The sequence below is a fragment of the Photobacterium sp. ABD4_091 genome (assembly GCF_056160145.1).
In genome coordinates this window covers 1305001-1358633 of sequence record NZ_JBSWWQ010000001.1, presented here as the reverse complement: position 1 = coordinate 1358633, position 53633 = coordinate 1305001, and the positions used below count along the sequence as shown (strand labels likewise).

The 53633-nt window shown below is 51.5% G+C and carries 69 protein-coding genes and 1 pseudogene (2 of these 70 only partly in view); 47 read left to right on the top strand and 23 right to left on the bottom strand.

The features are described 5' to 3' along the window. On the top strand, positions 1-48 hold the 3' end of the coding sequence (locus ACXAGQ_RS06315; protein ID WP_475252614.1) for an OsmC family protein. The gene continues 360 nt to the left of window position 1, outside the view; 48 of the gene's 408 nt are visible here — the last part of the coding sequence; its start codon lies off the left edge, out of view; its stop codon occupies positions 46-48. Between the two features lie 167 nt (positions 49-215). Here the strand turns inward: ACXAGQ_RS06315 and ACXAGQ_RS06310 are convergent, their stop codons facing one another. The 5 genes from ACXAGQ_RS06310 to ACXAGQ_RS06290 form a co-directional block, all read right to left on the bottom strand. Further along, a complete protein-coding gene (locus tag ACXAGQ_RS06310; RefSeq protein ID WP_475252612.1) occupies positions 216-1085 on the bottom strand; it encodes a phosphoribulokinase in 870 nt (289 codons plus the stop codon). Between the two features lie 106 nt (positions 1086-1191). Then, positions 1192-1413 carry a YheU family protein gene (locus tag ACXAGQ_RS06305; RefSeq protein WP_475252610.1) on the bottom strand — a complete coding sequence of 74 codons (222 nt, stop codon included), beginning with the start codon at positions 1411-1413 and terminating at the stop codon, positions 1192-1194. A gap of 163 nt (positions 1414-1576) precedes the next feature. Further along, complete coding sequence (locus tag ACXAGQ_RS06300) at positions 1577-2557, bottom strand: hydrolase (RefSeq protein ID WP_475252608.1); 981 nt, start codon at positions 2555-2557, stop codon at positions 1577-1579. 20 nt (positions 2558-2577) lie between these two features. Further along, entirely contained in the window at positions 2578-3060 is a 483-nt protein-coding gene (locus ACXAGQ_RS06295; protein ID WP_475252606.1) for a TIGR02444 family protein, read from the bottom strand. Then, positions 3047-4969, bottom strand: a complete 1923-nt coding sequence (locus ACXAGQ_RS06290) for an ABC transporter ATP-binding protein (RefSeq protein WP_475252604.1) — start codon at positions 4967-4969, stop codon at positions 3047-3049. Before ACXAGQ_RS06290 ends, ACXAGQ_RS06295 begins: the two co-directional genes overlap by 14 nt. 241 nt (positions 4970-5210) lie before the next feature. Between ACXAGQ_RS06290 and kefG the strand changes: the two genes are divergently transcribed. The 4 genes from kefG (at position 5211) to slyD (ending at position 8519) form a co-directional block, all read left to right on the top strand. Further along, positions 5211-5780: a glutathione-regulated potassium-efflux system ancillary protein KefG gene (kefG, locus tag ACXAGQ_RS06285; RefSeq protein WP_475252602.1), complete on the top strand. Its 570-nt coding sequence runs from the start codon at positions 5211-5213 to the stop codon at positions 5778-5780. Further along, complete coding sequence (gene kefB, locus ACXAGQ_RS06280) at positions 5770-7581, top strand: glutathione-regulated potassium-efflux system protein KefB (protein ID WP_475252600.1); 1812 nt, start codon at positions 5770-5772, stop codon at positions 7579-7581. Before kefG ends, kefB begins: the two co-directional genes overlap by 11 nt. Positions 7582-7634: 53 nt before the next feature. Beyond that, positions 7635-7847, top strand: a complete 213-nt coding sequence (locus ACXAGQ_RS06275) for a YheV family putative zinc ribbon protein (RefSeq protein WP_317524778.1) — start codon at positions 7635-7637, stop codon at positions 7845-7847. 102 nt (positions 7848-7949) lie between these two features. Continuing rightward, on the top strand, positions 7950-8519 hold the full coding sequence (slyD, locus tag ACXAGQ_RS06270; RefSeq protein ID WP_475252598.1) for a peptidylprolyl isomerase: 570 nt from the start codon (positions 7950-7952) through the stop codon (positions 8517-8519). A 49-nt stretch (positions 8520-8568) separates the two neighbouring features. On the opposite strand, the gene ACXAGQ_RS06265 is transcribed toward slyD, so the two are convergent. The 3 genes from ACXAGQ_RS06265 to ACXAGQ_RS06255 form a co-directional block, all read right to left on the bottom strand. Next, the gene (locus ACXAGQ_RS06265) at positions 8569-9948 is read right to left on the bottom strand and encodes an IS4 family transposase (protein WP_475251517.1); all 1380 of its coding nucleotides are present in this window, start codon (positions 9946-9948) and stop codon (positions 8569-8571) included. A 127-nt stretch (positions 9949-10075) separates the two neighbouring features. Continuing rightward, the gene (locus tag ACXAGQ_RS06260; RefSeq protein WP_039468948.1) at positions 10076-10297 is read right to left on the bottom strand and encodes a SlyX family protein; all 222 of its coding nucleotides are present in this window, start codon (positions 10295-10297) and stop codon (positions 10076-10078) included. Between the two features lie 4 nt (positions 10298-10301). Further along, positions 10302-11279: a WD40 repeat domain-containing protein gene (locus ACXAGQ_RS06255; RefSeq protein WP_475252596.1), complete on the bottom strand. Its 978-nt coding sequence runs from the start codon at positions 11277-11279 to the stop codon at positions 10302-10304. A gap of 177 nt (positions 11280-11456) precedes the next feature. Here ACXAGQ_RS06255 and fkpA point away from each other — a divergent pair, with 177 nt between their 5' ends. The 41 genes from fkpA to ACXAGQ_RS06050 all read left to right on the top strand — a co-directional run bounded on the left by fkpA (position 11457) and on the right by ACXAGQ_RS06050 (position 36577). Continuing rightward, positions 11457-12260 (top strand): FKBP-type peptidyl-prolyl cis-trans isomerase, encoded by an 804-nt coding sequence (gene fkpA / locus ACXAGQ_RS06250; RefSeq protein ID WP_475252594.1) that lies wholly within the window; start codon positions 11457-11459, stop codon positions 12258-12260. 262 nt (positions 12261-12522) lie between these two features. Beyond that, the gene (locus ACXAGQ_RS06245; RefSeq protein WP_317524775.1) at positions 12523-13245 is read left to right on the top strand and encodes a helix-turn-helix transcriptional regulator; all 723 of its coding nucleotides are present in this window, start codon (positions 12523-12525) and stop codon (positions 13243-13245) included. Beyond that, positions 13242-13634, top strand: coding sequence for a sulfurtransferase complex subunit TusD (tusD, locus tag ACXAGQ_RS06240; protein WP_475252592.1), 393 nt, complete (start codon positions 13242-13244; stop codon positions 13632-13634). The genes ACXAGQ_RS06245 and tusD overlap by 4 nt, the downstream gene beginning before the upstream one ends. Positions 13635-13644: 10 nt before the next feature. Further along, positions 13645-14001 carry a sulfurtransferase complex subunit TusC gene (gene tusC / locus ACXAGQ_RS06235; RefSeq protein WP_475252590.1) on the top strand — a complete coding sequence of 119 codons (357 nt, stop codon included), beginning with the start codon at positions 13645-13647 and terminating at the stop codon, positions 13999-14001. 23 nt (positions 14002-14024) lie between these two features. Next, a complete protein-coding gene (gene tusB / locus ACXAGQ_RS06230) occupies positions 14025-14318 on the top strand; it encodes a sulfurtransferase complex subunit TusB (RefSeq protein ID WP_475252588.1) in 294 nt (97 codons plus the stop codon). Between the two features lie 178 nt (positions 14319-14496). Next, a complete protein-coding gene (rpsL, locus tag ACXAGQ_RS06225; protein ID WP_004399892.1) occupies positions 14497-14871 on the top strand; it encodes a 30S ribosomal protein S12 in 375 nt (124 codons plus the stop codon). Between the two features lie 96 nt (positions 14872-14967). Then, positions 14968-15438 carry a 30S ribosomal protein S7 gene (gene rpsG, locus ACXAGQ_RS06220; RefSeq protein ID WP_036818327.1) on the top strand — a complete coding sequence of 157 codons (471 nt, stop codon included), beginning with the start codon at positions 14968-14970 and terminating at the stop codon, positions 15436-15438. A gap of 90 nt (positions 15439-15528) precedes the next feature. Further along, complete coding sequence (fusA, locus tag ACXAGQ_RS06215) at positions 15529-17625, top strand: elongation factor G (RefSeq protein WP_475252586.1); 2097 nt, start codon at positions 15529-15531, stop codon at positions 17623-17625. 109 nt (positions 17626-17734) lie between these two features. Continuing rightward, positions 17735-18919, top strand: a complete 1185-nt coding sequence (tuf, locus tag ACXAGQ_RS06210) for an elongation factor Tu (protein ID WP_475252584.1) — start codon at positions 17735-17737, stop codon at positions 18917-18919. Positions 18920-19065: 146 nt separating this feature from the next. Continuing rightward, a complete protein-coding gene (locus ACXAGQ_RS06205) occupies positions 19066-20445 on the top strand; it encodes an IS4 family transposase (RefSeq protein WP_475251517.1) in 1380 nt (459 codons plus the stop codon). 208 nt (positions 20446-20653) lie between these two features. After that, positions 20654-20842 carry a bacterioferritin-associated ferredoxin gene (bfd, locus tag ACXAGQ_RS06200; RefSeq protein ID WP_107299051.1) on the top strand — a complete coding sequence of 63 codons (189 nt, stop codon included), beginning with the start codon at positions 20654-20656 and terminating at the stop codon, positions 20840-20842. An 81-nt stretch (positions 20843-20923) separates the two neighbouring features. Then, entirely contained in the window at positions 20924-21403 is a 480-nt protein-coding gene (gene bfr, locus ACXAGQ_RS06195) for a bacterioferritin (protein ID WP_281026241.1), read from the top strand. A gap of 471 nt (positions 21404-21874) precedes the next feature. Then, a complete protein-coding gene (gene rpsJ, locus ACXAGQ_RS06190) occupies positions 21875-22186 on the top strand; it encodes a 30S ribosomal protein S10 (protein ID WP_107299054.1) in 312 nt (103 codons plus the stop codon). A 14-nt stretch (positions 22187-22200) separates the two neighbouring features. Continuing rightward, complete coding sequence (gene rplC, locus ACXAGQ_RS06185) at positions 22201-22830, top strand: 50S ribosomal protein L3 (RefSeq protein WP_039465436.1); 630 nt, start codon at positions 22201-22203, stop codon at positions 22828-22830. A 16-nt stretch (positions 22831-22846) separates the two neighbouring features. After that, entirely contained in the window at positions 22847-23449 is a 603-nt protein-coding gene (gene rplD / locus ACXAGQ_RS06180) for a 50S ribosomal protein L4 (RefSeq protein WP_475252581.1), read from the top strand. Next, positions 23446-23748, top strand: coding sequence for a 50S ribosomal protein L23 (gene rplW, locus ACXAGQ_RS06175; RefSeq protein ID WP_039465430.1), 303 nt, complete (start codon positions 23446-23448; stop codon positions 23746-23748). Before rplD ends, rplW begins: the two co-directional genes overlap by 4 nt. An 18-nt stretch (positions 23749-23766) precedes the next feature. Next, on the top strand, positions 23767-24591 hold the full coding sequence (gene rplB / locus ACXAGQ_RS06170; protein WP_317524766.1) for a 50S ribosomal protein L2: 825 nt from the start codon (positions 23767-23769) through the stop codon (positions 24589-24591). 18 nt (positions 24592-24609) lie between these two features. Next, on the top strand, positions 24610-24888 hold the full coding sequence (rpsS, locus tag ACXAGQ_RS06165) for a 30S ribosomal protein S19 (RefSeq protein WP_005302795.1): 279 nt from the start codon (positions 24610-24612) through the stop codon (positions 24886-24888). Between the two features lie 10 nt (positions 24889-24898). Continuing rightward, positions 24899-25231, top strand: coding sequence for a 50S ribosomal protein L22 (rplV, locus tag ACXAGQ_RS06160; RefSeq protein WP_007469139.1), 333 nt, complete (start codon positions 24899-24901; stop codon positions 25229-25231). A gap of 19 nt (positions 25232-25250) precedes the next feature. Beyond that, positions 25251-25940 (top strand): 30S ribosomal protein S3, encoded by a 690-nt coding sequence (gene rpsC / locus ACXAGQ_RS06155; RefSeq protein ID WP_107299058.1) that lies wholly within the window; start codon positions 25251-25253, stop codon positions 25938-25940. 11 nt (positions 25941-25951) lie between these two features. Continuing rightward, complete coding sequence (gene rplP, locus ACXAGQ_RS06150) at positions 25952-26362, top strand: 50S ribosomal protein L16 (protein ID WP_475252579.1); 411 nt, start codon at positions 25952-25954, stop codon at positions 26360-26362. Next, on the top strand, positions 26362-26553 hold the full coding sequence (gene rpmC / locus ACXAGQ_RS06145; protein ID WP_107349860.1) for a 50S ribosomal protein L29: 192 nt from the start codon (positions 26362-26364) through the stop codon (positions 26551-26553). Before rplP ends, rpmC begins: the two co-directional genes overlap by 1 nt. Then, positions 26553-26807, top strand: coding sequence for a 30S ribosomal protein S17 (gene rpsQ, locus ACXAGQ_RS06140; protein WP_475252577.1), 255 nt, complete (start codon positions 26553-26555; stop codon positions 26805-26807). The genes rpmC and rpsQ overlap by 1 nt, the downstream gene beginning before the upstream one ends. A 164-nt stretch (positions 26808-26971) precedes the next feature. Continuing rightward, positions 26972-27343, top strand: a complete 372-nt coding sequence (gene rplN / locus ACXAGQ_RS06135) for a 50S ribosomal protein L14 (protein WP_004410450.1) — start codon at positions 26972-26974, stop codon at positions 27341-27343. A 12-nt stretch (positions 27344-27355) separates the two neighbouring features. Beyond that, the gene (gene rplX / locus ACXAGQ_RS06130; protein WP_047876497.1) at positions 27356-27667 is read left to right on the top strand and encodes a 50S ribosomal protein L24; all 312 of its coding nucleotides are present in this window, start codon (positions 27356-27358) and stop codon (positions 27665-27667) included. A gap of 16 nt (positions 27668-27683) precedes the next feature. Continuing rightward, the gene (gene rplE, locus ACXAGQ_RS06125; protein WP_107299060.1) at positions 27684-28223 is read left to right on the top strand and encodes a 50S ribosomal protein L5; all 540 of its coding nucleotides are present in this window, start codon (positions 27684-27686) and stop codon (positions 28221-28223) included. A 15-nt stretch (positions 28224-28238) separates the two neighbouring features. Then, on the top strand, positions 28239-28544 hold the full coding sequence (gene rpsN / locus ACXAGQ_RS06120; RefSeq protein ID WP_475252575.1) for a 30S ribosomal protein S14: 306 nt from the start codon (positions 28239-28241) through the stop codon (positions 28542-28544). Positions 28545-28582: 38 nt separating this feature from the next. Then, entirely contained in the window at positions 28583-28975 is a 393-nt protein-coding gene (gene rpsH, locus ACXAGQ_RS06115; RefSeq protein WP_107299062.1) for a 30S ribosomal protein S8, read from the top strand. A gap of 12 nt (positions 28976-28987) precedes the next feature. After that, the gene (gene rplF / locus ACXAGQ_RS06110) at positions 28988-29521 is read left to right on the top strand and encodes a 50S ribosomal protein L6 (protein ID WP_107299063.1); all 534 of its coding nucleotides are present in this window, start codon (positions 28988-28990) and stop codon (positions 29519-29521) included. Between the two features lie 9 nt (positions 29522-29530). Beyond that, a complete protein-coding gene (rplR, locus tag ACXAGQ_RS06105; RefSeq protein ID WP_475252573.1) occupies positions 29531-29884 on the top strand; it encodes a 50S ribosomal protein L18 in 354 nt (117 codons plus the stop codon). A gap of 12 nt (positions 29885-29896) precedes the next feature. Next, positions 29897-30394 carry a 30S ribosomal protein S5 gene (gene rpsE, locus ACXAGQ_RS06100; protein ID WP_036817708.1) on the top strand — a complete coding sequence of 166 codons (498 nt, stop codon included), beginning with the start codon at positions 29897-29899 and terminating at the stop codon, positions 30392-30394. A 5-nt stretch (positions 30395-30399) separates the two neighbouring features. Further along, positions 30400-30579, top strand: coding sequence for a 50S ribosomal protein L30 (rpmD, locus tag ACXAGQ_RS06095; protein ID WP_107299064.1), 180 nt, complete (start codon positions 30400-30402; stop codon positions 30577-30579). A 5-nt stretch (positions 30580-30584) separates the two neighbouring features. Then, on the top strand, positions 30585-31019 hold the full coding sequence (gene rplO, locus ACXAGQ_RS06090) for a 50S ribosomal protein L15 (protein ID WP_107299065.1): 435 nt from the start codon (positions 30585-30587) through the stop codon (positions 31017-31019). A 22-nt stretch (positions 31020-31041) separates the two neighbouring features. Then, positions 31042-32367 (top strand): preprotein translocase subunit SecY, encoded by a 1326-nt coding sequence (gene secY / locus ACXAGQ_RS06085; RefSeq protein ID WP_475238062.1) that lies wholly within the window; start codon positions 31042-31044, stop codon positions 32365-32367. Between the two features lie 23 nt (positions 32368-32390). Beyond that, a complete protein-coding gene (gene rpmJ, locus ACXAGQ_RS06080; RefSeq protein ID WP_000868186.1) occupies positions 32391-32504 on the top strand; it encodes a 50S ribosomal protein L36 in 114 nt (37 codons plus the stop codon). Between the two features lie 145 nt (positions 32505-32649). Then, entirely contained in the window at positions 32650-33006 is a 357-nt protein-coding gene (rpsM, locus tag ACXAGQ_RS06075; RefSeq protein ID WP_036817714.1) for a 30S ribosomal protein S13, read from the top strand. Between the two features lie 17 nt (positions 33007-33023). Continuing rightward, positions 33024-33413 (top strand): 30S ribosomal protein S11, encoded by a 390-nt coding sequence (gene rpsK, locus ACXAGQ_RS06070; protein ID WP_036817716.1) that lies wholly within the window; start codon positions 33024-33026, stop codon positions 33411-33413. A gap of 32 nt (positions 33414-33445) precedes the next feature. Then, positions 33446-34066 carry a 30S ribosomal protein S4 gene (rpsD, locus tag ACXAGQ_RS06065; protein ID WP_039465382.1) on the top strand — a complete coding sequence of 207 codons (621 nt, stop codon included), beginning with the start codon at positions 33446-33448 and terminating at the stop codon, positions 34064-34066. Positions 34067-34089: 23 nt separating this feature from the next. Beyond that, positions 34090-35079: a DNA-directed RNA polymerase subunit alpha gene (locus ACXAGQ_RS06060; protein WP_039465380.1), complete on the top strand. Its 990-nt coding sequence runs from the start codon at positions 34090-34092 to the stop codon at positions 35077-35079. Positions 35080-35112: 33 nt separating this feature from the next. After that, entirely contained in the window at positions 35113-35499 is a 387-nt protein-coding gene (gene rplQ / locus ACXAGQ_RS06055; RefSeq protein WP_007468807.1) for a 50S ribosomal protein L17, read from the top strand. 97 nt (positions 35500-35596) lie between these two features. Beyond that, positions 35597-36577, top strand: a complete 981-nt coding sequence (locus ACXAGQ_RS06050) for a glycosyltransferase family 4 protein (protein WP_475252571.1) — start codon at positions 35597-35599, stop codon at positions 36575-36577. Positions 36578-36600: 23 nt separating this feature from the next. Here ACXAGQ_RS06050 and ACXAGQ_RS06045 read toward each other — a convergent pair whose 3' ends face one another. From ACXAGQ_RS06045 to ACXAGQ_RS05975, 15 genes and pseudogenes are all read right to left on the bottom strand, one after another. Then, positions 36601-38067, bottom strand: a complete 1467-nt coding sequence (locus tag ACXAGQ_RS06045) for a SpoIIE family protein phosphatase (RefSeq protein WP_475252569.1) — start codon at positions 38065-38067, stop codon at positions 36601-36603. A gap of 27 nt (positions 38068-38094) precedes the next feature. After that, the gene (locus tag ACXAGQ_RS06040) at positions 38095-38787 is read right to left on the bottom strand and encodes a P-loop NTPase family protein (RefSeq protein WP_475252567.1); all 693 of its coding nucleotides are present in this window, start codon (positions 38785-38787) and stop codon (positions 38095-38097) included. Next, positions 38784-41462 carry an SLBB domain-containing protein gene (locus ACXAGQ_RS06035; protein WP_475252565.1) on the bottom strand — a complete coding sequence of 893 codons (2679 nt, stop codon included), beginning with the start codon at positions 41460-41462 and terminating at the stop codon, positions 38784-38786. The genes ACXAGQ_RS06040 and ACXAGQ_RS06035 overlap by 4 nt, the downstream gene beginning before the upstream one ends. Beyond that, positions 41459-42253 (bottom strand): OmpA family protein, encoded by a 795-nt coding sequence (locus tag ACXAGQ_RS06030; protein ID WP_475252563.1) that lies wholly within the window; start codon positions 42251-42253, stop codon positions 41459-41461. The genes ACXAGQ_RS06035 and ACXAGQ_RS06030 overlap by 4 nt, the downstream gene beginning before the upstream one ends. A gap of 1 nt (position 42254) precedes the next feature. Beyond that, positions 42255-42569 (bottom strand): STAS domain-containing protein, encoded by a 315-nt coding sequence (locus ACXAGQ_RS06025; RefSeq protein ID WP_475252561.1) that lies wholly within the window; start codon positions 42567-42569, stop codon positions 42255-42257. Positions 42570-42626: 57 nt separating this feature from the next. After that, positions 42627-43301, bottom strand: coding sequence for a sugar transferase (locus ACXAGQ_RS06020; protein ID WP_475254677.1), 675 nt, complete (start codon positions 43299-43301; stop codon positions 42627-42629). 138 nt (positions 43302-43439) lie between these two features. Beyond that, positions 43440-44378, bottom strand: a pseudogene (locus ACXAGQ_RS06015) (glycosyltransferase family 2 protein); the annotation flags it as partial. 86 nt (positions 44379-44464) lie between these two features. Continuing rightward, positions 44465-45541 (bottom strand): glycosyltransferase, encoded by a 1077-nt coding sequence (locus tag ACXAGQ_RS06010; RefSeq protein ID WP_475252559.1) that lies wholly within the window; start codon positions 45539-45541, stop codon positions 44465-44467. After that, positions 45538-46980: a GumC family protein gene (locus tag ACXAGQ_RS06005; protein WP_475252557.1), complete on the bottom strand. Its 1443-nt coding sequence runs from the start codon at positions 46978-46980 to the stop codon at positions 45538-45540. The genes ACXAGQ_RS06010 and ACXAGQ_RS06005 overlap by 4 nt, the downstream gene beginning before the upstream one ends. After that, positions 46977-47318: a hypothetical protein gene (locus tag ACXAGQ_RS06000; protein WP_475252555.1), complete on the bottom strand. Its 342-nt coding sequence runs from the start codon at positions 47316-47318 to the stop codon at positions 46977-46979. Before ACXAGQ_RS06000 ends, ACXAGQ_RS06005 begins: the two co-directional genes overlap by 4 nt. Positions 47319-47431: 113 nt before the next feature. Further along, positions 47432-48601 (bottom strand): glycosyltransferase family protein, encoded by a 1170-nt coding sequence (locus tag ACXAGQ_RS05995; RefSeq protein WP_475252553.1) that lies wholly within the window; start codon positions 48599-48601, stop codon positions 47432-47434. A 1-nt stretch (position 48602) separates the two neighbouring features. After that, complete coding sequence (locus ACXAGQ_RS05990; protein ID WP_475252551.1) at positions 48603-49298, bottom strand: acyltransferase; 696 nt, start codon at positions 49296-49298, stop codon at positions 48603-48605. Continuing rightward, positions 49264-50613 carry an O-antigen ligase family protein gene (locus ACXAGQ_RS05985; protein WP_475252549.1) on the bottom strand — a complete coding sequence of 450 codons (1350 nt, stop codon included), beginning with the start codon at positions 50611-50613 and terminating at the stop codon, positions 49264-49266. Before ACXAGQ_RS05985 ends, ACXAGQ_RS05990 begins: the two co-directional genes overlap by 35 nt. Further along, positions 50613-52130 carry a lipopolysaccharide biosynthesis protein gene (locus ACXAGQ_RS05980; RefSeq protein ID WP_475252547.1) on the bottom strand — a complete coding sequence of 506 codons (1518 nt, stop codon included), beginning with the start codon at positions 52128-52130 and terminating at the stop codon, positions 50613-50615. The genes ACXAGQ_RS05985 and ACXAGQ_RS05980 overlap by 1 nt, the downstream gene beginning before the upstream one ends. Then, positions 52127-53278, bottom strand: a complete 1152-nt coding sequence (locus ACXAGQ_RS05975) for a glycosyltransferase (RefSeq protein WP_475252545.1) — start codon at positions 53276-53278, stop codon at positions 52127-52129. Before ACXAGQ_RS05975 ends, ACXAGQ_RS05980 begins: the two co-directional genes overlap by 4 nt. Before the next feature lie 127 nt (positions 53279-53405). Between ACXAGQ_RS05975 and ACXAGQ_RS05970 the strand changes: the two genes are divergently transcribed. Then, a protein-coding gene (locus ACXAGQ_RS05970; protein ID WP_475252543.1) for a glycosyltransferase family 2 protein crosses the window boundary here: on the top strand, positions 53406-53633 show its beginning. 687 nt of this gene lie beyond the right edge of the window; 228 of the gene's 915 nt are visible here — the first part of the coding sequence; its start codon is at positions 53406-53408; its stop codon lies beyond the right edge, outside the window.

Genomic DNA, 53633 nt, shown 5'->3' with positions numbered 1-53633 from the left:
GAAGGGGTTGAGATGACCCATTCGTATGAGGTAGTGGAAGAGTCATAGCGGCACTAAGGCCCTATGGTACTGCGGTTCTGTGGGAAGAGATATCCTGCAGAACCATAGAACCATAGAACCATAGAACCATAGAACCATAGAACCATAGAACCATTAGGCTTTATGGGACCAAAGGCAACTTCACTCAGTGAAGGATGCTCTAGCCATCAATATTCTTATCCAATCTTCCCCGTATCAATCAGCTGCTGGATCAGCGGCCGCATAATTAGTTCCATCGCAAAGCTCATCTTGCCGCCGGGTACCACTAGGGTATTGTGGCGCGACATAAACGACCCCTGGATCATTGATAGCAGGTAGGGGAAGTCCACTTTTTTGATCCCGCGGAAGCGGATCACTACAAAGCTCTCGTCCAGGCTCGGTATCCCCTTCGCGCTGAGCGGGTTGGAGGTATCGACGGTTGGTACCCGCTGGAAGTTGATATGGGTGCGGGAGAACTGCGGGGTGATGTAATTGAGATAGTCATCCATCGAGCGCACGATGGACTCCATCACCGCTTCGCGGGAATGGCCCCGGTCACGGGTATCCCGGACAATCTTCTGGATCCACTCGAGGTTGACGATCGGCACCATGCCAATCAGCAGGTCAACATGCTGGGCAGCATTGACTTCGCCATCGACCACGCCACCGTGCAGCCCCTCATAGAACAGCAGATCGGTATTTTCTGGCAGCGTCTGCCAAGGGGTGAACGTCCCAGGCATTTGGTTGTACGGCACAGCTTCGTCAAACGTGTGCAGGTAGCGGCGGAACTGGCCGCTACCGTCTTCGCCATATTGACGGAAGAAGGTTTCCAGCAACGGGAAGTCGTTGGCCTGCGGGCCGAAATAGCTGATATGGCGGCCTTGCTCTTTGGCCTTGCGGATCTCGACGTCCATCTCCGGACGGGTGAAGCGGTGGAAACTGTCGCCTTCAAGCCAGGCAGCATTGATGCTCATCATATTGAACATCTTACGGAATGCTTCGGAGGTAGTAGACGTTCCCGCCCCCGAGGACCCTGTTACTGCAATAATGGGGTGTTTTGCAGACATGACAAACCCTGTCGTTAACATTAACGGAAAGAGTTATTAACAGGGCTGGGCGGTCAGGTCAAGCCGGGATGTCAAAAATGCAGGGTGGACGAAAGTTGGGGGAGGGCTAACTATGCCCCAATTGGCGCTTTGACTTGATGTCGATGGTCTCGTGCAGCTCGGAGTACACAATCACGGCCTCTCCGCTTTCCAATTGCTTGCGCACCCGGTCGACCTTGGCGGCCAGTGACAGCTCGCGCTCGCCGTAGTCGGTTCCTTCGCGCAGAACGAAATGCTCGATAAGGTTAGTCAGGGTCTCAGGATCAAGGTCTTGCCAAGGAATGTTCATAACGGCGCTTTTTCTGTTGCAGGAGATACTGGGATTATATTGGCAAATGTGTCAGTTGTAGAGAGCCTAGTGTCTGGTTCCTAGATCCTAGGCAGAGCAAGATCATGATATTTAAGCCCCAGAGCAGTCGCGCACCTTTCCAGGATCTAGGTTTTTCCAGGGGCTAGGTTCTAGGTTCTAAAACCTTACTAAACCACTCCGGTACCGTTTTCTCCAGCCAGAAGTCCGGCTGGCGCCATGAGCCAGTGACGAACCCGACATGGCCGCCGTACTGGCACAGATCATATTGGATATGCGGCGGCAGTGGCTCTGTCGGGATCACCGCCTCGGTCATGAACGGGTCGTCTTTGGCATGGATCACCCTAAGCGGAACCGTGACTTCAGCAAGGCGGGGCAGCCCGCTGCAGCGCTGGTAGTAATCGGCGGCATTTTTGAAGCCGTGCAGGGGGGCAGTGACGTGTTCGTCAAATTGCCACAGGGTTTGCAGTTGCTCTGCGACTTCACTCGATACCGGCATATCGTCAGGCAGGGCTGCGATTTTACGGCCCAGGTTACGCTTCATCGAGCCGAGCAAGTATTGCTGGTAGATTTTGGAAAAGCCCTGCTGGATCCGCTCCGAGCAGGCCGCTAAGTCCAGCGGTGGAGAGATCACCTGGGCGGCAGAAAGCTCGGAGTGTTCCCCGCTTTCTGCCAGGTAGTTCACCAGCATATTGCCGCCAAGCGACACACCCACGGCGACAAAGGGCTGGCTTGGCAGTTGCTGGCGCAGCCACTGGATAAAGAAACGAGCGTCGTTGGTTTCACCGGAATGGTAGCTGCGCGGCCTGCGGTTCATCTCACCGCTGCAACCGCGAAAGTGCATCATCACCGCGAGCCAGCCTTGTTGCTTGGCGGCATGGAGCAGGCCGTTGGCGTAGGGGCTGTTAAAGCTGCCTTCCAAGCCATGGAACAGGATCATCACCGGCTGGCCGGGCTGGCACTCGACAACGGGGGCGGTCCAGGCCAAGTCGAGGAAATCGCCATCAGGCGTCTCGATACGCTGGGTAAGGGGAGTGAACAATGGCTTGCGGCGCAAAAAGCGCGGCAGTAGGGTTTGCAGGTGGGGGTTTGCGAGCCCTTTGGCTGGTTGGAAAGCCATTGTCATAATTGCTCCTCGAGGTGGTGCTACTTCGCCATCAGTTTGTCTATCAATGCCACAGCCCCCAGGCGATGGCAATAGCGCGCCAGGTTTGCAGCAGGCTCATGGTCTGCTACGCGGCGGATCGGCATTTGGTTTAACGCTGCAATCAAATCGTGCTGCTGCTGGCGCTCCATCTGTAGCTCGAAGTCTTTGAGTTGCTCGTAACCCTTGCTATCAAGCTGGGGTTTGAGCGAGCGGCGCATATGGCGGTAGCGCCCGAGCAGGCCCTCAGTCGGCTTGAGGCTTTGCTCCAACTGTTCGCGCTGTGGCGACGAGAGGTCGATGGACTGTGCATCGAGCCAGATCATCAGCAGGGCTAGGTTGATGCTGCCATTGTGGAACGTCTGCAGGGCCAGACAGGCGGCTTCGACGTCCGCCTTAAAGTAGTGAGTGTAGCTAAACTGCCAGAAGGCATCATGGCTTAGCAGCGCTTGGCTCGAATGGCTTAGGTCATTACTCTGGGGCATGCTGCTGCTCCATCGCCTCGAGTTCTTCCTGTAGCTCCATCCACTCCATTTCCACTTCTTCCAGCGATGACTTGGCATCGGCTTGAAGCTGTAGCTGCTCGTTTAAGCGTGCTTTGTTTTCAGCTTCATAGATACTGCTGTCACTGAGCTGGGTTTCGGCGTCAGAGATAGTGGCATTGAGCTTGTCCATCTTGGTTTCAAGCTGAGTGATCTTTTTGCGCAGTGGGGCGGTTAGCTTGCGCAGCTCGGCTTCCAGGCGCTTCTGCTCTTTACGCGAAGATGCACTGTTGTCCTTGGTCACTTCCGGTTTGCTGGACTGCTGCTCGCGGCGCTCGTTGCGTTGCTGCTCAGTCAGCCACTTGTGGTAGTCATTGAGATCGCCGTTGAACGGGACGACTTGGCGGTCATGGACGAGGTAGAGATCATCGGTGGTCGCACGCAGTAGGAAACGGTCGTGGCTGACAATTACCATGGCGCCATCGTATGACTGCAGGGCTAGCGTCAGTGCCTGGCGCATATCGAGATCCAAGTGGTTGGTCGGTTCATCGAGTAGCAACAGGTTAGGGCGCTGCCAGACGATCAGTGCCAGTACCAAGCGGGCTTTCTCACCGCCGGAGAACGGGCCGACTTTCTCCAGTGCCTTATCACCCAGGAAGCCGAAGCTGCCAAGGTAATCGCGTAGTTGCTGTTCGGTGGCCTGCGGGGCAATGCGTGCCATATGCTGGACCGGGGTGTCGTCCATGTACAGAGTTTCTAGCTGGTGCTGGGCGAAGTAGCCGATTTTTACCCCTTGCGAGTAGGTCAAATCCCCGGCTTTGGCAGGCAGTTCACCGGCCAGCATTTTGATCAGGGTTGATTTACCGGCACCATTTCGGCCAAGCAGGCCGATGCGGCTGCCCGGTACCAGGTTGAGGCGGATTTTTTCGAGGATCAGGTTATCGCCATAGCCGGCAGCGACTTGGTCCATCATCAAAATAGGGTTCGGCAGGGCACTAGGCTCGCGGAACTCGAAGCTGAACGGGTTATCGAACTGGGCTGGCAGTACTTTTTCCATCCGCTCAAGGGCCTTGATCCGGCTTTGTGCCTGGCGGGCTTTGCTGGCCTTGTAGCGGAAGCGGTCGATATAAGACTGCATGTGCGCCATTTGTTTCTGCTGCTTCTGGTACATAGCCTGCTGCAAAATCAGCTTTTCTGCGCGCTGGGTTTCAAACGATGAATAGTTACCGGTGTAGCTGTTCATGGTTTGGTTTTCGATGTGGATGATCCGGTTGACGACAGGATCGAGGAAATCACGGTCGTGCGAGATCAGTACCAGCGTACCACGGTAGCTCTGCAACCATTTTTCCAGCCACATCACAGCGTCGAGATCCAAGTGGTTTGTTGGTTCATCGAGGAGCAGTAGATCGGAGCGGCAAAGCAGGGCCTGGGCAAGGTTGAGACGCATACGCCAACCACCCGAGAATTGGGTCAGGTGCCATTGCATTTGCTCTTGCGAAAAGCCAAGGCCGTCAAGCAGCTCGGCAGCACGGGCGCGGATGCTGTAGCCGCCGATGGCTTCCAGCTTGCCGTGCAGCTCGGCAACCTTGTTACCGTTGTCTTCTTGTTCGGCAGCGAGCAGGTCGGCTTCGAGCTGGCGGTACTCACGGTCACCGTCAATCACATACTCCAGCGCCTCGCGCTCAAGGGCCGGGGTTTCCTGCGCTACCCAGGCCAGCTCCCAGTTGGCCGGGTACTGGCAGTTGCCGGCATCAACGCTCAGTTCGTGCTTGAGCAGGGCAAACAGGGTGGACTTGCCACAGCCATTTTTGCCGACCAGACCGACTTTGTCGCCCGGGTGGATAGTTGCCGTGGCTTGGTCAAGCAGGATCTTGCCACCGCGTAGAAGTTGGATATCGGAAAAAGTGATCATTGACTGTGCCGGGGTGCCCCGCTCCGCAAAAACTGAATGCAAGAATAAGTGCGGAGTCTACCGCAAAGCGGCGGTGACCGCTAATACCTGCCTCGGTGGAAATAAAAGCAACCAAGCGGGCAGCAGACGGCGATTAATCGATCCTCTTTGCCTGCAATTATGTATTATGTGGATATAGGTTAATAAAAAGTTGTAACTCATGGCGAAATAGGCATATTTTGCTGTTGTAACAAGGAATGCTATGTCAGCAAAAGGACTTCCACGCATACTCGTACTCTATGCCCACCCTGATCCAGAGGCATCGGTCGCCAACCGCGCCATGCTGGCAGCGATCAGCCGGCTCCCCCATGTCACGGTCCATGATCTCTATGCGGCCTATCCTGATTTTTTCATCGATATTACTTTCGAGCGCGAGCTGGTCAGGGATCATGACATCATCGTTTTCCAGCATCCGTTGTATATGTATTCCTGCCCGTCGCTGCTCAAGGAGTGGATCGACGTTGTCCTGAGCAAGGGGTTTGCCCACGGTGAAGGCACCCAGACCCAAGGGAAATATTGGCGTTCGGTGATCACCACCGGCGGGGCGGCCGAGGCTTATACGCCTGACGGCTACAACCGCTGCAGTGTGGATGAAATTCTCCGTCCGTTCGAGCTCAGTGCCATGCTGTGCCGGATGAAATGGATGCCGCCTTTGGTTTTGCACTGGGCCCGCCGGATACCTGCCGATGAGCGAGCACAACACGCCGAGGACTACCGCCAATGGCTGGAAGCGCCAACGGCCCTGATGGAGGAGGCGAAGTATGGCGAGTGATGTGTTGTCGGTCAGTGTCGTCTTTCTTGCCGCTGCGGTGGTAGCGGTGCCGATTGCCCAGCGCTTGGGGCTGGGCTCGGTGCTGGGCTACTTGCTGGCAGGGATCGCCATTGGTCCGTGGGGGCTGCGGCTGATCTCCGATGTTGATGCAATTCTCCATTTTTCCGAATTCGGTGTGGTGCTGCTGCTGTTCCTGATTGGCCTGGAGCTTAACCCCAAGAAGCTATGGCAGATGCGCAAACCGATTTTGGGACTCGGTGGTAGTCAGGTGGTAGTCACTAGTTTGGTGATTGCGGCCCTAGTATTAATGTTGGCTGGTCAGTCATTGCTGCCTGCGGTGTCTTGGCGCGATGCGCTAGTGGTCGGGATGGGTTTGGCCTTGTCATCCACCGCGATTGCCTTGCGGGTAATTGAAGAGCAAAACCTTGGCGGCAGCGAAACAGGCCAGTCTGGTTTTGCCGTGTTGTTGTTCCAAGACATTGCCGTGATCCCTATGCTAGCGATATTGCCGGTTTTGGCCGGTGGCGGCGGTGGCAGCTGGATTGATTTTGCCTGGATGATCGGCGGTATCCTTGCCTTGTTGGTCGGCGGCCACTTCTTGCTGCGGCCGCTATTCCGCTGGGTGGTGATGAGCGGCGTGCGCGAGCTGTTTAATGTTGCAGCGCTGCTGCTGGTGATCGGTATCGCCTTAGGGATGCAGTCGCTCGGGTTGTCGATGGCTCTCGGTACTTTCTTGGCCGGGGTGCTGCTGGCCGAGAGTGAATACCGTCATGAATTAGAAATTGCCATCGAGCCATTTAAAGGGTTATTGCTGGGCCTGTTTTTTATCTCGGTGGGTATGGCGGTCAACCTTGGGTTGCTATTGCAGTATCCATTACAGATTTTGATGGCAGTTGTAGCGCTTATCAGCATCAAGGGGCTAATTTTGTACGGGCTAGCCAGAATATTTGGCACTCGGGCAAAGTCGCGCAGTCAGATGGCGGCGATCCTCAGCCAGGGCGGTGAGTTTGCTTTTGTCCTGTTTACCGCAGCTATGGGCGAGGGATTGCTGGGTGGCGAGCTGTCGGCGTTCTTGTTGGTAGTAGTGAGCTTGTCGATGATGACAACGCCGCTGATTTTGCTGCTGCAGGACAAGTGGTTTATCCGCACCTTCAAGGCGGAGGCCGAGGCGGAAATGGAGTCGGATGTGATAGACCGTGAACCACGGGTGATCATTACCGGTTTTGGCCGTTTTGGTCAGGTCGTGGGACGGTTGCTGTTTGCCAATAAAATCCGGGTCACGGTACTGGAGCGCGATCCTAGTCAGATCCAGTTCCTGCGCAAGTTTGGCTACAAGGTGTACTACGGGGATGCGACCCAGCTTGAGCTGCTGCGTGCTGCCGGGGCTGATAAGGCGGAAGCGATCATCATCTGTACCGATGAGCCGGATGAGGTGATGGAAGTGGTCGAATTGTGTCAGCAGTATTTTCCTAAGCTTAAAGTGCTAGCACGGGCTAGAAGCCGGGTTGAGGCACACCAATTGCTGAGTCATGGCGTCGAGAACTTTTCCCGCGAAACTTTTGCCGGCGCCCTTGATTTGGGCCGTCAGGCCCTCATATCTCTGGGTATGCATCCCTATCAAGCTAAACGGGCAGAAGCCCATTTCCGCCGTTTGGATACCACCACGCTAAGGGACTTGTTACCGCAGCACTCGGAAGATGTCCACCTGGCCACCCGGGCCCGTGAAGCGCGCAAAGAGCTGGAAGAGATCTTTGATAGGGAAATGCGGGGAGAGCGAGAGCGTCATAATGGCTGGGATTGACCGGCCCCTATACGATAGTGACAACAACGAACATAGTGGCAAGGAGCGAAAGCATGGCCAAGAAACGGTTTATCGCCGGTGCAGTCTGTCCAAGCTGTAGTCAGCAGGATACGTTGCGCTGGTGGCAGGAAAATGAGGTCGAGCGAGTTGAATGTGTATCATGCGGCCATACCGATACCAGAGCGCCTCAGTCCGTCGAGCAGAGCGAGCAACTCTCCTCGCAAACCAAACAACAGGTTATCGGGATTTTCAAGCCCGAGGACTAAATAGGCTGGACAGCCTGTAAACAGAATATTGGCATCTTGCTGCCATTATCCGGTATCATGCGGGCGAAATCCTTTGATACCCAGTTCAAAATTGGAGTAAACATGAAAGTCGCTAAAGACATCGTAGTAAGCCTGGCTTACCAAGTTAAGACCGAAGAAGGCGTTGTTGTTGACCAGTCGACAACTGAAGCACCTCTTGATTACCTACACGGCCACAACAACCTGATCGTAGGTTTGGAGAAGGCGCTTGAAGGCCGCGAAGCTGGCGACAAGTTTGAAGTGACAGTTGCTCCAGAAGAAGCATACGGCGAGCACATCGATGCGATGGTTCAGCGTGTACCGGCTGACGTTTTCCAGGGCGTAGACGAAATCACTGTTGGCATGCGTTTCCTAGCTGACACTGACCAGGGCCCAATCCCTGTAGAAGTGACTGAAGTTGACGGCGACCACGTTGTTGTCGACGGCAACCACATGCTAGCTGGCCAGACGCTGACTTTCGGCGTAGAAGTTGTTGCTGTTCGCGCGGCGACTGAAGAAGAAGTTGCTCACGGCCACATCCACCAGGGTGGCGGCTGCTGTGGCGGCGGTAGCTGCGGCGACCACGACCACGGTGAGAAAGAAGAAGGCTGCTGCGGCGGCGAAGAAAAAGGCGGCTGCGGCTGCTCACACTAATCCCTCGCGATTAGCATGAAAAAAGGAAGCCAATTGGCCTGTCTCTTGATCACATCTCATCAGAGGTAAAGGATTGGGCTATAAGGTATCCTTCTTGAATTGCTGCTAATTTATACCAGCCTCGCCATAGGGCGGCCCAACCGGGCCGCCCTGTTCGCTTACTGTCATACCATCCGCCTAGCCTTGCTAATGTAACTCGAGCCCATTTCAGATCTGGAGCTGTTGTTGGTAAGGGCTTATTTTCTTGTTTGACCCATAATAATTTCCAGCATATTCCGGGTAGAACAGACTCACAGCTACTGGTTTCTTGTCCGCGGCTTTCTGCTCTAAGTTGTAACAAGCGGATAGCGATAAACGCTTGAATGACGGCAACTCTCTCCAGGTTGTCCTTTGATTGAAGTTGCAGTGCTTCGACATCGGTTCCATCACTTTTCCACGCCTTGTGGAACTCTTCAACCAACCAGCGCTGTTCGTAGTAACTGATTATCTCCTGGGCTTTCGCTAACGTTGTCACTGGCTCTGAAGTCAGTAAGTGCCACTCCAATTTTTCGTTGTTGTCACCTCGCTCTTTACAACCAACATAATACAGAGAAAGTGACTTGCCACACTTATTGGCTGGAACCTTAATCGTAATAGGAGCAAAGCATACATCTAATGTTGCTTTACGCGCTTTGCGACCACCCCGTTGAGCAATATGGACAGTTCGTTGTCCCGATGGGGATAACTCCTTTGCATAATCATGGAGCTTATAACCACTTTCCTCAATGCAGCGACTATAGGTCGAGCGCACAACAAAACGCTGCTGGTTGGTCAGCTTGTAATGTAAGTATTCGTAGATGTCTGACTCCCTATCACACACTGAAATGACTCGGGCTTGGAGTTGACCTAAACGTTCAGACATTGCGGTTGATGCCTGTTGCCACTTGAAGGTCTCCTTCTCTTCATACGGTCGCTTGGCGAACTTATGTCCCCGGCCTCGAGTCGCAATATCCCTCGTCCACCGCTGTTGTTCGATTAGCCCCACAACCTTTTGCTCGCGTGGTGCAAACAACAGAACAGAGTGAGCTAGCATCCCCCGGGTTCGATTTCCCGAGTTCACGTGACCAAGTTCATCGGAGAGGCTTTTATGCGTGTAGGTTAGAGCGGTGGAGTCTTCAAGGGCAAGTAATAAGTCATGCGCTTCAGCCTCGTTAGTTGTTGCCACAAAACCGGCTTCAGCTATCGCATTGGCTTCAACATCAGGGTTACGGATGAGGCGATATGCCCCTTCAATAGAGGCGGGATTAGGGCAGGCTTGCACAATAGACACTCCAACATTAGATGCCATATCACTGGCTAATTGGACTAGTCGTTGTGTACGTCTAGAGTCGCCAAGCTTGGCATGCGAAAAGGTTTGTTGAGCCCATTCTAAAGTAGAATTCCCTATCATGATGATGACCTTTACTCATATTGTGTAAGATCGGATCGCAATAAAGAAAAAGAGTTCAAAAAAAGCCCCCGCCATGAAGCGGGGGACTTGTGTATAAGAGACAGGCCGCAGCCTCCTTTTTTGTTTTTTAATAATGCGGCGGCGGTGTCTCTTCCGACTCGCTGGCCAGGTTGGATGGCTCCATCCCCTTGACTTTGCCGACCATGAACTTCAACTGCGTCTGCATCTTGTCAATCAGGAACTGCTGCTCGGTCAGGGCCTGGTTGAGATCCTCGATGGTTTGCTCCTGAAAAGCCTGCTTCATTTCAAGCTCGTCGATGCGGGCTTGTAGCTGTTCGATTTCTTTCATTGCGTTATTCCGTCGTCCATTGCTGGGCGATACCTGCTGACGTTCCCGAGATCACATGACCGTCGGGCGTAATGGCCACATCATACACCACCGCAGCGGGTGGTCGAGTATCTTGTTTGGCTGCCGCTTCCCAGCGCCCCAGATTATCACCGCTTTGGGTGTCCCACAGTTCGACTCGGCGGGCAGGGGAACCAGTAGCGAGTAGCTTTCCGTCGTCCGAGAACCGGGCGCTGGATAAGATCTGCTGGCGCATCCTTACGGCCAGCGAAGAGACTTGCTCGCCGCTTTGCAGATCCCAGATAAGAATGTCGTTACTGCCATCTGCCGTCATCGCCAGTTTACCATCACGCTGCAAGGCCACTCGGCTGATCCGGCTCTGGTGCTCAAAGTGCTGGAGGATTTGGCCGCTTTGGGTATCCCATAGATAGGCGGAATGATCATTTCCCCCGGAAAGGGCATAACGGCCATTGGCTGAAATGGCGACGGAATTGACTTTTTCGCGGTGGGCAAGGAACTCTAGCCGTCTTCCGCTGCCCAAGTCGACGTATAGGGCTTTGCCGTTGGATAGTGCCAGCAGTACATGCTGGCCATTGTTGGCGATGGCGGCATCACGGATAAGGCCGTCGGATATCGACCACAGCCCTTCGGATTGGCCCCAGGCCAGATCCCAAACGGAAAAGTTTTGCGCGGTTGCGGTGATGGCGTAGCGGCTGTTATCGGAAATATGGCTACTAAGCACCGTATTGTGATATGGATCTTGAGAACCAAACTCCGCTAACTTTTTGTTTTGCTGTAAATCCCACAGCACGATACCTTGTTGGGCTGAGTGGTAGAGAGCAAACCGTCCGTCTCGGCTGAGGCTGAAACTGGTGGTGCCTTCCGGGGCTAGGGGCCAGCGATTGAGTTCAGTTCCGGAAAAAAAACAGCCAGTGAGAATGAAAAGTGCCAAAATGAAGCATGGCACGTATCTTTTTGTTTGCATTAAGGTCTGGTTCCACTTGGTTAACACATAGTGTCATTTCCTTATGAATGCACTGCCGGGCAGTGAATTCATAAGGTTCATATTAGTATATTGATCTACAGTGCTTTTCATACCGCTTGATGAAAAGGCTGGCGACTGATTTTTGAGGCATTGCCTCATTTTAAAATGGAGAAATACATGAAACCTGTTCTGAAGATGTCTGTTTTGGCTGCAACGATCCTGCTAGCTGTAGGCTGCCAAGATGAAAAAGCAGCGGAAACAAAACCGGCAGAGCCTGCAAAAGTAGAGCAGGTGGCAGCTGAAGCCGCACCGGCGACCTTCGCGACCGAAGATGACAAAGCTGCTTACGCAATTGGTGCGTCTCTGGCTCAGTACTTGGCTGCAAACCTGGATCAGCAAAAAGAGCTGGGCTTGGAATTGAGTAAAGAGCAAGTGCTAGCGGGTGTGACTGATGTGTTTGCTGACAAGAGCCGCCTGACGCCGGAAGAAACCCAGCAGGCGCTTCAGTCGCTGGATCAGCGCGTGTCTGAAATTGCCCAGCAGAAAGCACAGGAAGAAGCCGAGAAGAACATCAAGGCTGGTGAAGATTACCGTGCTGAGTTCGAGAAGAAAGATGGCGTAGTGAAGACTGACTCAGGCCTGCTTTACCAAGTAGAGACTCAAGGTGAAGGCGACAAGCCGGCAGCGACTGATACCGTTAAAGTCCATTACAAAGGCATGCTGACCGATGGCACAGAGTTCGACAGCTCGTACGCGCGCAACCAGCCAGCCACTTTCCCGCTGAACCAAGTAATTTCTGGTTGGACTGAAGGTGTTCAGCTAATGCCAGTTGGCTCCAAGTTCACTTTCGTTATCCCGCCAGAGCTAGCTTACGGCTCTCAGGCAAACCCAAGCATCCCTGCTAACTCAACGCTGGTATTCGAAGTAGAGCTTCTGGATATCGTTAAAGCGGAACAGCCAGCAGAAGAAGCTGCCCAGTAATCTTGCACGTAGCCAGTTTACAGGCAAGGATAAGTTTAAAAACCCAGCTTCGGCTGGGTTTTTTTATCACCCCAGTTGTATATGATGTGAAAATGTTCAGGCTTATGTCTGAAATCTGATAAACTTGCAAGCAAGATTTGAAAATTTATCAATCGCCGTGAAATATCCATTCGCGGTGAGGCATAGCCCATTCTATTAATTTTTCCCACTTCTGTGGCGCAGACGTTAAATAGAATGGGCAAACAGCAAGGAAGATAGACGCGTGGTATCTACTGAAAATTTTGGCTCAGAAGTGATGGTCGAGAGTGACTTGATTGAGCCGCGTGCTTTTAGCGAGCACGATTACATTATCCTACGTTCATACGAGGCTGTCGTTGACGGCTTGGCCGCCTTGATTGGCCCATTTTGTGAAATCGTGCTGCACTCGCTGGCCGATCTCAATACCTCTGCAATCAAGATTGCCAACGGGGAAAATACCGGCCGTAAAGTGGGCTCGCCGATCACCGATCTTGCCCTGCGCATGCTGCGTGATATCGAAGGCTCGGAGCGAAACTTCTCTCGTGCCTACTTTACCCGTGCCAAGGGCGGCGACCTGATGAAATCGATCACCATTGCGATCCGCAACGGCGACAATGACATCATCGGCTTGCTGTGTATCAACGTCAACCTCGATGCCCCGTTCTCGCAGATCCTGCAATCCTTCATGCCGACTGATGAAGCCAAGCAGGCGGCATCGAGCGTGAACTTTGCCAGCGATGTCGACGAGTTGGTTGACCAGACCGTTGAGCGCACCATCGAAGAGATCAACGCCGACAAGAACGTGTCAAACAATGCCAAGAACCGCCAGATCGTGATGGAGCTGTTCGACAAGGGCATCTTCGATATCAAGGACGCCATCAACCGGGTGGCTGACCGACTCAATATTTCCAAGCACACGGTCTACCTCTACATCCGCCAGCGCAAAACCGAGGATGGCGAAAAATGAGCCTAAATTATGTGCTGGTTGTAGAAGGCCCGGCCTACGGGACTCAGTCAGCACGCTCGGCCTATCAGTTTGCCGCTGCGCTGCTGGCTGAAGGGCACCGCTTGTCACGGGTGTTTTTCTACCAGGACGGGGTGCACAATGGCTCCGCCCTGACGGCTCCGGCGTCGGATGAGTTTGATTTGGTCGCGGCTTGGCAGCAACTGGCACGGGCTCACGGCACCGAGCTGCAAACCTGCGTCGCGGCAGCTCTGCGCCGCGGCATCATCAGTCCCCAGGAAGCCGAACAGAACCAACTGGCAAGCAGTAATTTGGCGGAAGGTTTTGAGCAGGCAGGGTTGGGTGGTTTGGCCGAAGCCATGTTGACCGCCGATCGCGTTATTCAGTTTTAGCAGGATAATCATGACATCTCTAGGTTTTGTATTCCGCCATGCCCCTCATGGTATTGCTTCGGGCCGTGAAGGCCTTGACGCGGTATTGGCGACATCCGCCTATAGCGAAGATATTTCGCTGTTCTTTCATGGCGACGGTGTTTACCAGTTACTGGACGGCCAGCAGCCAAAAGACATTTTATCCCGCGACTATATCGCTACCTTCAAGATGCTTGAACTCTATGACATCGAACAGGTTTATGTCTGCAGCCAGTCATTGCAGGCTCGCGGTCTAACGACAGACGATCTGCTGATCGATGTTATTGCCTGCGATGCGGATGAGTTTTCCGGCCATTTGCATGCCTGCCAACGCGTGCTGACATTCTAAGCCCTTTCTCGGTGAGGCTCTGTATGCTCCATATTTTTACCCGCTCCCCATTTCAATCCCGAGCGTTTGATGAATCGGTTGCGGTGATCAGCCAAAATGACTCGATTTTGCTGATCCAAGACGCAGTTATCGCTGCTACGGTTGAAAATAGCCCAATTTTTTCGTTCCAAGATGCCGGCGTAAAAATTTATTTACTGGCAGAGGATTTAGCTGCTCGCGGGCTGCAGGATAAGCTTAAGCTTGAAGTCAATGTTGTTGATTATAAAGGCTTTGTTGGCTTGACTGTTGATTGCGAAACGCAAATGAAGTGGGCTTGACAGGCATTCTCAAACCTTGGAAAACCCGTGGATATCAGGTTGATTAAGAAATAATCATTTGATTGATCGCTGGTTACATCTTGACACCCTTGGGTGCGATGCCTAAAATTTCGCGTCCTCCTGTTGTTGGGAGGCAGATTTTTCACATTTACGAAAGTAATATTTCAGGAGCTATTTAATGGCAACTATTAACCAGTTGGTACGTAAGCCACGTGCTAAGCAAGTTGTAAAAAGCAACGTGCCTGCACTAGAAGCGTGCCCACAGAAGCGTGGTGTATGTACTCGTGTATACACTACTACTCCTAAAAAACCTAACTCAGCACTTCGTAAAGTTTGTCGTGTACGTCTGACAAACGGCTTCGAAGTAACATCGTACATCGGCGGTGAAGGTCACAACCTTCAGGAGCACTCAGTTGTTCTAATCCGTGGTGGTCGTGTTAAAGACCTTCCGGGTGTTCGTTACCACACTGTTCGTGGTGCACTTGACTGTGCAGGCGTTAATGACCGTAAACAAGGTCGTTCTAAGTACGGTGTGAAGCGTCCTAAGTCTTAATGGATTCCGTTAAGTAAGGCCAAACACTAAAATTATTTAATTTTTGAAGAAACTGAAAAGTTTTGGATAACCTGAAGAAGACAACGGAGAATATCCATGCCACGTCGTCGCGTAATCGGTCAGCGTAAGATCCTTCCAGATCCAAAGTTCAAATCTGAATTGCTGGCAAAATTCGTTAACATCCTAATGGTTGACGGTAAGAAATCTACTGCTGAGAAAATTGTTTACTCTGCACTAGAAACAATGGCTGAGCGTTCTGGTGAAGAACACCTAGCTATCTTTGAAAAAGCTCTTGAAAATGTACGTCCAGCGGTAGAAGTTAAGTCTCGCCGTGTGGGTGGTTCAACTTACCAGGTGCCTGTAGAAGTACGTCCAGTACGTCGTAACGCACTAGCTATGCGTTGGTTGGTTGAAGCTGCGCGTAAGCGTGGTGAAAAATCTATGGCTCAGCGTCTAGCAGGCGAAATGCTTGATGCGGCTGACAACAAAGGTTCTGCTGTTAAGAAACGTGAAGACGTTCACCGTATGGCAGACGCGAACAAAGCGTTCGCACATTACCGCTGGTAATCACCCCGGTAATACAAATAGGGCGCGGCAAGCTTGGCTTGTCGCGCCTAAACCATACTCTAAGGACTCCCTTAGTAAGAGGATACTGCCGTGGCTCGTAAAACGCCTATCGAGCGCTACCGTAACATCGGTATTTGTGCTCACGTTGACGCCGGTAAAACAACAACTACCGAGCGTATCCTGTTCTATACAGGCTTATCTCACAAAATTGGTGAGGTTCACGACGGCGCAGCTACCATGGACTGGATGGAGCAGGAGCAGGAGCGTGGTATCACTATCACATCTGCTGCAACTACAACCTTCTGGCGTGGTATGGAAGCTCAGTTCCCTGAGCACCGCGTAAACATCATCGATACCCCAGGACACGTTGACTTTACCATCGAGGTAGAGCGTTCATTGCGTGTGCTTGATGGTGCTGTTGTTGTTTTCTGTGGTTCATCAGGTGTTGAGCCTCAGTCTGAGACCGTTTGGCGCCAGGCTGACAAGTACGAAGTACCGCGTATGGTTTTCGTAAACAAGATGGACCGAGCTGGTGCCGACTTCCTGCGTGTTGTTGACCAGATCAAAAACCGTCTTGGTGCGAACCCAGTGCCAATTCAATTGAATATCGGTGCTGAAGACGAATTCAAAGGCGTTGTTGACCTTATCAAGATGAAGGCTATCAACTGGAATGAAGATGATCAGGGTATGTCATTTACCTATGAAGACATTCCAGCTGACATGGCTGAGCTTGCTGAGGAATGGCGTCAGAACCTGGTTGAATCAGCCGCGGAAGCGTCTGAAGAGCTGATGGACAAGTACCTTGAAGAAGGTGAGCTGTCTGAAGCGGAAATTAAGGCCGGTCTTCGCCAGCGTACGCTAGCGAATGAGATCGTGCTGGCAACCTGTGGTTCAGCATTCAAAAACAAAGGCGTTCAGGCTGTACTTGATGCAGTGATTGAATTCCTGCCTTCGCCAACGGAAGTGAAAGCTATCCGCGGTGAAGACGAAGCTGGTAACGAAGTTGAACGCCACTCTAGTGATGATGAACCATTCTCAGCACTAGCGTTCAAAATCGCGACCGACCCATTCGTTGGAACTTTGACCTTCATGCGTGTTTACTCTGGAGTTGTAAATTCAGGCGACACCGTCTACAACTCAGTAAAAGAAAAACGCGAGCGTTTCGGTCGTATCGTACAGATGCACTCGAACAAGCGTGAAGAAGTTAAGGAAATCCGCGCGGGTGATATCGCTGCAGCGATTGGCCTGAAGAATGTCACCACCGGTGACACCCTGTGTGACCAGGACCACAAAGTGGTTCTAGAGCGCATGGAATTCCCAGAGCCAGTAATTCAAATCGCTGTAGAGCCTCGCTCTCAGGCTGACCAAGAGAAAATGGGTATTGCACTAGGTAAACTGGCTGCAGAAGATCCATCTTTCCGCGTCGAAACCGACGATGAATCTGGTCAGACTCTGATTTCAGGCATGGGTGAACTTCACCTTGATATCATCGTTGACCGTATGAAGCGCGAGTTCAGCGTTGAATGTAACGTTGGTAAACCTCAGGTGGCTTACCGTGAAACTATCCGTGGCAAAACGGAAGTGGAAGGTAAATTTGTACGCCAGTCTGGTGGTCGCGGCCAATATGGTCACGTATGGCTGAAAATCGAACCATCGGAGCCTGATGAGGGTTTCGTGTTCGTGGACGAAGTCGTTGGTGGTGTGGTACCGAAAGAGTACATTGGTGCTGTTGCAAAAGGTATCGAAGAGCAGATGAACAACGGTGTGCTGGCTGGCTATCCTGTATTGGATGTCAAAGCGACCCTGTTCGACGGTTCTTACCATGACGTTGACTCCAACGAAATGGCATTTAAGATTGCCGGTTCTATGGCTTTCAAGAAGGGTGCGCTACAAGCAGAGCCTGTGATTCTTGAGCCATTGATGAAGGTTGAAGTAACCACTCCGGAAGACTGGATGGGTGATGTTGTTGGTGACCTTAACCGTCGCCGCGGCATGATCGAAGGTATGGACGAAGGCCCTGCTGGCCTGAAGATTGTCCGTGCTAAAGTACCGCTTTCGGAAATGTTCGGTTACGCAACCGACTTGCGTTCAGCGACCCAGGGTCGTGCGTCATACTCAATGGAATTCAGTGAATACTCTGATGTTCCAAAGAATGTCGCCGATGCTATCATCGCCGAGCGTGGTTAATCGCAAGATCTATATTGCGCCAATGGCTGTTGGCGCATAAAATAGCAACTTCTGACGCGTCCCATATTAATTTCGGTGGGGCGTATCATAACTAGGAAGGAACACGATCGTGTCTAAAGAAAAATTTGAACGTACGAAACCGCACGTTAACGTTGGTACTATCGGCCACGTTGACCACGGTAAAACTACTCTAACTGCTGCTATCTGTACTACACTTGCAAAAGTTTACGGTGGCCAAGCTAAAGACTTCGCATCTATCGATAACGCTCCAGAAGAGCGCGAGCGTGGTATCACAATCTCTACTTCTCACGTAGAGTACGATACTCCAACTCGTCACTACGCACACGTAGACTGCCCAGGACACGCCGATTACGTTAAAAACATGATCACTGGTGCTGCGCAGATGGACGGTGGTATCCTAGTTGTTGCTGCAACTGACGGCCCAATGCCTCAGACTCGTGAGCACATCCTACTAGGCCGTCAGGTTGGTATCCCTTACATCATCGTGTTCATGAACAAGTGTGACATGGTTGATGACGAAGAGCTTCTAGAGCTAGTTGAGATGGAAGTTCGTGAACTTCTTTCTGAGTACGACTTCCCAGGTGACGACTGCCCAGTAATCATGGGTTCTGCTCTTGGCGCTCTAAACGGCGAGAAAGAGTGGGAAGACAAGATTGTTGAGCTAGCTGAAGCACTAGACAACTACATCCCAGAGCCAGAGCGTGCGATCGACCGTCCGTTCATCCTACCTATCGAAGATGTATTCTCAATCCAGGGCCGTGGTACTGTTGTAACTGGTCGTGTTGAGCAGGGTATCATCACTGTAGGTGACGAAGTAGAAATCATCGGTATCAAAGACACTACTACAACTACTTGTACTGGTGTTGAGATGTTCCGTAAGCTTCTTGACGAAGGCCGTGCTGGTGAGAACGTTGGTGTTCTTCTACGTGGTACTAAGCGTGACGAAGTTGAGCGTGGTCAGGTTCTTGCTAAGCCAGGTTCTATCACTCCGCACACTACTTTCGAATCAGAAGTATACGTTCTGTCTAAAGACGAAGGTGGCCGTCACACGCCATTCTTCAAAGGCTACCGTCCACAGTTCTACTTCCGTACAACTGACGTAACTGGTACTATCGAGCTACCAGAAGGCGTAGAAATGGTTATGCCTGGTGACAACATCCAAATGGTTGTTACTCTAATCGCTCCTATCGCGATGGACGAAGGTCTACGCTTTGCGATCCGTGAAGGCGGTCGTACAGTAGGTGCTGGTGTTGTTGCTAAGATCGTTGCTTAATTTGCAATAGTCTAACGACACTAAGAAAAGGGAAGCTTCGGCCTGTCTCTTATACACAAGTCCCCCGCCTCATGGCGGGGGCTTTTTTTGAACTCTTTTTCTTTATTGCGATCCGATCTTACACAATATGAGTAAAGGTCATCATCATGATAGGGAATTCTACTTTAGAATGGGCTCAACAAACCTTTTCGCATGCCAAGCTTGGCGACTCTAGACGTACACAACGACTAGTCCAATTAGCCAGTGATATGGCATCTAATGTTGGAGTGTCTATTGTGCAAGCCTGCCCTAATCCCGCCTCTATTGAAGGGGCATATCGCCTCATCCGTAACCCTGATGTTGAAGCCAATGCGATAGCTGAAGCCGGTTTTGTGGCAACAACTAACGAGGCTGAAGCGCATGACTTATTACTTGCCCTTGAAGACTCCACCGCTCTAACCTACACGCATAAAAGCCTCTCCGATGAACTTGGTCACGTGAACTCGGGAAATCGAACCCGGGGGATGCTAGCTCACTCTGTTCTGTTGTTTGCACCACGCGAGCAAAAGGTTGTGGGGCTAATCGAACAACAGCGGTGGACGAGGGATATTGCGACTCGAGGCCGGGGACATAAGTTCGCCAAGCGACCGTATGAAGAGAAGGAGACCTTCAAGTGGCAACAGGCATCAACCGCAATGTCTGAACGTTTAGGTCAACTCCAAGCCCGAGTCATTTCAGTGTGTGATAGGGAGTCAGACATCTACGAATACTTACATTACAAGCTGACCAACCAGCAGCGTTTTGTTGTGCGCTCGACCTATAGTCGCTGCATTGAGGAAAGTGGTTATAAGCTCCATGATTATGCAAAGGAGTTATCCCCATCGGGACAACGAACTGTCCATATTGCTCAACGGGGTGGTCGCAAAGCGCGTAAAGCAACATTAGATGTATGCTTTGCTCCTATTACGATTAAGGTTCCAGCCAATAAGTGTGGCAAGTCACTTTCTCTGTATTATGTTGGTTGTAAAGAGCGAGGTGACAACAACGAAAAATTGGAGTGGCACTTACTGACTTCAGAGCCAGTGACAACGTTAGCGAAAGCCCAGGAGATAATCAGTTACTACGAACAGCGCTGGTTGGTTGAAGAGTTCCACAAGGCGTGGAAAAGTGATGGAACCGATGTCGAAGCACTGCAACTTCAATCAAAGGACAACCTGGAGAGAGTTGCCGTCATTCAAGCGTTTATCGCTATCCGCTTGTTACAACTTAGAGCAGAAAGCCGCGGACAAGAAACCAGTAGCTGTGAGTCTGTTCTACCCGGAATATGCTGGAAATTATTATGGGTCAAACAAGAAAATAAGCCCTTACCAACAACAGCTCCAGATCTGAAATGGGCTCGAGTTACATTAGCAAGGCTAGGCGGATGGTATGACAGTAAGCGAACAGGGCGGCCCGGTTGGGCCGCCCTATGGCGAGGCTGGTATAAATTAGCAGCAATTCAAGAAGGATACCTTATAGCCCAATCCTTTACCTCTGATGAGATGTGATCAAGAGACAGGCTTCGGCTTCCCTTTTTGCTTTCTGGGCTTCTGTAATGGATGCCTGTTTTATCAGATATTTATGTCGATATATTTGATTAAAGAATAAATAGCTCATTTCTATCCCCAAATGTTCTAACCGGGGATGTGTTTGCAACTGGTAATGAAAACAATTCTTGTTTATATTCTTCTCATCGTATTGGAGGATAGAAATAAGATGTACGTTTGTCTTTGCCACGGAATTTCCGACAAAAAAATCATGAAGCTCGCCGAGCAACACGGGATCAGTGATATCCGTGGTATCCGCCAGTTTACCCCGTTGGGTTCGCAATGCGGCAAATGTATTCGCCAAGCCAAGGAAGTCCTTGAAATGGCCCCGGTCAACCAATACAAAAAAGCCAGTTAACTCAGGCTTTCCACAGCGTGTCTTTTGACACTCTTCTAATCGGTTCTATGCTTATGGGAACTGACAGAGGAGTGTTTTGTAATGAAAGCTGATCCGAAAATCATCCAACACCTCAATAAAGTCCTCGGCAACGAGTTGGTTGCCATCAACCAGTATTTCCTCCACGCCCGCATGTACAAAGACTGGGGCTTGAAACACCTTGCCGACAAGGAATACCACGAGTCCATCGACGAGATGAACCACGCGGATCATTTGATTGAGCGCATCCTATTTTTGGAAGGGCTGCCCAACCTGCAAGATCTCGGCAAACTCAATATCGGTGAAGATACTCAGGAAATGCTTGAATGCGACTTAGCGTTGGAGATGGCCGCGATCCCGGATCTGCGAGATGCCATTGCGTATGCCGAAGAGGTGAGGGATTACGTGTCGCGGGATCTATTCCAGGATATCCTCGAGGATGAAGAGGAGCATGTCGACTGGCTTGAAACCCAGCTTGGCCTAATTGAAAAAATGGGCATTGCCAATTATAACCAAGCCCAGATTGTCGATGAAGACGATTAGAGTAGGGGAGTAACGGCACTTGGCTATTGGCCATAAGCAAGTGGCTTTACTAGGTAAACGGATTCAACTGTTGGCTTTTGATGGGTGGTGCTTATGATAATGCATCGCCCATCGCCCATCGCCCATCGCCCATCGCCCATCGCCCATCGCCCATCGCTCCAACAACCACTTACCGCTAATTCTGCCTGATTTTCAAACAAGGCTTGCGTTCGAAACTGTGATCTGTATAATGCCCTCCACTGCCTGAGGATATAGCCTCGTAACTGCAGTTGTGAACCAATAAGCGTTGAGGAAGAAACTGCAAAGCAGTTTATAAATGTATACTCTGACTTATGTTCGCAGTCATTAAATTGACTGACAATGTATCCGATAGGGATACTACGTTCACATAAATCAATCGGCATTCTCTCGTCTTTACGAGGTTGAGTGGCGATATTGTTTGTGTAATTTTTATAATTGGAGCTCTGTCTCATGCAGAACCAACGTATTCGTATCCGCCTAAAGGCGTTCGATCACCGTTTGATCGATCAGTCTACTGCGGAAATCGTTGAAACAGCTAAGCGTACTGGCGCGCAGGTTAAGGGTCCAATCCCTCTACCTACTCGCAAAGAGCGCTTCACTGTTCTTGTATCTCCTCACGTTAATAAGGACGCACGTGACCAGTACGAAATCCGTACTCACAAGCGCCTTATCGACATCGTTGAGCCAACAGACAAAACTGTTGACGCTCTTATGCGTCTAGACCTAGCTGCTGGCGTTGATGTTCAGATCAGCCTAGGTTAAGGGGAGATAAGAGAATGATTGGTCTAATCGGTCGTAAAGTGGGCATGACCCGCGTATTTACCGAAGATGGCGTTTCTATCCCAGTAACTGTGGTTGAAGTTGAAGCAAACCGCGTTTCTCAGGTTAAATCTGTTGAAACTGACGGCTACAACGCAATCCAGGTAACTACTGGTTCAAAGAAAGCTAACCGTGTTTCTAAGCCAGAAGCTGGCCACTTTGCGAAAGCAGGTGTTGAAGCGGGTCGCGGTCTTTGGGAATTCCGTCTAGAGAACAACGAAGAGTTCGCTGTTGGCGCTGAGCTAACTGTTGAGCTGTTCAACGAAATTAAAAAAGTAGACGTTACTGGTACATCTAAGGGTAAAGGTTTCCAAGGTGCTGTTAAGCGCTGGAACTTCCGTACTCAAGATATGACTCACGGTAACTCCTTGTCTCACCGTGCTCCTGGTTCTATCGGTCAATGTCAGACTCCAGGTCGCGTATTTAAAGGCAAGAAAATGGCTGGTCACATGGGTGCTGAGCGTGTAACGACTCAAAACCTAGAGATCGTACGTGTTGACGCTGAGCGCAATCTGCTTCTTATTAAAGGTGCAGTACCAGGTGCTACAGGTGGCAACGTGATCGTTAAACCAGCTGTTAAAGCGTAACGTCGAGGAGTTAGTAATGGAATTGGTAGTCAAAGGCGCTGATGCGCTAACTGTCTCCGAAACTACTTTTGGGCGTGACTTCAATGAAGCGCTTGTACACCAGGTAGTTGTTGCTTTCGCAGCAGGTGCTCGTCAAGGTACTCGTGCTCAGAAGACTCGTTCTGACGTTTCTGGTGGTGGTGCTAAACCATGGCGCCAGAAAGGTACAGGTCGCGCTCGTGCAGGTACAATCCGTAGCCCGCTATGGCGTACCGGTGGTGTAACTTTCGCTGCTCGTCCACAGGACCACAGCCAGAAAGTTAACAAGAAAATGTACCGCGGTGCTATGAAGAGCATTCTTTCTGAGCTAGTTCGTCAAGAGCGTCTAATCGTTGTTGATGAGTTCTCTGTAGAAGCACCAAAAACTAAAGCGCTAGTTGCTAAGCTTGCTGAGCTTGAGCTAACTGATGCGCTGATCGTAACTGGCGAACTAGATGAGAATCTATTCCTAGCTGCACGTAACCTATACAAAGTAGACGTACGTGATGCTAAGGCAATCGACCCAGTTAGCTTGATCGCTTTCGATAAAGTTGTGATGACTGCAGCAGCAGTTAAAGCAGTTGAGGAGATGCTAGCATGATCACTGAAGAGCGTATTTTAAAAGTTCTACGTGCTCCGCACATCTCTGAAAAAGCAACTATGGCTGCTGAAAACGGTAACACTATCGTATTCAAAGTAGCTAAAGATGCGACTAAGAAAGAGATCAAAGCAGCAGTTGAAAAACTGTTCGAGGTTGAAGTTAAGTCTGTAAATACTCTTATCACTAAGGGTAAGACCAAGCGTCAAGGTATGCGTCAAGGCCGTCGTTCAGACGTTAAGAAAGCCTACGTTATCCTGAAAGAAGGTCAAGACATCGACTTCGCTGGTAGTGCAGAGTAAGGCTAGGAGCAAAGAAGAATGGCTATTGTAAAATGTAAGCCGACTTCCCCAGGTCGTCGCCACGTAGTTAAAGTGGTTAACTCTGACCTGCATAAGGGTAAGCCGTACGCACCACTACTAGAGAAAAAATCTAAGTCTGGTGGTCGTAACAACAACGGTCGTATTACAGTACGTCACATCGGTGGTGGTAACAAGAATGCTTACCGTATCATCGATTTCAAACGTACTAAAGACGGTATCCCAGCGAAAGTTGAGCGTCTAGAATACGATCCAAACCGTAGCGCAAACATTGCTCTAGTTCTGTACGCAGACGGTGAGCGCCGCTACATCATCGCACCTAAAGGTATTCAGGCTGGTGACACTATCCAGTCTGGCGCAGATGCTGCTATCAAAGTTGGTAACACACTACCAATGCGCAACATCCCAGTAGGTTCAACAGTACACTGTGTTGAGCTTAAGCCTGGTAAAGGTGCTCAGCTGGCTCGTTCAGCTGGTGCATACGCTCAGATCATTGCACGTGCAGGCACTTATGTGACTCTACGTCTACGTTCTGGTGAAATGCGTAAAGTTCTTGCTGAAGGTCGTGCGACTCTAGGTGAAGTTGGTAATGCAGAACACATGCTACGTGAGCTAGGTAAAGCTGGTGCTTCACGTTGGCGCGGTGTTCGTCCAACTGTACGTGGTGTTGTAATGAACCCAGTTGACCACCCACACGGTGGTGGTGAAGGCCGTACTTCTGGTGGTCGTCACCCAGTTACACCTTGGGGTGTACCAACTAAGGGTTACAAGACTCGTAAGAACAAGCGTACCGACAAGTACATCGTACGTCGTCGTAACAAGTAATTTTAAAGAGGATACGCCATGCCACGTTCTCTCAAGAAAGGTCCATTTATTGACCTACACTTGCTGAAGAAGGTAGAGAAAGCGTTGGAAAGCGGTGACAAGAAGCCTGTAAAGACTTGGTCCCGTCGCTCAATGATCATCCCTCAGATGATCGGTTTGACCATCGCTGTCCATAATGGTCGTCAGCACGTTCCTGTTTTCGTTTCTGAAGAAATGATCGGTCACAAGCTAGGCGAATTTGCACCAACACGTACTTACCGCGGTCACGCTGCGGATAAGAAAGCTAAGAAGCGCTAAGGAGTAGGTAATGGAAGCTATCGCTAAACATCGCTTTGCTCGCATTTCGCCGCAAAAAGCTCGTTTGGTTGCAGATCAACTGCGCGGTAAGCCAGTTGCTCAAGCTCTAGAAATTCTTCAGTTCAGCAACAAAAAAGCTGCTGATCTAATCAAGAAAGTTCTAGAGTCAGCTATCGCTAACGCAGAACACAACGAAGGCGCAGATATTGATGATCTATCAGTAGCTAAAATCTTCGTTGACGAAGGTCCTACCATGAAGCGTATTATGCCTCGTGCTAAAGGCCGTGCCGATCGCATCTTGAAGCGTTCTAGCCACATCACTGTTGTTGTAGCAGACCGCTAAGAGACTAGGAGAGAAAGCAATGGGTCAAAAAGTACATCCTAATGGTATTCGTCTTGGCATCGTTAAGCCTTGGAATACCACTTGGTTTGCTAACAGCCAAGAGTTCGCTGACAACCTAGACGGCGACTTCAAGGTACGTCAGTTCCTTACTAAGGAACTAGCAAAAGCGTCTCTTTCACGTATCGTTATCGAGCGTCCTGCTAAGAGCATCCGTGTGACTATTCACACTGCTCGCCCAGGCGTTGTTATCGGTAAGAAAGGTGAAGACGTAGAGAAACTACGCGCTCGCGTTTCAAAGATCGCTGGTGTTCCAGCTCAGATCAACATCGCTGAAGTACGTAAGCCTGAGCTAGACGGTAAGCTAGTTGCAGACAGCATCTCGTCTCAGCTAGAGCGTCGTGTTATGTTCCGTCGCGCTATGAAGCGTGCGGTTCAGAACGCTATGCGTCTTGGCGCTAAAGGTATCAAGGTAGAAGTAAGCGGTCGTCTAGGCGGCGCTGAAATCGCACGTTCAGAGTGGTACCGTGAAGGTCGTGTACCTCTACACACTCTACGTGCTGACATTGATTACGCAACTTCTTCGGCTCACACCCAGTACGGTGTAATTGGCGTTAAAGTTTGGATCTTCAAAGGTGAAGTTCTAGGCGGCATGCCAGTAGAAGAGCCAAAGGCTGACAAGCCTAAGAAGCAGCGCAAAGGCCGTAAATAAGGAGTTTATAGATGCTGCAACCTAAACGCACTAAATTCCGCAAGACCTTTAAAGGTCGTAACCGCGGTCTAGCGAACGGCACTGACGTAAGCTTCGGTACATTTGGTCTTAAAGCAGTTGGCCGTGGCCGTATTACTGCTCGCCAGATCGAAGCAGCTCGTCGTGCGATGACTCGTCACATCAAACGTCAGGGTCAAATCTGGATTCGTATCTTCCCAGACAAACCAATTACATCTAAGCCTCTTGAAGTTCGTCAAGGTAAAGGTAAAGGTAACGTTGAGTACTGGGTAGCACAAATCCAACCTGGTAAAGTTTTGTACGAGATGGATGGTGTTTCTGAAGAGCTAGCACGTGAAGCATTTGAACTTGCTTCTCGTAAGCTACCAATCAAGACAACATTCGTAACTAAGGCGGTGATGTGATGAACGCACAAGATCTGCGCGCTAAAAGCGTTGAAGAGCTGAATGCTGAGCTTGTGAACCTACTGCGCGAGCAGTTCAACCTGCGCATGCAGGCTGCAACTGGTCAACTGCAGCAGACTCACACTCTTAAATCAGTACGTCGCGATATCGCACGTGTTAAAACCGTTCTGACTGAGAAGGCTGGCGCATAATGAGCGATAAAATTCGTACTCAGCTTGGTCGTGTTGTTAGCGACAAAGGCGATAAGTCTATTGTTGTTGCAATCGAGCGTAAAGTGAAGCACCCGATCTACGGTAAGTACATCACTCGCACGACTAAACTTCACGCACATGACGAAAACAACGAGTGTGGCCTAGGCGACACAGTTGAGATTCGTGAGTGCCGTCCACTGTCTAAGACTAAGTCTTGGACTCTGGTACGCGTAGTAGAAAAAGCTCGCATCTAAGCGAACTTAACTACGATATAAGAGAGCGGCCCCGAAAAAATTTTGGGGCCGTTCATTTTTTGTCTACCCATCGACCGAAAAGCGTGTTAATATTCGCCGCCTTTGAAGAAAAGGCAAATCGGCTCGAAATGGGTCAAGATGTTTAAAATTAGCGGAGCACTAACATGATCCAAATGCAAAGTATGCTTGATGCAGCCGATAACTCCGGCGCTCGTAGCGTAATGTGTATTAAGGTTCTGGGTGGTTCACACCGTCGCTATGCACATATCGGTGATGTCATCAAGGTTACTGTTAAGGAAGCAATTCCTCGCGGTAAAGTTAAGAAAGGTGACGTTCTGAAAGCGGTGGTTGTGCGCACTCGTAAAGGCGTACGTCGTCCAGACGGCTCTGTCATTCGCTTTGACCGTAATGCTTGCGTATTGTTGAACGACAACACTGAGCAACCAATCGGTACTCGTATTTTCGGCCCTGTGACTCGTGAGCTTCGTGGCGATAAGTTCATGAAGATCGTTTCACTTGCGCCTGAAGTACTGTAAGGAGTAACGCAAATGGCAGCTAAAATCCGTCGTAACGACGAAGTTATCGTTCTTACTGGTAAAGATAAAGGTAAGAAAGGTAAAGTATCTAAGGTTCTAGCAACCGGTAAAGTAATCGTTGAAGGTATCAACCTTGTTAAGAAGCACCAGAAGCCTGTACCGGCTATGGGCATCCAAGGTGGCATCGTTGAAAAAGAAGCTGCAATCGACGCTTCTAACGTTGCAATCGTTAACGGTGAAGGTAAAGCGGACCGTGTAGGCTTCCGATTCGAAGACGGCAAAAAAGTTCGTTTCTTCAAATCGACTGGCGAAACTATCAAGTAATTTTTGGAGTAGTACAATGGCGAAACTGCATGATTACTACAAAGAGACTCTAGTTAAAGAACTTGCTGAAAAGTTCGAATACAAGAGTATCATGCAAGTCCCAAGGATCGAAAAGATCACACTTAACATGGGTGTGGGCGATGCGATCAACGACAAGAAGCTTCTAGAGAATGCTGCTGCTGACATGACTGCTATTGCAGGTCAGAAGCCGCTTATCACTGTAGCTCGTAAGTCTGTTGCTGGCTTTAAGATCCGTGAGGGCTACCCTATTGGCTGTAAAGTAACTCTACGTGGCGAACGCATGTGGGATTTCTTTGAGCGTCTAATTTCAATTGCTGTACCTCGTATTCGCGATTTCCGTGGTCTAAACCCGAAATCTTTCGATGGTCGTGGTAACTACAGCATGGGCGTTCGTGAGCAGATCATCTTCCCAGAAATCGATTACGATAAAGTAGATCGTGTACGTGGTCTTGATATCACTATCACTACTTCTGCTAAGTCTGATGAAGAAGCTCATGCTCTACTGTCTGCTTTTAACTTCCCATTCCGTAAGTAAAAGTAAGGGTTACTAATGGCTAAAGAATCAATGAAGGCACGCGAAGCTAAACGTGCCAAGCTAGAAGTTAAGTTCGCTGAGAAGCGTGCTGCACTTAAAGCTCTAATTAGCGACGTGAACGCGTCTGAAGAAGAACGCTGGAATGCAGTGCTTAAACTTCAGTCACTACCACGTGATTCTGCGAAGTCTCGTCAGCGTAACCGCTGTAACCAGACTGGACGTCCACACGGCTACCTACGTAAGTTTGGTCTAAGCCGTATCAAGGTTCGTGAAGCTTGCATGAAAGGCGAGATTCCGGGTCTGCGCAAGGCTAGCTGGTAATCCCAGTTATCCAATTTAGAATCACGGAGTATTGACTTATGAGCATGCAAGATCCGATTTCGGATATGCTGACCCGTCTTCGTAACGGTCAGGCAGCGAAAAAAGTTGCTGTTAAAATGCCATCTTCAAAAATGAAAGTTGCTATCGCAGCTCTTCTTAAAGAAGAAGGTTTTGTGGCTGACTACACTGTAACTGGTGAAGTTAAGCCTGAGCTAGAAGTTACTCTTAAGTACTTCGAAGCTAACCCAGTTATCGAGCAAATCCAGCGTGTTTCACGTCCTGGCCTACGCATCTACAAGAAAAAAGATGCACTTCCATCAGTGATGGGCGGCCTTGGTATTGCTGTTGTTTCCACTTCCAAGGGTCTTATGACCGACCGCGCTGCACGCAAAGCGGGTCTTGGCGGTGAGATTATCTGCTACGTAGCATAATAGGAGTAGGAAATGTCTCGTGTTGCAAAAGCACCAGTAGTTATTCCTGCCGGCGTAGAAGTTAAACTTAACGGCCAGGAAATCACTGTTAAAGGTGGTAAAGGCGAACTATCTCGCGTTATCAACGAAGCAGTAGTTCTATCCCAGGAAGAGAACGCTATCACTTTCGGTCCTCGCGAAGGTTTCGAGAAAGCTTGGGCACAGGCAGGTACTGCACGTGCACTAGTTAACAACATGGTTGTTGGTGTTACTGAAGGTTACACCAAGAAGCTTACTCTTAAGGGTGTAGGTTACCGTGCTGCTATCAAAGGCAACGCAGTAGCTCTAACTCTTGGCTTCTCTCACCCAGTTGAGCACGAACTTCCAGCAGGTATCAAAGCTGAATGTCCTTCACAAACTGAAATCGTACTAACTGGTACTGATAAGCAGGTTGTTGGTCAGGTAGCTGCTGATATTCGCGCTTACCGTAGCCCTGAGCCTTACAAAGGTAAAGGTGTTCGTTACGCCGATGAAATCGTGCGTACTAAAGAAGCTAAGAAGAAGTAAGGTAACACTATGGATAAGAAAGCATCTCGTATCCGTCGTGCGACCCGTGCACGTCGTAAGATTGCTGAACTGGGTGCAACTCGCCTAGTTGTACACCGTACTCCACGTCACGTGTACGCTCAGGTTATCGCACCAAATGGTTCTGAGGTAATCGCAGCCGCTTCTACAGTAGAAAAAGCGATCCGTGAGTCGGTTAACGGTACTGGTAACAAAGACGCTGCTGCAGCTGTAGGTAAAGCTATTGCTGAGCGCGCGATTGAAAAAGGCATCTCAACAGTTGCATTCGATCGTTCTGGTTTCCAATACCACGGCCGTGTAGCTGCACTAGCAGAAGCTGCTCGTGAAGCTGGTCTGAAATTCTAAGGTAGGCGGAAGATGGCTAACGAAAAAACTCAATCAGATTTGCATGAAAAGCTGATCGCTGTTAACCGTGTATCTAAGACGGTTAAAGGTGGTCGTATTTTCAGCTTTACTGCACTAACTGTAGTTGGTGACGGTAACGGTCGCATCGGTTTTGGTTACGGCAAGGCACGTGAAGTTCCTGCTGCAATCCAGAAAGCGATGGAAAAAGCACGTCGTAACATGGTTACAGTTGCACTAAACGACGGTACTCTACACCACGCTGTTAAAGGTCGCCACACTGGTTCTAAAGTGTACATGCAGCCTGCTTCAGAAGGTACAGGTATCATCGCCGGTGGTGCAATGCGTGCAGTACTAGAGGTTGCGGGTGTTCGCAACGTTCTAGCTAAAGCATACGGCTCTACAAACCCAATCAACATCGTTCGCGCGACTATTGACGGTTTGTCTGGCATGAACTCTCCAGAAATGATCGCTGCTAAGCGTGGTCTTTCTGTTAAAGAAATTCTGGAGTAATCGACATGGCTAAAACTATTAAAGTAACGCAGACTAAGAGCTCAATCGGTCGTCTGCCGAAGCATAAAGCTACTTTGCGTGGCCTAGGCCTTCGTCGCATCAACCACACTGTAGAACTTGAAGATACTGCTTGCGTACGCGGCATGATCAACAAAGTTATCTACATGGTTAAAGTTGAGGAGTAATCAGAATGCGTTTGAATACTCTATCTCCGGCTGCGGGTTCTAAGCCTTCTGCGAAGCGCGTAGGCCGTGGTATCGGTTCAGGTCTGGGTAAAACTTGTGGCCGTGGTCACAAAGGTCAGAAATCACGTTCAGGTGGTTCTGTACGTCCAGGCTTCGAAGGCGGTCAAATGCCTTTGAAACAGCGTCTACCAAAATTCGGTTTTACTTCTCGCAAGAGCCTTGTAACAGCTGAAGTTCGTCTAGGTGAACTAGCGAAAGTTGAAGGTGACGTAGTAAGCCTTGAAACTCTTAAGGCTGCGAACGTAATCACTAAGAACATCGAGTTCGTGAAAGTTGTACTTTCTGGTGAGATCGCTCGCACTGTAACAGTTAAAGGTCTACGCGTTACTAAAGGCGCTAAAGCTGCTATCGAAGCTGCAGGCGGTAAAATCGAGGAATAATTAACTCGAGGATGAGGTACAGATGGCTAAACAACCAGGACAAGATTTTAGTAGCGCCCAAGGTGGCCTAGCAGAGCTTAAGACACGCCTATTATTCGTTTTAGGTGCTATCTTAATTTTCCGAGCAGGCTCTTTTGTGCCTATTCCTGGTATTGACGCTGCTGTACTTGCCGATCTGTTCGAACAGCAAAAGGGTACCGTCATTGAACTGTTTAACATGTTCTCTGGCGGTGCACTTGAGCGTGCTTCCATCTTAGCACTGGGTATCATGCCGTATATCTCGGCATCGATCATTGTCCAGCTGCTGACGGTTGTTCACCCGGCTTTGGCCGAGTTGAAGAAGGAAGGGGAGTCTGGCCGTCGTAAGATCAGTCAGTACACCCGTTACGGCACGCTTGTTTTGGCAACCTTCCAAGCGATTGGTATTGCAACGGGGTTACCAAGTATGATCCCTGGTCTGGTGATTAACCCGGGTCTAGGATTCTACTTTGTTGCGGTCGTCAGTTTGGTTACCGGTACCATGTTCTTGATGTGGTTGGGTGAACAGATTACGGAGCGTGGCATAGGTAACGGTATATCTGTGATTATTTTCACTGGTATCGTTGCAGGTTTGCCGCCAGCTATTGGACAGACAGTGGAGCAAGCGCGTCAAGGTGAATTGCACGTACTTCTTCTACTATTAATTGCAGTGATTTCTTTCGCTGTCATTTACTTTGTAGTGTTCATGGAACGTGGTCAGCGTCGTATCGTCGTTAACTACGCCAAGCGCCAGCAGGGCCGTCGTGTCTTTGCTGCCCAGAGCACTCACTTGCCGTTGAAAATCAACATGGCAGGGGTAATTCCAGCGATTTTTGCATCAAGCATTATTCTGTTCCCGGGTACACTGGCTCAGTGGTTCGGTCAGAATGAGAACCTAGGTTGGCTAAGTGATATTTCACTGGCGCTAAGCCCAGGTCAGCCACTTTACGTGATGCTGTATGCTGCTGCGATTATTTTCTTCTGTTTCTTCTATACCGCGTTGGTGTTTAACCCTCGCGAGACAGCAGACAACTTGAAGAAGTCTGGTGCGTTCGTACCTGGTATTCGCCCGGGTGAGCAGACCGCGAAATATATAGATAAAGTGATGACTCGCCTGACATTGGCTGGCGCGTTGTATATCACCTTTATCTGTCTGATCCCCGAGTTTATGATGATTGCATGGAATGTCCGCTTCTACTTCGGCGGTACTTCACTACTAATCGTAGTTGTGGTCATTATGGACTTCATGGCTCAAGTTCAGACACATCTGATGTCTCAACAATATGAGTCTGTTTTGAAAAAGGCTAATCTTAAGGGCTCAGGCCGTTAAGATCCCATTTACGGAGTTTAGCAATGAAAGTTCGTGCTTCCGTTAAGAAAATCTGCCGTAACTGTAAAGTTATCAAGCGCAACGGTGTTGTGCGTGTAATTTGCAGTGAGCCAAAGCACAAACAGCGCCAAGGCTAATTAGCAGAAATATTTCTTGCAAATTGAAGGTGGGTTGGCTAAATTAGCCAACCAATCTTTTGTGTGTGCAAAAGAATTGTTCCACCGCTGCGTATCCTAAACGGGCTTTGCAGCGGTTATTCTTGAAAAGTACTAGGAGTGAATAGTGGCCCGTATTGCAGGCATTAACATTCCTGATCAAAAACATTCTGTAATCGCTCTTACTGCGATCTACGGCATCGGTAAAACTCGCTCAAAAGCTATCCTAGCTGAAGCGGGTATCGCTGAAGATGTTAAGATCAGTGAACTAACTGAAGAGCAGATCGATCTACTGCGTGATGGTGTAGCTAAGTACACTGTAGAAGGTGATCTACGTCGTGAAGTTTCCATGAACATCAAGCGTCTAATGGACCTTGGTTGTTACCGTGGTCTTCGTCATCGTCGCAGTCTACCACTACGTGGACAGCGTACTAAAACCAACGCACGTACCCGTAAGGGTCCGCGCAAGCCGATCAAAAAATAATCGGAAGGTAGAGTACAATGGCTAAACAACCAACTCGCGCTCGTAAGCGCGTACGTAAGCAAGTTGCTGATGGCGTTGCGCACATTCATGCTTCTTTCAACAACACAATCGTAACCATCACTGACCGTCAGGGTAACGCTCTATCTTGGGCTACTGCAGGTGGTTCTGGTTTCCGTGGTTCTCGTAAGTCTACTCCGTTCGCTGCACAGGTTGCTGCTGAGCGCGCTGGCGAAATGGCCAAAGAGTATGGCGTTAAGAACCTGGAAGTTATGGTTAAGGGCCCTGGTCCTGGTCGTGAGTCTACTATCCGCGCTCTAAACGCTGCGGGTTTCCGTATCACTAACATTGTTGATGCGACTCCGATCCCTCATAACGGTTGTCGTCCACCTAAGAAACGTCGCGTATAACGTTTCGTTTCTAGGAAAACTGGAGAAAGAACATGGCAAGATATTTGGGTCCTAAGCTGAAGCTTAGCCGTCGTGAAGGCACAGACTTGTTCCTTAAGTCTGGTGTACGCGCGATTGATACCAAGTGTAAAATTGACAATGCACCTGGTGTGCATGGTGCTCGTCGCGGTCGTCTATCTGACTACGGCGTACAGCTTCGTGAGAAGCAAAAAGTTCGTCGTACTTACGGCGTACTAGAGAAGCAATTCCGTAACTACTACAAAGAAGCTGCTCGCCTTAAAGGCAACACAGGTGAAAACCTGCTTCAGCTTCTTGAAGGTCGTCTAGATAACGTAGTTTACCGCATGGGTTTTGGTGCTACTCGCGCCGAAGCACGTCAGCTGGTAAGCCACAAAGCGATCCTAGTTAACGGTCAAGTCGTAAACGTTCCTTCTTTCAAGGTAGCGGCAAACGACGTTGTTAGCATTCGTGAGAAAGCTAAGAACCAAGCACGCATCAAAGCAGCTCTAGAAGTTGCTACTCAGCGTGAACTACCGACTTGGGTCGAAGTAGACAGCAGCAAACTAGAAGGTACTTTCAAGCGCCTTCCAGAACGTTCTGATTTGTCTGCCGACATCAACGAACACCTGATCGTCGAGCTTTACTCTAAGTAAGGCTATAGTTAAGAGAGGACACAATGCAGGGTTCTGTAACAGAATTTCTTAAGCCACGTCTTGTTGATATTGAACAAGTTAACACGACGCATGCAAAAGTAACTCTTGAGCCGCTTGAGCGTGGTTTCGGCCACACTCTTGGTAACGCTCTACGTCGCATTCTTCTATCTTCAATGCCGGGTTGTGCCGTCACTGAAGTAGAAATCGACGGTGTGTTACACGAGTACAGCACCAAAGAAGGAGTACAGGAAGACATTCTTGAGATCCTTCTAAACCTTAAAGGCCTAGCCGTTAAGGTTGAGGGTAAAGACGAAGTTATCCTTACTCTGAATAAATCTGGTGCAGGCCCTGTTGTTGCAGGTGACATCACCCACGACGGTGATGTTGAGATTGCGAACCCAGAGCACGTAATCTGCCACCTAACTGATGACAATGCTGATATCAGCATGCGCATCAAGGTAGAGCGTGGTCGTGGCTATGTACCAGCGTCTGCTCGTATTCACACTGAGGAAGATGAGCGTCCAATTGGTCGTCTGCTAGTTGATGCAACTTTCAGCCCAGTTGACCGTATCGCATACGCCGTTGAGGCAGCACGTGTAGAACAACGTACTGACCTTGATAAGCTAGTTATCGATATGGAGACAAATGGTACTCTTGATCCTGAGGAAGCTATCCGTCGCGCAGCTACTATCCTAGCTGAGCAATTGGATGCATTCGTAGATCTTCGTGATGTACGTGTTCCTGAAGAGAAAGAAGAGAAGCCGGAGTTCGATCCGATCCTACTGCGTCCTGTAGACGATCTTGAACTAACTGTTCGCTCTGCTAACTGTCTAAAAGCAGAAGCGATCCACTACATCGGTGATCTTGTTCAGCGTACTGAGGTTGAGCTTCTTAAGACTCCAAACCTTGGTAAGAAGTCTTTGACTGAAATCAAAGACGTGCTGGCATCACGTGGTCTGTCTCTAGGCATGCGCCTAGAAAACTGGCCGCCAGCATCTATTGCTGAAGATTAATAGTTACTGATATCTAGTTAGAAGGATTAGGTCATGCGCCATCGTAAGAGTGGTCGTCAACTCAACCGCAACAGCAGCCATCGCAAAGCGATGTTCAGCAACATGGCTGGCTCTCTGGTACGTCACGAACTTATCAAGACTACCCTGCCTAAGGCAAAAGAGCTGCGTCGCGTAATTGAGCCATTGATTACCCTAGCTAAGACTGACAGTGTTGCTAACCGTCGTCTTGCATTCGCACGTACTCGTGATAACGAAGTTGTTGCGAAACTATTTAACGAACTGGGCCCACGTTTTGCTCAGCGTCCAGGCGGTTACACTCGCATCATGAAATGCGGTTTCCGTGCTGGCGATAAAGCCCCTATGGCTTATATCGAGCTAGTAGATCGTCCTGAAGCTCAGGAAGAAGCTGCTGCTGAATAAGCACTAGCGCGTTAAATAAAAAAGAGGCCGAGTCTTAGACTCGGCTTTTTTTTTGCATCCAATTCCTTATTCCCTTAAACGGTAAGGAAATGGATTGATGATTTACCTATTTGTCGACAGCTCCGGGTTTGGTGGTATTGAAAGCCATATCCACCAGTTAGCTTTGTTGCTGCAATCTAAACAGGCTGCGGTCGAAGTTGTGTTTCTCCAGCACCACCCATCACACCCGCAATACAAACAGCTCCGGCAACACGGTATTCCCTACCGCTTCCTCTCCGATGGTTCTCTTATTTCGTTCTTCCGCCGTTTAAGCGCTGATGATGTTGTCCATGCCCACGGTTACAAAGCTTCTATCCTTGCGCGCAGCTTCAAGCTGTTTGCTTCCTATCACTTGGTGACGACCTTCCACGCCGGCGAGGCCGTGGCAGGCAAACTGGCTGTTTACGAGTGGCTCAACCGCTACACGGCCTGCGTTTCCCGTAACCTTGCCGTCAGTGAGAAGATCAGGCTACGCCAACCGTTTCGTTGCGAATTGCAGCGCAATTTTGTTCGCTGCCATACAGGCCAGCCAAGCCGGCAACGCCATCCGGCATTGCAAGTTGGGTTTGTGGGTAGGTTGAGCCATGAAAAGGCCATCGACCGTTTTGTCGCTTTGAGCAAACAACTCCCTGATGCCGAATGCCATGTGTTCGGTGATGGTGAGCAGGCCCACCTTCTTGCGGGCGAAGCGGTTAATTGGCACGGTGCTGTTGCGTCGATGGAGCCGTACTGGCAGCAACTGGATGTCTTGCTCATCCCGTCCCGTGCCGAAGGGCTGCCAATGGCTGCACTAGAGGCCATGGCCAACGGTGTGGTCGTATTGTCAACGGATGTTGGGGAAATGCCGTCATTGCTCGGTAGCGAGTGTCTGGTTGCCGAAAGCAACTGGCCGCTGCTTGCATCCAAGGTCGTAGCACTCGACCGCCAAGGTGATGCAGGCTGGCGGGCATTGTCCCGGCAGCAGCACTTGCTGGTTCGCAGCGGCTACAGCAGCGAGGCATGCTGGGAGCAATTGGCGCAGGTCTACCGGCTGGCTTAGTCAGTCAAGCTCGGCGATGTGGGTCAGGTATGTGTCAGTGTAAATAAGGTTCTGTCGTCTTCGTAGTTTTCCGGCGCGCGCTGCCACAGGTAATGGTGGCGCTCATCAGCGGTCATTGCTTTCATTTCTTGGCACTCTTGTTCAGACAGCATCGATTCCAGCAATCCATCAGTATAGCCGTGGAGGCTATGGCCAGGGCGGAGCTGGATGCTGACGCCTTCTATTTCAGGTGAATCGAAGAGTCCCATTAACCCTATCGATTCCTTGAGATGCTCGCAGCAGGAGCGGCAGGCAATGGGTTTGGGCATGCCGGCATTGTATAGGGTAATGGACCCGTCCGTATCGAGCAGGATCACCAATAAGCAGACCAGGCTAGCGGCCTCGCTAAGGTATAAGTGCTGGTTGAGCCGTTGGCATAATTGCTCCGGGGTGATTGTAGGGTCGAGCAGCAGGCCCTGGATCAAGCCATAGCATATCCCGCCATTGGCTCTGGCAACAAGCCCATGCCCCATCAGATCCCCGAGGATAACCATGCTGCCCCCTCCAGGCAGTGGGTGGTGGATAAAAAAATCCCCGCTTATTGCTGGCTCTCGGTTTAGCTGGATATTAAAACCGCCGGTACTAATGGTTGTCGTGCTGGAGCCTGAATCATTGCAGCTTCGGCTTTCCAGCCGTTGCAACATGTTATCCTCAAAGGCACTTTGCAGGTGTTGATGGTGCTTGAGCACCCGCCCTAATACCTGGAGCAGGTGGTGTTTATCGATGGGTTTTGCCAGGAAATCATCGATGCCCGACTCGCTGACAGCCTTCATGGTATCCGACACCGTATCGCCAGAAAGGAAAACAAACGGCAGCATCCGGTGATGGCGGATGTTGGCTACCGCACGGCGGAATTCCAGCCCGTTGATGTCCGGCATCCACAAGTCTGTCAGTACCAAATCGCAATGGTTTGCTTGCAGCCAGGCCTGTGCCTCGTCTGCCTGGCTGAAAATGGAGAGCTGGAATGCATCCTCAAGGTAGCTGGTAAGCATGGCTAGTTGACTGCGGCTGTCATCGACAATAACAAGGTGTTTGCGGTCAGATTGGCGGGGGAGGGTAAATTCTATCTTGTTGCTATCTGGCAATACCTGGTAGCGAAAATCGGGGAATGTGGCCTTGATAATAGCCAGCCCCATCCCTGACTCACAAGGCTGTAGTGGCAGCTCTGCACTTTCGAGGTGCTCGGTTTGCGCTGGCCATGGGGAACCGTTGTCGGCAATGGCAAAGCAGTACTGCCCGGCTGTTTTTCCGTAGCTGATAGTGCAGCGTGAGGCCGGTGTCTGTTGGTGTTCCAGCAAATTGGCACAATATTCACTGCAAACCAGTTTGATGTTTTGCATCAGGTCGGGCGCTAGCTGCAGTGCCTGTGCCCTGTCACCCAGTGCTTGCCTAATAGGGGCAAGGTTTTCATAGCTAAGGTCAAATTGACGCTCGAACAACACCTGATCCATTTATCCGTCCTGGTCGTGGGTTCCTGTTTATTGGTATTTCCCTTGCAGCAAGGGGCTTGCCTGGAGGAAGTCGATCAGCCGGTGTTTGATACTGCGCGGGATCCAGTTGGCTTTGCCGTTCAGGACCCGGATGATCTCCTCTGCCAATGAGGGGTTGGACTGATCGTTTATCAAGGTACCCAGTAAGGAAATGCCGTTTTGCTCCAGCTTGCTGATGCAGGTCAACAGTTCACTTTCGGTTGTCTTTGCTGCGGCCAGGCAAAGGATGGTTGCATCGCTAGCATGGCTAATGGCATTGATGGGCAGGTTGCGCCAGTTGGTATGGGTCATGGTGCCGACATCACACAGGACATAGTGGTAATCCTGCTTCCAGCGCTCAAGAGCCCGCTTAAAACTGTCTGGCTGGCGCAGGTCGAGGATTGTCCGTTCTTCACTTGGGCGTGGCAGTAGCGTTAACTGCTCGGTCAATTGGATAAGGGAGCTCGCTTCCCCCTCGCCATTGCTGTTCCAGGCTTTCGCCGCGTAGCCCTGGCCTGCGCCGGCCAGATCAAGATCGACCAGCAGAACTTTATGATCTTCCGCGCAGCGGCGGGCCAGCCAATGGCTATGGGTTGAGGTGCCGCATTGGCTTGATGCACCAGCCAAGGTGATCACCCGGGCATTTTGTTGGTGGATTTGGTGGAAGAGTTGGTCGTATTCGCCACTAAGCCAAGGTTTCATAATGCTGCTCCTAAGGCTATCAAGGTAAAGATCCCCAGCACATCCCTCAGCCCCTGCCGCCATTGTTCGCCGACCGAGTCATTCAGGTTGGGGACATAGACGGTGTCACCTGCCCGCAGTAGCGGCAGCGGGTAACGGGCCGGGTCGATGACATAGTCACGCAGGTTGAATGTCTGGGCTTTGTCACCACAGCAAGAGGTATTCACTATCATGATCCGCTCGATATAAGCGTTATCGGTTGGTCCTCCAGCTTCAGCCAGTAAATCGAGGATATTCATCTGGCTGTTGAAGGGGTAGCGGCCGGGTTTGTTGACCGAGCCCATTAGTCGTACGACTTGCTCGGCAGGTTTGTCGAGCCAGTTCCCTTCCAGCTTCGGCACGTAGATAACATCGCCGGGCACGATTTTCGGGATGAGGGTTTCGTCGCCGGTTTCAAAGTACAGGGACAGGTTGAGCCGTGTCACTCTGGCTGTATTGTCATTCCGGTGGCTGATCCGAATCTGGCGTAGGTCGGCATCGCCATTGGGGCCATCAGCCGCTGAGAGGATATCGAGGAAGCCTAGCTCGCGGTTGAAGGCGTAGCGTCCTGGCGCTCCGACCTGGCCGAATACATAGATGGAATCATCGGCCGACTGGCGGATCCAGCTGGATTTGTTGTCAGTCGGGTCGTGGGGCAGCTCGTCGATGACGATGGTATCACCGGCCGCTAGTCGGGGCAGGGCAGTAAAGCTGCCACCTTCATTGATAAAATTGTCGAGGTCGAAGTACAGCACGTTGTCTTGCGATTGGCGGCTTTCCTTGATGATACGGATATTGGTGATATTGGCCTGCTGCAACGGCCCGCCGGCCAGGGCGAGTACATCGAGGAAGGTCATGCTGACATTCCAGTTGAAGCGGCCGGGGGATTTAACTGCCCCCATCACCTTGATAGCTTCCGTGTCGGCGACGGTGTCTACCTGCGGGACAAAAATAACATCGCCGGCAACGACTTTCGGCAGCAAAGCCTCATTGCCGCTTTTGAAATAGCGGGCGAGGTTGAAGCGAGTGACCTTGGTGGTGGTGCCGTTGCGGTGGGTGATCAGCACATCCTGGATATCGGCCTCTCCGGTAGGGCCGTCGGCAGCAGACAGGATATCGAGGAACCCTTGCTCACTGTTGAATGCATAGCGCCCCGGCGCGCCGACTTGGCCGAAGATATAAATCGAGTCCTGGGCGGATTGGCGGAGCCAGCTGGCCTTGTTGTCTGTCGGGTCGTGGGGCAGCTCATCGAAGATGATGGTGTCGCCGGCCTTTAATTGCGGTAGTTGGTTTTGCGGCTTGCCTTGTTTGGTGAAGGCTTCGAAATTGAAAGTGGTCACCCGCTCTTCATCGCTGCCCGCCCCTTCGCGCACAATGCGGATGTTCGACAGGTTGGTTTGCTGTTTGGGGCCACCGGCATGGGCCAGCAGATCCATAAAGCTCATGGTGTCATTCCATTCGAAACGGCCTGGGTTGTTGACTGCGCCGATGATTTTGATCGCCCGGTCGTTAGTCACTTTCAACCACGACTTTTCATTGAAGTCGATTTTTTCCGGAATGAAGATGACATCGCCCGGCATCATGTCAGGCAGCGGGTAAAGCGCAGGTGCCTGGGTATATTTGACCAGGTTGATACTCATCGCTGCCTTGGTGTTGCTGAGCAGCTTGATTTGGGTGGTATCTGCAAAACGGGTCGGCCCGCCGGCGTTGGCCAGAACATCGATGAAGCCGGTGCCCGGCGAGCTTTCATAGGCACCGGGCGCTTTGACCTCACCCATGACATACACAGTGCGCGAGGTGGTGTTGATGTCTTCGACTTCTATCGGGGCGAAGATGGTGGTACCGGGCTTGATCGGCGGCAGGTTGCTGGTATCACCGCTGTCCAGGTAAGCTTTTAGGTCGAATTGGTAGGGGATGTTGTCAGTGATCACCCGGATCTTGGTCACATCCGCGTACCGGGTGACCCCCTCGGCACGCATCACGGCATCGACGACTGTCATGCCCGATTTAAAGCTGAAGGTACCGGGATTGCGCAATTCGCCGAAAATGGTGATCCCCTGTTGTTCGTCGGCATCGCCGCCTTTGGTCAGCGATGCGGCATCAAAATCCACCTCGACATTGCCGAGCAGCGGCGAGGTTGGGACAAAAATCGTATCTCCACCCTGTAAGGCGGGAAGCTTAGCCGGGTCGCCATCATCGAGGTAGGCTTTGTAATTAAATTGCTGGGAGCTGCCGTCTCGGATCAGCTTGAATTGATCCAGCTGGGCACCGGGCCGGGCTCCGCCAGCAGCAGAAATCGCCATTTGAACATTGGCACCGGGTTTTAGCGATATCATCCCGGGCTCCTCGACGTAACCGAGGACCTGCACCCGCAGGACTTGCTCGAGGATATTGAGCTTGAATTCGTCGAGGTTGCGATAAACGGTCGTGAGCCTTTCGCGCAAGCGTTGTTCGGCTTGTGGCAGGGTCAGCCCCTCGATAGGCACCAGCCCGACTTCAGGCAGCCGGATTTGGCCCTGGTCATCAATGGTGAACGGTTCGTCGAAGTCGCGCTCCCCAGGCAGCTGGATAAAGACCCGGTCGCCGGGTGTTAGGGTGTCTCCCCATACCGGGGTGATAAAGAGTGTACTGAGCAAGAGCAGCAGCAACCTAATCATAGCGAGCCTGGGGTTAGCTGTTCTTTGACGGCATGCCAGTCACTGAGGGAATAGACCCGGTGCGGGGAGCGGGTATGGTGGTCAACCAATACCCGGGCTTCAACCTTGCGGTTGCTGAGGCGCTGGGTTCGTGAATTAGGATCTTCGAATGACTCTTTTTCACCCGCACTGAAAATGGAAATTTGGTGTGAGTCGACCCCCTGTTCAATCATGTAGCGCCGCACGGTATCTGCCCGGCGCATGCCCAGTTGGTAGTTACTCTGCTCGGTACCTATGGTGTCGGTATGGCCGGTTAGTTCTAGCTGCCAGTGCTCTTGGCGTTTTAGGATTGAAGCAGCACGGCGCAATGCATTTTGGTAATCGGGAAGGAGCTTAGCCCGGTTGAAAGCAAACTGGTTGTCGACCCGCATCAAGAGCAGGAATTGATCCCGCAGCTGGATCTCTGAGTAACGGGTATCCAGGCACTCGGTGTGGTGCTCGAGCCAGTCCATCTGGCGTTGGATTTTGGCAAACTGGGTTTGATAGGCCAGCAGGGTGATATCGGCATCATCGGTAAAGCCAGCCTTGTGCTCTTGGTCGGCCTTGTCATGGAGGTTGGCAAGCCGCTGGTATTGTCCTGGCAGGCATAGCTTGGCGCCCCGGGTTGCCAGCAGCTGGAGCTCGAAGCCATGATGCTCAAGCTCGTGCCACTGGTCGACATCCGGCTCCGAGTACGGGGTATCACCGGTGGTTGGCCAGGTCGTGCAGCCGCTAGCCAGCAGTATTATTAGCAGGCTTGAGAGTTTTCCCATATCAACATAACTCCGCTGAGGTGATCAGTGGGATCACCTTGTCGATCCTTAACATTTTCATCAGCTGGCGCGGTTGGCCGTTAACATTGAGCAGGCGTAATGTTTTTCCCCGGCTTTTTAAGCGCTTGTATAAGAAAACAATGGCACCAATTCCACAGGAGTCAATAAATTGTACCTGGGTCATGTCGATGATCATCTCATCGTTTTCAGTTTGGCTCAGTGTTTCAAAGTCTGGCTCCATCTGCCTGGCGAGGTGGGCATCAAACTCATTCTGTAGCGTCAATCCGATATTGGCGTTATTTACTGCATGATTCATAACGGGCCTTTTTGATTGTTGATGTACCTCCTCTAGTCAATACAAGTGCTGTGCCAACTATTGCCCGCGTTTGCTAACCATGATGTAAATCGTTTTGAAAATAATAAACAGATCCATCTTGATCCATTGCAGCGGTGAGCTCAGGGCGAGGGCATAGGCATGGTCAAAGGCGATTTTGTTTTTCACATCTTCCAGATCGGTATCATAGCCCTGGCTGACTTGGGCGAGGCCGGTGATCCCCGGTTTCAGCCCGGCGGTCCGCTCAAGGTAAAATGGCAATGCATTTTGCAAAGTGCCGCAAAACTCGGGCCGTTCCGGCCGTGGCCCTATTAGCGCCATGTCTCCTTTGATGACATTGATAAACTGCGGCAGCTCATCGAGGCGGGTTACCCGGAGGAACCGGCCAATGCGGGTTATGCGGGGATCATTTTGCTGGGCCCAGGCTGCACCTGACTGAGATTCGGCATTGTTGGCCATCGAGCGGAATTTGATCACCTCAAATAGCTCGACTTGCTCCTCGCTGATTTTGCCGACACGTAACTGGCGGTAGAAAACAGGCCCTGGTGAGTCGAGTTTGATCAGCAAAGCTATCAACGGCCATACCGGAAGGGTCAATACCATGCCTGCTGTTGCCAGTACAATATCACTGGTGCGTTTGAGGAATTGGGTCGATTGGGCCTGGTAGTTCGACAGTGGCGGCAGATGGCGCCAGCCACTGCGAAAATGCCCCATCAGGAATCGGATCATGCCGATCAGCGAGGCAGCATACCCGCTGATGAAATAATGCAGCTTGTCGGTGATTTTATTTTGAACCCCGAGTAGCGGGAGGGCGGCTGCTAGGTAACCGATAGTTTGCAATATCGTCAGGGCTAGGCCGATGGTTGAACCCTGGACTGCCGTGGTGAGTGATAACAGGAAGTACGCCAGCAGGATAAACGGCATTACCGTCCGCAGGGCTTTGCCTGAAGTGAACAACCAGCGGGCTCCATGGTGGCTGTGGCGGAACACGAAGCGACAGCGGATCAGCTGTTGCAGGTTGCCGGCTCCGATGCGCTGGCGGCGCTGGTAGGTGTCCTCGTCGGTGGAGGGGGCTAGCTCAATGCTATTGATATAGTGGTTGAACTGGACTTGGTAGCCTTGCTTTATCACCAGCATGGTCTGGATAAAGTCATCGTTTATAGTATCTTCCGGCAGGGAGGAGAACAGCGGCTCCCGGACAATATAGAAAGCACCATTGCCGCCCATGACACTGCCGAGTTTTGATTCGGTCTGGCGAATTGAGTTCTGCCACTGCCAGTATTGCTGCTCGCCGCTGGTGGCTTCGGCCAAGAGATAGTTGCAGGTCAGCGCCCCGACTGCCGGGTCAAGGAAGCTTTCGGCGGCTTGGGTCAAGGCGTCGATGGACAGCAGGGCCGAGACATCGGACATGGCAATCAAATCCACTTTCCCCTTCACCAACCCCAGCAGTTGGTTGATCCGCACGACCTTGCCCCGGTTATCATCCTCAACGATACATTCCAGCCTGACACCTGATTGGGCATACTTTTGTTGCCAGCCTTGTGCCAACTCTGCGGTGTTGTCACTGCAACCGTCACAGCAGACCCAGACTGATAGCTTTTCTGGCGGATAGTCCAACATCAGCAGGTTGGCGAGTTTGTCTTCGATAAATTCGGCTTCGTTGTGGGAAGGTATGAGGATCGCGACTGAGGGTAGAGCCGTTGAACTGGAGGTAGGTTGTTTAGTCGCCGTTTGGGGCTCGGCACCAGGTTGATCTGCTTCCGATGGGGGGTTACGCCCCAGCACGATCATCAAGCCGGTATAAATGACATGGTGGTAAATGATCACTAGGGTCAAGGCAGTCAGGATAATCCAGCTAATCGTCATGGTGATCTTCCTTATTGGCGGGCAAGGGATTCATAGCAGGCGGCCATCTCCCTGACATCAGCCAAGCGGCGGATGTACTGGGTGGTTTCCGGGCATGCTTGGATGGACACCTTGAGCTTATCCTGCAAAGCCTGGGCAAGCAGGGTCGGTTGGTCGGCCGGTAGCAGTTGGCCGCTATGGGGGCAGATCAAGTCGGGGATCCCGCCGACGTCGGTCGCCACAACGGGTTTGCCGCACGCTTGGGCTTCTAGCAGCGCCAGGGGAAGCCCTTCCTGGCGGGAGGGCATGCAGAACAGATCGATGGCGTGGTAGAAATCAAGCATGTTGTCGCACAGGCCGAGCCAGTGAACCCGTCCGGTCAACCCCAGTTGCTGTGATTGTTTTTGCAGTTTGCCGTGTTCCGGGCCTTGGCCTGCTACTGCCAACTGGTAGGATTCCGGCAATGTTGAGAGTGCTTCGAGCAAAATATCGATACCTTTCTCCTGTACGAGGCGACCGGCGCAGCCGATGATCAACTTATCCGCGGGGAGCTGCAGGCGGTGGCGGGCTTGCGGCGCATGGCCCGGCGCATAGTGGCGGGTGTCGATCCCATTGATAATGATATGATCGGCGCTGATCCCTTTTGCTTTTAGGTGATTGGCGACCCGCGGGGCGTCGGCAACGAGTTGGACGCGGCCTCCCATCAGCAGGCTGCGGGTGAGCAGCCGCTGCTTAGGGTCGTCAAGGTGCCAGCTGTCGTGCTCAGTTTGGATATGGGTGATCCCGGTGAGCCCGAAACAGGCTGCCCGGCTATAGAGCAGAGGCCCGAGGTGGTGGGAGTGGACAACTTGCGCGTGCAAGGTGCGGATCAGACGACGCAATTTGAAAACCGTTTGGATATCCCGACCGTGGGGTTTGCCGAGGAAGTAGAGGCGCTCTGCCAGCGGTGCCAGCTCCGGCCATTGTTCAATCGCCTGTTCTTTGCTGCCTTCCAAAGCAACGATATAGACTTGGTTGTCAGCAGACGCAAACCGGACCAAGTTGAGTACCAGCCTTTCAATACCGCCGGGGCTCAGGTGCTGGACAACCTGCAGGGTGGTAATAGTCATGATCTCTCCTCGGAAAAGTGGGGGATACGGATGAGCACTGGTGCCTTGGTCAGGCGGACAATCTGCCGGTTTTGGTATAGCCGCGTATCCAGGAGCTGTACGGCACAAACCAATGACAGCCCAAGCCCGAGGCCGACAACAATACCCAGGGTAAAGTTGAGCCACCATGGCCAGTTAAGCGGCTGGCTGGGTATGCTGGGGCGGGCAATGATCTTGAGCTTGTCGGGCTCTTCGAAACGCCCGAGCTGGCCAGTTACCTTGGCCATCTCATACCGCTCTAGCAGCTGGTTGTATATCTTGGCCTTGACGTCATAGTTGCGCTGCAGCACCGTCAGCTCTTTTTCCAGCTGGGCAAATTCAACCCGCTTTTCTTCAAGGCGCGATGCCTGGGTCTCAAGCAGTTTGAGCTCGCCTTCCAGTGCTTGGATTTCGCTTTCCGCCTTCTGCAACTGTTCGAACTGGCTGATCAGGATAGGCTGGTTGGGGTTGTCGAGCTGCTGGGTGTTGCTGGCGATGCGTTGCCATAGCTGGCCTATTTCCTGGGCGTTGAGCGATTGCTGCTGGTCGACCAGGCGTGAGCGCTCTTGTTTCAGGCGATTGAGCTGGCGCAGGACGGCCTTGACGGAAGAGTGGCGGTCAGTGTAACTGGCACGGAGGATCGCCAGCTCTGCCTCGGCTTTGACGATTTCGGCCTCGAGCATGCCAACGACCGGGTTGGTACTGGCCAGCCGCTGATAGAAGTTATCCCGTTTGGCCTGGGCATTAAGCAATCGCAGCTTGGTTTCCTGGATCAAGGTATTGATCTGGGCATCAGTCTGGATCCGGCTGCCCTGTAGCTGGGGCAGGTTGCCGGCATTGGCCGACTTGAATGCAGCCAGTGCACTCTCTGCCTGCTCCAGATCGTGCAAGGTCGATTCGAGCTGTTGTTGGAGGAACTGCTCAGAGCCGTCAATCGACGCACGGCCAGGGGCACGGAGCTTGTCGAGGAACAATTCTGAGAGTTTGTTGAGGATCGCCGGCATCTCTGAAGGGGTATGCCAGTTCAGGCCTAGCTGTACCAAGTCGCTGCCGACAAGGTTGACGTTGAGGTTGCTGTTGAGTTGGCTCACTATCGCATTGAGCTGGCTTGGGTTGCTGGCAGCAGCGAGTTCGAGGTCGATAGCGACTTGTTCAAGCACAAACTGGCTATGCAGCAAAACCCGCAGTGCCTTGATTCTTTTTTGTAGGTTCATCGAGATAGACAAATCCTCCAGGAAAGGGTTAAGCATCGCGGCCTCTTGAACCAAAATGGTGGTCTGGGCGTGATAGCGCTTGGCTTTGATAGCGCCACCCGCAGTCATTAGCAATGGCATCACTAAGACAGGGATAATCAGCAAGTAGCGATGATTCCACAGTGCCTGCAATAGTGGGTAAAGCTTGGCAAAAAGCTGGGTTCTCATGGCGATTGCCTTTGCAAAATTAAGGTATCGGCAGTCTGGTTGGGGGCATACTCCAGATGCAGTGGGATATTTTGGCTATCAGAGAGCTTGCTGACGGCCTGGATGCGTTTCTGTCCCTGCACCAGTGCTTCGAACGGGTTGTCCATGCCTGCCGGGGCAACTTTGGCTTCTAGCTGGTGGTATGGATGATCCGTCAAGAAGTCACTGATCTTGCGTTGCTGCTCGGCGGTCAGTGAGATTTGCTCCGGGCTGAAATAAAGGGTCAGGCTGGTTTGCTTGGGCTGAGACGCACAGCCAAACATCAACAGGCAGCCAATGGCAATTATCATCCTTTTCATTCTTCCCCCGGTTCTTTATTGCGACTTCTTTTATTGGTAGCAAAAAAAGTGCCCGAAGTTAGGGAAATTGTTATTTGGCGTCTGAAATAATTGGCACACGTACTGGTAGATGCTTAGCGCCGTAGAATTTGCCTTATTGCCTCAAGCACTTGTGTAGCGCGGTGCTCCCAGCTCTCATTGGCGACTGTTTGGTAAGCTTTCTTCGCATGCAATTGTCTTTGCTGCGGCGTCCATTGGCAGTAAAGGTCGATAGCGGCTAGCCACTGCTGCTCACTGGAGGCTGTGGTAATGACAGAGCGGTAGGGGGCCGTGGCCGGGAAATCGCTGCTGATCACCGGGCAACCTGCAGCTAGATATTCCCTGAGTTTTAGTGGGTTGCAGGCTCTGATCTGTTCATTGTCAACAAATGGCAGGATGGCTGCAGTCCAGCGTTTAAGGTAATGGGCAAGCTGGTGGTGGGGCACGGCAGGCAATATGACGATATTGGCTTGCTGCGCCAGGTGCTCGATGCCACTGTCTTGGCGGCCTATTAGGCAGAAGTTGATATTGGGTCTGGCTTTGGCCAGGTTGAGGAGCAGTGTTTGATCCAGCCAGTTATTGAGGCTGCCATAGAACCCGATGCTGGGACGGGAGAGCTTGATGTCAGGTGTGGATACGCTGGGTTTTGCAAATTGCGACAAATGTACCCCATGCGGAAGCAGAATGGTTTTGCTGGCGGGGAATTTTGCCTGCAGGGCTGGGCTGCAGGCAAAAATAAGGTCGGCCCTTGCGACCAGGCGTTGCTCTGCCTGTTCAGCAAGGCAATGATCGACGCCGGCTAGTGCAGTAAAGTCATCGCCACAGTAATAGATGACTAAATCACTGTTGCAGATATCCAGGTAATCAACCGCACTGGGAAGTGCAGCCCAGACAATTCGCCGGTACTGCTTCGAGCCGATGCGTGGTTTTAGCTGGCGCCTGAGCAACTGGTTGTTGAGGTATTTCAGTAATGGGTTTTGCGCCATCGGCCAAATAAGAGGCTTAGTAATGGTGGTTGGCATAAAGGGGCTGGTGGTTGAACCGGATATGTCTTGGGGGATGGCATCATTGCTGGCTGTCCTGGTTTTCCCTGCCGCGCACAGCTTTTCCCATACCCGCTTGAGATCCTTCTGGGTGAAAGTCGGCTGGCGCAGGCCAATGGAGTTGACCCAGTGGACATCGTACTCTTGGCCGATCGACTGTAGCAAATGCTGGCTGCTGGATGGGTGGCGCCCCCAGTCCTCGCCGAAAACGACAAATTCCATCTTAGCTCTCCAGTTGCTTGATCACTTTGGCCGGGTTACCGCCTGCGAGCACGCCGGGCGGAATATCTTTTGTTACCACGCTACCTGCGGCAATGACGCTGCCTTCACCGATAGTGACGCCGGCCATTACCATCACCCCAGTTCCTAGCCAGGCATCACGGCACAGGTGGATATCTCCGACCTGTTGCTTGGTATCCGGTTTGCCTTGGGCGCGGGCTATTGGGTCTAGTGGATGGCCAGGGAAACCGGCGAGGAACACTTTGCCGGCCAGCCGAACGTTGTCGTCAATACGGATGATCCGCCCGACGGCAAGGGTGTTTTGCCAACCGATATCTACATTGTCGCCGACGATAAGCCGGGGTGTTTGCTCTCCCCATGCCCGGCCGCAGTAAGTGGCAATACCGGATAGCCGGCACTTTTCCCCGAGATGGATACTCAGCGGGCCGAGGATTTGTGGCATGCCGCAATCAAGGTGAAGCTGGCGCGGGCGGTTGGCCAGCCGGGAAATAAAGATCGGGGTGAAATAGCCCTTTTGCAAAATGCAATGGAGGCTTTGCTTGATACCGAGGTGCAGGTGGTATAAGCCCCGGTGCAGCAGAGGAACGCAAGGCACATAGCTGCTGCGTAGCTGCTGGACCAAGCTTTTGAGCATGGCAAAATGGTTAGGTGCCAGGTAGGTCTTGACGAGCGTGCGCATGGTTGGTCTCCTGCTTGAGAGTGAGCCTATCTAAAGCCATTAGCAGCCCGATCAAAATGTACAGCGGCCAAGTGGTTCCTTGGGTGAGGAAGGTGCCGCTGACACAAAATGACAAGGTGCCGAGCCACAGCCCTTGTGCGAGTGGTTGCATTTCAGAATGTTCAAGCCGCTTGAGCAACTGGTAACTGACACGTAGGGCACCTATAACCATAAGCAGGAATAGTACCAATCCGACAAAGCCGGTCTCGGACATGATTTGGAGCCAGGTGCTGTGAACCGCATGGTTTTTGCCGTCCCAGTGGGGGGAGTAGAAATAGTAGTTGTAGTAGAAGTTGTTGAGGCCAACGCCGGTAAAGGGGTTGCTGACGGCCATATTGAAGGCGGCCTGCCACGCATAGATCCGTCCCATTGCCGATTCATCAATGCCGGACTCGGCGGCCCCGCCGGAGCTGCGGTCGCTGATCCCCGCTAGCACAACCAAGGCCAGTAACCCGATCCCGCTGATTATCGAAGGCAATATGATAGAGCGGCTTTTCATCAGGGTCATGGCAAAGACGACACAAGCAATTCCCAGCAGCCCGCCGCGGCTCTGGGTCGCCAGTACGCTCATGATCATGATAACCAACACCACAACAGACAAAACGCGTTGCCATTTGGGGCCATGGAAGCTGTAGGCCATAGCGAAAGAAACTGGGAACTGCAGAACCAGCGCTAAGTCATTGGGGTCGCCTAGCATTGAGCCGATATCCCGGCCTATAGTGACCCGGGTGCCCTCTACCAGGCCAACACCATTGGCTTTGTTGAACAGGGCCAAACCACCGATCAGTAAGCCGCTGAGCAATAGTAGGTAGGGAATGATTTTGAGCTGCGGTAACCGTTGCGGCAGCCAGCTAATGGCAAAAACCATGATCACGATTTTGATGAAGTTGCCGTTGAAATTGGCAAAGGCTTCACCGCGGTTGCTCGCAAGCAGGCAGGATACCAGAACCCAGGCACTAAAGAGCAGGAAGAGGGTTTGCAAGCGATGCCAATGAATGGTTTCCCTCTGCAACCAGAGCTGCCAACCAAGCCCTGCCAAACTCGCGAGTGCCAATAGTTGGGGGATCTTCAATGGCATGAGTAGCGGAAAGGCTTCGTGGATCCTGAAATAAGAGAAGATAATGAAGCCGACGCAAACGAGGAAGGCTTGGTTGATGACAAACGGCAGGACAAACAGCAGGCTAGCCACCAATACCAAGTTGCCTTGTGACATCCAGGCCAGGAAAATCAGTCCGCAGCTGGTCAGGGCAAGGAGCCATTGGTTCTGCCGTTTCATCAATTGGCTCCCATTGTCTTATTAAGCACTGTCTTATCAAGCGCTGTCTTATTAAGTACTGCCTTATCAAATCCGGTCTTATCAAGTCCTGTTTTGTCCAATGCTGGCTTGCTGGTAGTTGATTGGCTTCGCCCTGGTTGGGGGGAGGTTTGCAGGTAACTTTTCCGTTGTCCTGTATTCAGCCATGGCCAAGCCGTCTGGATAAGCAACCCCAGCAGGCAAAACGCTTCGAAAAACAATGAAAGCTGATAATGGCTAAACAGCAACATACCCACAAGGCTGTAGCTCACAGCTAACCGCAACAGGGGATAAGGCAGGGTAAGGTAGTGTTGGCTCCAGAAGTAAAACAGGCAGACTCTTGCTATTTGCAAAGCAATACTGGCCCAGATGAATGTATAGAGACCAAAGTTGGGTAGGATGACCAGCAATAGCAAGGCGGCACAAAGTGCACTGATGAGCCCAATTATCATGATGCTCTTACCGTCTTGCTGGTAGTAGCAGCCGATGTTGAGAAGGGTACTGGCATGCTTGAACATCACGAGGATGCCTAGCAGGGGCAGCATGTGGGCACTTTGGTGAAACTCGTCTGGTAGCCATATTAGCAAGAAGCGTGAGCCGACAATAATAATACCAGCGGAAACTAGGCAACTTAGCTGGCATCCCAAAATACTGGTTGTTGCTGCTTTCTGGCGGTTGGCTTCTGAGTCCAATAGGCCAAAGCGTTTCGGGAACCACCATAGCCCGAAAGGCTCGAGCAGTAGGCTGGCGGCAATCGCCCACTGCATAGCGATTGCATAGGGGGCCAAGGCCGCCAGCCCTAATGAATCTGCAATCGCCCAGCGCTCGGCACCAATGACGATGAAGCTTAGCACGCCGGATAAGGTGATTGCCCGGCCGTATTTGAGCAATAACACGCTGCTGCTGAGTTTGGGTAGCGGAAACGCTTTGGCCAATACAATGACCTGTACAATTTGGGCAACCAATCCGGCAGCCATGATCCCGTCGACACCATAATGGGGAGCGAGCAGGACAATTCCCAGCCCTTGGATGACGGCAAAAATAACTTGGGCGATGACAAAATGTGCCGCTTGATTGCGGATGCGGAGAATAGCCAGGGGAACGCAGCACAAGGTGTTGAGAAACAAGGTCACGAGCAGGCAGCGCAAAGCAAATTCTGGCGGAGAGCCGGGCAGGAGTTGCTGCAACTGCGGAACAGCCAGCTGGCCGAGAATAAACATACCGCCACCGATGGCGAGGAGCAATCCCAATGCTGCGCTGAAAATAGTGCCTTGCCCGCCTTGGTCATGGGCAAAGCGGTAAATGGCATCGCTGATCCCAAATGACATCACCAGGGTTAACAAGCTGCCCAGGGTGACCAAAACATCCAACCGGCCAAACTGCTCTGGCCCCAGCCACTGGGTGACGAATGGTTGAAGGCCGAGGGCGATGAGCTTGCTGCTGACCAGCCCTATGGCGTAGACCGCCATGGTCATGGCAGGATTTGAGGTCACGCTCATAATGCTTCCACCTGTGCAGAGAGCCTTTTGGCTTGCGAAAGCGAGGTAAACTGCGCCATGACCCGGTTAAAAGCGCTTTCCCTTATTTGGTTGAGTACCGACATCGTTTTCTGGCGGTGGGCGGCCATCGCTTTTGCCAGCGCAAGGGGGTCATCCATGGGGACTTGGAGGCCGTACTGCTGCTCTAGGATCTCGCTGCACCCCGACAGGTCGGTGGTGATCACCGGTAGCCCCAAAGCCATTGCTTCTTTGATGACCAGCGGGCCGGTATCTTTATCGCCGTTGGGGGCAATAGTGAAAGGGGCTACAAGGGCTTTGTAATCATTGGCGTGTTGCCGGTACCAAGCTGCCTCCCTGCGGCCGAGGAAGTGTACTTGCGAGCGGTTCTGGGAGTTGAGTCCTAGCTGGTGGGCCTGCTGTTGCAGGCGCGCTAGCAGCGGCCCATCACCGACAATATCTAGATGAGTACCTGCAGGGAGTTGGCTCAAAGCCAACAGTAGGGTGTCGAGACCTTTTTTCTCTACTAACCGGCCAATAAACAAAAAATCTTTTTTCGGTTGCCAGTCGGTATTTAGCGGTGGGTATTGGCTGGCATCAATCCCGCAGGGTATATGCAAAACTGGACGTTCAGTTGCACTCTGCAGCTCATTTTGCATGTCTTTGGTGACAGCACAGATAAAGTCAGCCGCTTTTAGCTTGCTAGTAATATCTTGTGGGGTGGCATAGATATCCGCACCGTGTCCGACAAAGGAAACCGGAATGTTGAGTAGCTTGGCGGCCACAATAGCAGTGGCTGTGCTGTGCCATGCAAAATGGGCGTGGAGATGCTCGCATTGATCTTCTTTGGCCAGGTAGGCCAGCTGCAGCCCCTGCCGCAATAATGAAAGGTAGCTAAACCCCTGCTGCTGGCGGAGGAACCGATGGCAGCGGTGCAGGTTCCATATGCCTGAAAATGGTGCTCGTGGGGCTGATGTTAAGTAGCGGCACTGTTCCTTTAGCTCATTATCGACGGGCTGGAAATGCTGCCCCGGGCTGAAGGCATAAGGCTGAACCGCGTGGCCCAGTAATTTCATAGCCCTCATCTCAACGCCAACAAACGTTTCGGATAACGTTGGAAAGACGGGAATAACATAACCGATTTTCTTCATTGAACTGTCCTCTCGGCCTACTGGGCGCCCTCATACTGTGTAAGCTAGTTATCCAATATTGATGCCAATACGCATTGGCGTGCCGATTGCATTGTTGGGTGTGTACCCATTGTCTGAGGAGAGAATGATGAGCTTTGAAACAGAAGTGAGCGTGGTGATCCCCAACTACAACTGCTTAGCGACGCTACCGCGTGCCATCGATAGTATTCGGATGCAGAATGTGTCCGTTGAGATAATCGTGGTTGATGACGGGTCGACGGACGGCTCAAGGGAGTGGCTTGCCCAGCAACCCGATGTCAGGTTACTGACAACGGAACGGGTTGGGGCAGCACAGGCACGAAACCATGCTATTGAG

Bases quoted from the DNA above. Each gene is read 5' to 3' on its own strand.
- ACXAGQ_RS06310 (WP_475252612.1), bottom strand. From the start codon at position 1,085: ATGTCTGCAAAACACCCCATTATTGCAGTAACAGGGTCCTCGGGGGCG.
- ACXAGQ_RS06305 (WP_475252610.1), bottom strand. From the start codon at position 1,413: ATGAACATTCCTTGGCAAGACCTTGATCCTGAGACCCTGACTAACCTT.
- ACXAGQ_RS06300 (WP_475252608.1), bottom strand. From the start codon at position 2,557: ATGACAATGGCTTTCCAACCAGCCAAAGGGCTCGCAAACCCCCACCTG.
- ACXAGQ_RS06295 (WP_475252606.1), bottom strand. From the start codon at position 3,060: ATGCCCCAGAGTAATGACCTAAGCCATTCGAGCCAAGCGCTGCTAAGC.
- ACXAGQ_RS06290 (WP_475252604.1), bottom strand. From the start codon at position 4,969: ATGATCACTTTTTCCGATATCCAACTTCTACGCGGTGGCAAGATCCTG.
- kefG (WP_475252602.1), top strand. From the start codon at position 5,211: ATGTCAGCAAAAGGACTTCCACGCATACTCGTACTCTATGCCCACCCT.
- kefB (WP_475252600.1), top strand. From the start codon at position 5,770: ATGGCGAGTGATGTGTTGTCGGTCAGTGTCGTCTTTCTTGCCGCTGCG.
- ACXAGQ_RS06275 (WP_317524778.1), top strand. From the start codon at position 7,635: ATGGCCAAGAAACGGTTTATCGCCGGTGCAGTCTGTCCAAGCTGTAGT.
- slyD (WP_475252598.1), top strand. From the start codon at position 7,950: ATGAAAGTCGCTAAAGACATCGTAGTAAGCCTGGCTTACCAAGTTAAG.
- ACXAGQ_RS06265 (WP_475251517.1), bottom strand. From the start codon at position 9,948: ATGATAGGGAATTCTACTTTAGAATGGGCTCAACAAACCTTTTCGCAT.
- ACXAGQ_RS06260 (WP_039468948.1), bottom strand. From the start codon at position 10,297: ATGAAAGAAATCGAACAGCTACAAGCCCGCATCGACGAGCTTGAAATG.
- ACXAGQ_RS06255 (WP_475252596.1), bottom strand. From the start codon at position 11,279: ATGCAAACAAAAAGATACGTGCCATGCTTCATTTTGGCACTTTTCATT.
- fkpA (WP_475252594.1), top strand. From the start codon at position 11,457: ATGAAACCTGTTCTGAAGATGTCTGTTTTGGCTGCAACGATCCTGCTA.
- tusD (WP_475252592.1), top strand. From the start codon at position 13,242: ATGAGCCTAAATTATGTGCTGGTTGTAGAAGGCCCGGCCTACGGGACT.
- tusC (WP_475252590.1), top strand. From the start codon at position 13,645: ATGACATCTCTAGGTTTTGTATTCCGCCATGCCCCTCATGGTATTGCT.
- tusB (WP_475252588.1), top strand. From the start codon at position 14,025: ATGCTCCATATTTTTACCCGCTCCCCATTTCAATCCCGAGCGTTTGAT.
- rpsL (WP_004399892.1), top strand. From the start codon at position 14,497: ATGGCAACTATTAACCAGTTGGTACGTAAGCCACGTGCTAAGCAAGTT.
- rpsG (WP_036818327.1), top strand. From the start codon at position 14,968: ATGCCACGTCGTCGCGTAATCGGTCAGCGTAAGATCCTTCCAGATCCA.
- ACXAGQ_RS06205 (WP_475251517.1), top strand. From the start codon at position 19,066: ATGATAGGGAATTCTACTTTAGAATGGGCTCAACAAACCTTTTCGCAT.
- bfd (WP_107299051.1), top strand. From the start codon at position 20,654: ATGTACGTTTGTCTTTGCCACGGAATTTCCGACAAAAAAATCATGAAG.
- bfr (WP_281026241.1), top strand. From the start codon at position 20,924: ATGAAAGCTGATCCGAAAATCATCCAACACCTCAATAAAGTCCTCGGC.
- rpsJ (WP_107299054.1), top strand. From the start codon at position 21,875: ATGCAGAACCAACGTATTCGTATCCGCCTAAAGGCGTTCGATCACCGT.
- rplC (WP_039465436.1), top strand. From the start codon at position 22,201: ATGATTGGTCTAATCGGTCGTAAAGTGGGCATGACCCGCGTATTTACC.
- rplD (WP_475252581.1), top strand. From the start codon at position 22,847: ATGGAATTGGTAGTCAAAGGCGCTGATGCGCTAACTGTCTCCGAAACT.
- rplW (WP_039465430.1), top strand. From the start codon at position 23,446: ATGATCACTGAAGAGCGTATTTTAAAAGTTCTACGTGCTCCGCACATC.
- rplB (WP_317524766.1), top strand. From the start codon at position 23,767: ATGGCTATTGTAAAATGTAAGCCGACTTCCCCAGGTCGTCGCCACGTA.
- rpsS (WP_005302795.1), top strand. From the start codon at position 24,610: ATGCCACGTTCTCTCAAGAAAGGTCCATTTATTGACCTACACTTGCTG.
- rplV (WP_007469139.1), top strand. From the start codon at position 24,899: ATGGAAGCTATCGCTAAACATCGCTTTGCTCGCATTTCGCCGCAAAAA.
- rpsC (WP_107299058.1), top strand. From the start codon at position 25,251: ATGGGTCAAAAAGTACATCCTAATGGTATTCGTCTTGGCATCGTTAAG.
- rplP (WP_475252579.1), top strand. From the start codon at position 25,952: ATGCTGCAACCTAAACGCACTAAATTCCGCAAGACCTTTAAAGGTCGT.
- rpmC (WP_107349860.1), top strand. From the start codon at position 26,362: ATGAACGCACAAGATCTGCGCGCTAAAAGCGTTGAAGAGCTGAATGCT.
- rpsQ (WP_475252577.1), top strand. From the start codon at position 26,553: ATGAGCGATAAAATTCGTACTCAGCTTGGTCGTGTTGTTAGCGACAAA.
- rplN (WP_004410450.1), top strand. From the start codon at position 26,972: ATGATCCAAATGCAAAGTATGCTTGATGCAGCCGATAACTCCGGCGCT.
- rplX (WP_047876497.1), top strand. From the start codon at position 27,356: ATGGCAGCTAAAATCCGTCGTAACGACGAAGTTATCGTTCTTACTGGT.
- rplE (WP_107299060.1), top strand. From the start codon at position 27,684: ATGGCGAAACTGCATGATTACTACAAAGAGACTCTAGTTAAAGAACTT.
- rpsN (WP_475252575.1), top strand. From the start codon at position 28,239: ATGGCTAAAGAATCAATGAAGGCACGCGAAGCTAAACGTGCCAAGCTA.
- rpsH (WP_107299062.1), top strand. From the start codon at position 28,583: ATGAGCATGCAAGATCCGATTTCGGATATGCTGACCCGTCTTCGTAAC.
- rplF (WP_107299063.1), top strand. From the start codon at position 28,988: ATGTCTCGTGTTGCAAAAGCACCAGTAGTTATTCCTGCCGGCGTAGAA.
- rplR (WP_475252573.1), top strand. From the start codon at position 29,531: ATGGATAAGAAAGCATCTCGTATCCGTCGTGCGACCCGTGCACGTCGT.
- rpsE (WP_036817708.1), top strand. From the start codon at position 29,897: ATGGCTAACGAAAAAACTCAATCAGATTTGCATGAAAAGCTGATCGCT.
- rpmD (WP_107299064.1), top strand. From the start codon at position 30,400: ATGGCTAAAACTATTAAAGTAACGCAGACTAAGAGCTCAATCGGTCGT.
- rplO (WP_107299065.1), top strand. From the start codon at position 30,585: ATGCGTTTGAATACTCTATCTCCGGCTGCGGGTTCTAAGCCTTCTGCG.
- secY (WP_475238062.1), top strand. From the start codon at position 31,042: ATGGCTAAACAACCAGGACAAGATTTTAGTAGCGCCCAAGGTGGCCTA.
- rpmJ (WP_000868186.1), top strand. From the start codon at position 32,391: ATGAAAGTTCGTGCTTCCGTTAAGAAAATCTGCCGTAACTGTAAAGTT.
- rpsK (WP_036817716.1), top strand. From the start codon at position 33,024: ATGGCTAAACAACCAACTCGCGCTCGTAAGCGCGTACGTAAGCAAGTT.
- rpsD (WP_039465382.1), top strand. From the start codon at position 33,446: ATGGCAAGATATTTGGGTCCTAAGCTGAAGCTTAGCCGTCGTGAAGGC.
- ACXAGQ_RS06060 (WP_039465380.1), top strand. From the start codon at position 34,090: ATGCAGGGTTCTGTAACAGAATTTCTTAAGCCACGTCTTGTTGATATT.
- rplQ (WP_007468807.1), top strand. From the start codon at position 35,113: ATGCGCCATCGTAAGAGTGGTCGTCAACTCAACCGCAACAGCAGCCAT.
- ACXAGQ_RS06050 (WP_475252571.1), top strand. From the start codon at position 35,597: ATGATTTACCTATTTGTCGACAGCTCCGGGTTTGGTGGTATTGAAAGC.
- ACXAGQ_RS06045 (WP_475252569.1), bottom strand. From the start codon at position 38,067: ATGGATCAGGTGTTGTTCGAGCGTCAATTTGACCTTAGCTATGAAAAC.
- ACXAGQ_RS06040 (WP_475252567.1), bottom strand. From the start codon at position 38,787: ATGAAACCTTGGCTTAGTGGCGAATACGACCAACTCTTCCACCAAATC.
- ACXAGQ_RS06035 (WP_475252565.1), bottom strand. From the start codon at position 41,462: ATGATTAGGTTGCTGCTGCTCTTGCTCAGTACACTCTTTATCACCCCG.
- ACXAGQ_RS06030 (WP_475252563.1), bottom strand. From the start codon at position 42,253: ATGGGAAAACTCTCAAGCCTGCTAATAATACTGCTGGCTAGCGGCTGC.
- ACXAGQ_RS06025 (WP_475252561.1), bottom strand. From the start codon at position 42,569: ATGAATCATGCAGTAAATAACGCCAATATCGGATTGACGCTACAGAAT.
- ACXAGQ_RS06020 (WP_475254677.1), bottom strand. From the start codon at position 43,301: ATGGGGCATTTTCGCAGTGGCTGGCGCCATCTGCCGCCACTGTCGAAC.
- ACXAGQ_RS06010 (WP_475252559.1), bottom strand. From the start codon at position 45,541: ATGACTATTACCACCCTGCAGGTTGTCCAGCACCTGAGCCCCGGCGGT.
- ACXAGQ_RS06005 (WP_475252557.1), bottom strand. From the start codon at position 46,980: ATGAGAACCCAGCTTTTTGCCAAGCTTTACCCACTATTGCAGGCACTG.
- ACXAGQ_RS06000 (WP_475252555.1), bottom strand. From the start codon at position 47,318: ATGAAAAGGATGATAATTGCCATTGGCTGCCTGTTGATGTTTGGCTGT.
- ACXAGQ_RS05995 (WP_475252553.1), bottom strand. From the start codon at position 48,601: ATGGAATTTGTCGTTTTCGGCGAGGACTGGGGGCGCCACCCATCCAGC.
- ACXAGQ_RS05990 (WP_475252551.1), bottom strand. From the start codon at position 49,298: ATGCGCACGCTCGTCAAGACCTACCTGGCACCTAACCATTTTGCCATG.
- ACXAGQ_RS05985 (WP_475252549.1), bottom strand. From the start codon at position 50,613: ATGAAACGGCAGAACCAATGGCTCCTTGCCCTGACCAGCTGCGGACTG.
- ACXAGQ_RS05980 (WP_475252547.1), bottom strand. From the start codon at position 52,130: ATGAGCGTGACCTCAAATCCTGCCATGACCATGGCGGTCTACGCCATA.
- ACXAGQ_RS05975 (WP_475252545.1), bottom strand. From the start codon at position 53,278: ATGAAGAAAATCGGTTATGTTATTCCCGTCTTTCCAACGTTATCCGAA.